The organism is Streptomyces sp. NPDC032745, from assembly GCF_055579465.1.
Genome location: NZ_JBVING010000011.1, coordinates 63,382 through 118,513, shown reverse-complemented (window position 1 = coordinate 118,513; position 55,132 = coordinate 63,382). Strand labels below are relative to the sequence as shown.

Here is a 55,132-nt window from a genome sequence, read left to right as displayed (position 1 = left end):
GCCTGCGTCGCCAGCGTGGCGATCACGTCGTCGGCCTCGAAGCCGTCGACCGCGAACCGCGGCACGTTCATCGCGTCCAGGAGCTCGCCGATCAGCTCGACCTGCCCCTTGAACTCGTCGGGGGTCTTGGAGCGGTTCGCCTTGTACTCGGGGAACTCCGTCGAGCGCCACGTCTTGCGCGAGACGTCGAACGCCACCGCGAAGTGCGTGGGCGCCTCGTCGCGCAGCGTGTTCGCCAGCATCGACGCGAAGCCGTAGATGGCGTTCGTCGGCTGGCCGGTCGCCGTCGTGAAGTTCTCCGCAGGCAGCGCGAAGAACGCCCGGTACGCCAGGGAGTGCCCGTCCATGAGCATCAGGCGGGGGCGGTCCGCTGCGGTCGTCTGGTCGGTCTTCTTCGATGCGTTCTCTGCCACGCCCCCGATCCTAGGCGCCCTCTCTGACAATTCCGGCGTCGGCGATGTCCGCAGGGCGTGACAGGATCGGACGTCTACGCGAATACCCGCAGCGGCCGACGCCGCGATGCTCGACTGCTCAAAGGGGAGCGACATGGCCGCCAAGCCGCCCGCAGGTGATCCCGCACAGCACGCGCCGCAGGTGGCGCCCCCCAAGCGTGCCGCGGCCGGACTGCCCGCGATCGGGCACACCCTGCGCATCGCCCAGCAGCAGATGGGCGTCGCCCGCACCGCGCGCACCCTGCTCAAGGTCAACCAGAAGAACGGCTTCGACTGCCCGGGCTGCGCCTGGCCCGAGGGAGACAAGCGGCACACCGCCGAGTTCTGCGAGAACGGCGCCAAGGCCGTCGCCGAGGAGGCCACGCTGCGCCGGGTCACCCCGGACTTCTTCGCCGAGCACTCCCTGGCCGACCTCGCCGGCCGCTCCGGGTACTGGCTGGGCCAGCAGGGCCGCATCACCGAGCCCATGTACCTGCCCGAAGGCGCCGACCGGTACGAGGCGGTCCCCTGGGAGCGGGCCTTCGAGATCATCGCCGAGGAGCTGACCGCCCTCGACTCCCCCGACGAGGCCCTCTTCTACACCTCGGGCCGCACCAGCAACGAGGCCGCGTTCCTCTTCCAGCTGTTCGCCCGCGAGTTCGGCACCAACAACCTGCCCGACTGCTCCAACATGTGCCACGAGTCCTCGGGCTCCGCACTGAACGAGACCATCGGCATCGGCAAGGGCAGCGTCTCCCTCGAGGACCTCCACCAGGCCGACCTGATCATCGTCGCCGGGCAGAACCCGGGCACCAACCACCCGCGCATGCTCTCCGCCCTGGAGAAGGCCAAGTCCGCCGGCGCGAAGATCATCTCGGTGAACCCGCTGCCCGAGGCCGGCCTGGAGCGGTTCAAGAACCCGCAGACCCCGGTCGGCATGCTCAAGGGCACCGCCCTCAACGACCTCTTCCTGCAGATCCGCATCGGCGGCGACCAGGCCCTCTTCCGCCTCCTCAACAAGCTCGTCATAGAGACGGAAGGCGCGACCGACGAGGCCTTCATCCGCGAGCACACCCACGGCTACGAGGAGCTCGCGGCCGCCGCCAGGCAAGCCGACTGGGCCGAGACCCTCACCGCCACCGGCCTGACCCGCCCCGAGATCGAGCAGGCGCTGGCCATGATCCTGGCCTCGAAGCGCACCATCGTCTGCTGGGCCATGGGCCTCACCCAGCACAAGCACGCCGTCGCCACCATCCGCGAGGTCGTCAACCTCCTCCTGCTGCGCGGCAACATCGGCCGCCCCGGCGCCGGCGTCTGCCCCGTCCGCGGCCACTCCAACGTCCAGGGCGACCGCACCATGGGCATCTTCGAGCGCCCCGCGCCCGCCTTCCTCGACGCACTCGACCGCGAATTCCAGATCACCTCGCCGCGCGGCCACGGCTACGACGTGGTCCGCTCCATCGAGGCCCTGCGCGACGGCAAGGCCAAGGTCCTCTTCGCGATGGGCGGCAACTTCGTCGGCGCCACCCCCGACACCGACGTCACCGAGGCCGCGATCCGCAAGGCCGCCCTGACCGTGCACGTCTCCACCAAGCTCAACCGCTCCCACGCGGTCACCGGCCGGCGGGCCCTGATCCTGCCCACCCTCGGCCGCACCGACAAGGACGTCCAGGCCTCCGGCAAGCAGTTCGTCACCGTCGAGGACTCCATGGGCATGGTCCACGCCTCCCGCGGCAACCTCCCCCCGGCCTCCTCGCACCTGCTCTCCGAGCCCGCGATCGTCGCCCGCATGGCCCGCGCCGTCCTCGGCGCCGCCTCCGCCACCCCGTGGGAGGAGTTCGAGCGCGACTACGCGGCCATCCGCGACCGGATCTCCCGCGTGATCCCCGGCTTCGAGGACTTCAACGCCCGCGCGGCCCGCCCCGAGGGCTTCCGGCTCCCGCACGCCCCGCGCGACGAGCGCCGCTTCCCCACCACGACCGGCAAGGCCAACTTCACCGCCGCGCCCGTCGAGTACCCGAAGGTCCCCGAGGGCCGGCTGCTCCTGCAGACCCTGCGCAGCCACGACCAGTACAACACCACCATCTACGGCCTCGACGACCGCTACCGCGGGATCACCGGCGGGCGCCGCGTCGTCCTGGTCAACCCCGAGGACGCGGCGGAGCTCGGGCTCGCGGACGGCACGTACACGGACCTGGTCAGCGAGTGGAGGGACGGCGTCGAGCGGCGCGCGCCCGGCTTCCGCGTCGTGCACTACCCGACCGCCCGGGGCTGCGCCGCCGCGTACTACCCCGAGACCAACGTGCTGGTCCCGCTCGACTCCACCGCCGACACCAGCAACACCCCCGCGAGCAAGTCCGTCGTCGTGCGCTTCGAACCGGCCTGATAGAACGACCTCAGGACAAGATGGTTAACGATCGTTGACGAACGGAGCCCGCCCATGGGTGAGCAGCACGCTGTGAAGTTCCCGCAGGAGGTCCTCGACGAGTACTCGGCCCTGGGCATCGACCTGCCCGCGCTGTTCTCGGCGGGCGACCTCGGCGAGCGGATGGACATCAAGGTCCTGGAGGCCTCGGCCGAGCGGGTCGTGGCCACCATGCCGGTCAAGGGCAACACCCAGCCGTACGGACTGCTGCACGGCGGCGCCTCGGCCGTGCTCGCCGAGACCCTCGGCTCGGTCGGCGCCATGATGCACGGCGGCATCACCAAGATCGCCGTCGGCGTCGACCTGAACTGCACCCACCACCGCGGCGTACGGTCGGGCCTGGTCACCGGCGTCGCCACCCCCGTGCACCGCGGCCGCTCCACCGCCACGTACGAGGTCGTGATCAGCGACGAGCAGGACCGGCGCGTGTGCACCGCCCGCCTGACCTGCCTGCTGCGCGACGCGGACCCCGCCGCCGGGGCCTGAGCCGTACGACACGAGCCCCGCAGGCCCGGATCCCGCCCCTCCCGGGGGCCGGATCCGGGCCTGCGGCGTATACGCCCGGCCCCGAAACTGCCCGGAATCCGCCAGTCCGCACCCGGCGCCGCGACGACTGTTGTGTCACCGAAGGTGACGTCCTACCTTCCCTTCATGGGGACCCAGCCACGCATCGCGGCCCGGTACGGCGTCACCGCACTGCTCACGGCGCTCACCATGTCCGGATGCTCCACTTCCGCACCAACCGCCCCGCAGACCCCGTCAACGCCCGTATCCAGCCCCTCCTCCCCTGCCCAGATCTGCACAAGTCTGGTGTCCTACTGGGTGAAGGAGGCCCTCAAGGGCAGCAAATGGTCCGGCCTGGACTGGGAACAGAAGGGCCTCTCCAACGACCAGTACAAGATCCACGAGGAAGCCGTCGCCGCAGGCCGCACCGAGGAGCGAACTGCCGGTCTGGACAAGGCACTTGAACTGGCCGACCGATTCGTGGCGCAGCGCTGCGCCGAGCAGAACGGGGCCACGTGGAGTTCTGAGAACTGGCGGCCCCCGAGCCCGGCCGGGTGACCGGAATCCCGCGCGCGCTGTCCGGCTTCCGGGCACCCGGCGGCGGAGGGCCGATCCGCAGGTCGGAAGCCCGCAGGACCCTGAACCAAGATCGATTCACCCGAAGTGGATCAAGAGGAAAAATTACCCTCAGTAATGCCGACGCCCTACAGAATCCCCTTTTTCCCCGGCGGAATGCCACCCACCGGATTCCTTCGGGCACAGTCAGCGACAATTGGCCGCTTTTGATCAATGACAGGAGCATGAACCCCCCAAGCCCCTTAGGGGAACGGCGAATTCTCACCATGCGGACATTCCCCGAAGTAACAATACGTCCGTTTTGTCCGCACTCCCGCCACACATTCTTGGCCTCGGCATAACAAGACAGTCACATCATCCTTTCCCCGCTCCCCGCACTCGCCACCTCGGCCTAGAGTCACGGCCAGTCACCGCGCCACAGAGCGCAACCCAGCACGGCCGTGGACCTCCCAGTGCGGCCCGGCGACCAAACGGCACCTCAAATGAGGGGGCCGCGCCAGGGAAAGGAAGAATCGTGCGACACCGTTCTTTGCTCGTCCTCACCACCGTGATCACCACGGGAGCACTGACCCTCACCGCCTGCGGATCGCGCGATGAGGCCAAGACCGGCGGGGACAAGTCCAACGGCGCCAAGACCGTCGTCGTCATCGGCGTGGACGCCCCCCTCACCGGCTCGCTCTCCGCCCTCGGCCAGGGCATCAAGAACTCCGTCGACCTCGCGGCCAAGACGGCCAACAAGAACAACGAGGTCCCGGGCATCGAGTTCAAGGTCGAGGCCCTCGACGACCAGGCCGTCCCGGCCTCCGGCCAGGCCAACGCCACCAAGCTCGTCGGCAACAAGGACGTCGTCGGCGTCGTCGGCCCGCTGAACTCCGGCGTCGCCCAGCAGATGCAGGGCGTCTTCGCCTCCGCCAACCTGGCGCAGGTCTCCCCCGCCAACACCAACCCCGCGCTCAGCCAGGGCGACAACTGGGGCAAGGGCGAGTTCAAGCGCCCCTTCAAGACCTACTTCCGCACCGCCGCCACCGACGTGGTCCAGGGCAAGTTCGCCGCCCAGTACCTCTTCAAGGACGCCGGCAAGAAGAAGGTCTTCGTCGTCGACGACAAGCAGACCTACGGCGCCGGCCTCGCCGCGATCTTCGCCGACGAGTTCAAGAAGCTCGGCGGCGAGGTCGTCGGCACCGACCACGTCACCGTGAAGGAGACCGACTTCTCCTCCACCGCCGACAAGGTCAAGTCCTCCGGCGCCGACTCCGTCTACTTCGGCGGCCAGTACCCCGAGGGCGGCCTCCTCGCCGACCAGATCAAGAAGGCCGGAGCCAACATCCCGCTCATGGGCGGCGACGGCATCCAGGACCCCGCCTTCATCACCGCCTCCGGCGAGGCCAACGAGGGCGACCTCTCCACCTCCATCGGCTACCCGGTCGAGAAGCTGCCCACCGCCAAGACCTTCATCGCCGACTACCAGGCCGGCGGCTACAAGGACCCCTACGCGGCCTACGGCGGCTACTCCTACGACGCCGGCTGGTCCGTCGTCCAGGCCGTCAAGGCCGTCGTCGCCGCCAACGGCGGCAAGCTCCCCACCGACGCCCGCGCCAAGGTCGTCGAGGCCCTCGGCAAGGTGTCCTTCGAAGGCGTGACCGGCAAGGTCGCCTTCGACGAGTACGGCGACACCACCAACAAGCAGCTCACGGTCTACAAGGTCGAGGGCGGCAAGTGGATCGACGTCAAGAGCGACACGTTCAACCAGTAATCCCGTAGCACCCCGCAACACCAGCTACACCTGAACCAAACCACCGCGCGAGGGCGCAACAGCGCCCTCGCGCGGAGTCTTATCCGACACGCTCATCGGAGGCCCTGCGGTGCACGAACTGCCGCAACAGCTGGCCAACGGCCTTGCCCTCGGTGCCCTTTATGGCCTCATCGCCATCGGGTACACCATGGTCTACGGCATCGTCCAGCTCATCAACTTCGCCCACGGCGAGATCTTCATGATCGGCGGCTTCGGCGCACTCACCGCCTACGCCATCCTCCCGACCGGCACCTCCCTGCTGATCGCGATACCCGTCATGATCATCGGAGGCTCCCTCGTCTCCGTCCTCGTCGCCATGGGAGCCGAACGCTTCGCGTACCGTCCCCTGCGCAGCGCTCCCCGGCTCGCACCCCTCATCACCGCAATCGGCCTCTCGATCGCGCTCCAGCAGCTCGTCTGGCAGTTCTACCCGGACGCCAAGAAGGCCGTCAGCTTCCCCGAGTTCAAGGGCGAAGCCTTCAAGATCACCGACAGCCTCGCCATCCAGCGCGCGGACGCCTTCGTCCTCATCCTCGCCCCGCTCTGCATGCTCGCCCTCGGCGTCTTCGTCCAGAAGAGCCGCAGCGGCCGCGCCATGCAGGCCACCGCGCAGGACCCCGACACCGCGAAGCTGATGGGCATCAACACCGACCGCATCATCGTCATGGCCTTCGCCATCGGTGCCGCGTTCGCCGCCGTCGCCGCCGTCGCCTACGGCCTCGACAAGGGCCAGATCAACTTCGAGATGGGCTTCATCCTCGGCCTCAAGGCCTTCACCGCAGCCGTCCTCGGCGGCATCGGCAACATCTACGGAGCCATGGTCGGCGGCGTCGTCCTCGGTCTCGCCGAGGCCCTGTCGATCGCCTACATCGAAGACATCCCCGGCATGTCGCAGCTCGGCGGTGGAGCCTGGTCCAACGTCTGGGCGTTCGTACTCCTCATCGTCGTCCTCCTCGTGCGGCCACAAGGCCTGCTCGGTGAGCGCGTCGCGGATCGGGCGTGAGAACCATGACCAACGAAGCCACCCTCCCGCTCGAAGCCGAGGCCGAAGCCACCGGCGCCGTCTCCCGCACCGCACTGCTCTACGCGGTCATCGGCGGAAGCCTGCTGACCATCATCAGCGCCTTCCTCGCCTGGACCTGGACCGCCGAGTTCCCCGGTGACCTCACCTACTACGGCAGCCCGGCCCCCATCCAGTTCCTGAGCCTCGTCGGCGCCCTCCTCACCGCCGCCCACGCGCTCTCCGCGCTCGGCGTCAAGGGCCTGCGCTGGCTCACCCCCACCGGCGCCCGCAAGCCCGTGTGGATCCTCTCGCTCGGCACCCTCGCCGGCACCTGGTTCACCGTCATCGCCATCGCATGGGTCCTCGGCGGATTCGTCCACCTGGAGCCCGGCGCCTACGTCGCCCTCATCGGCTCGCTCGTCCCGGCCCTCGCCGCGTACTACCTCCCCGACGACAGCCACAAGGCGGCCCCCGCCAAGAAGCTGCCCTCCTGGGGCGAGATCCTCGTCATCATCGCCGCCTTCGCCGTCGGCCTCTACGTGGTCACCTTCGGCATCGACACCGATGACAAGGAGCCGCAGCTCTTCGTCACGTACCTGATCATCGTCGGCTTCGCGGCCTTCGCCCTCCTCAAGTCCGGTCTCTTCGACCGACTCGGCCTCCTCACCGCGAAGAACCGCCAGGTCACCCTCATCGGTACCGCGGCCGCCGCGATCACCTTCCCCTTCATCCAGCAGAGCGGCGACACCTACACGCTCATCGCGGTCAACATCCTGATCTTCGCGACCGTCGCCCTCGGCCTCAACGTCGTCGTCGGCCTCGCAGGCCTCCTCGACCTCGGCTACGTCGCCTTCCTCGGCGTCGGCGCCTACGCCGCAGCCCTGGTCTCCGGAAGCACCGCCTCCGCCTTCGGCTTCCAGCTCCCCTTCTGGGCAGCGGTCATCGTGGGCGCCCTGGCCTCGCTGATCTTCGGCGTGGTCATCGGAGCCCCGACCCTGCGCCTGCGCGGCGACTACCTCGCCATCGTCACCCTCGGCTTCGGAGAAATCTTCCGCATCGCCATGGGCAACCTCGACGGCACCTCCGGCCCCGACATCACCAACGGCCCCAACGGCATCCCCAACATCCCCCACCTCGAACTCTTCGGGTGGAACTTCGGGGAATCGCACACCGTCGGCGGCATCGTCCTCGGCGCCTACGCCAACTACTACTTCCTGATGCTGCTCGTGATGGCACTCGTCATCCTGGTCTTCGCCCGAGCCGGCAACAGCCGCATCGGCCGCGCCTGGGTCGCCATCCGCGAAGACGAGACCGCCGCCGAAGCCATGGGCATCAACGGCTTCAAGGTCAAGCTCATCGCCTTCGCCCTCGGCGCCACCCTCGCCGGCCTCGCCGGCACCGTCCAGGCACACGTCAACAGCACGGTCGTCCCCGAGAACTACGTCTTCGCCGGGCCCGTCCCGCCGAACTCCGCGTTCCTCCTCGCCGCCGTCATCCTCGGCGGCATGGGCACCATCCGCGGCCCCATCCTCGGCGCCGCACTGCTCTTCCTGATCCCGGCGAAGCTGGCCTTCCTCCAGGACTACCAGCTCCTCGCCTTCGGCATCGCCCTCATCCTGCTCATGCGCTTCCGCCCCGAAGGCCTCATCGCCAACAAGCGCGCGCAGCTCGAGTTCCACGACGACACCGCTGACCAGGCCCCCACGGACCTGGCCACCGCCAAGGCGGGGGCGTGAACACCATGACCACCACAGACACCACCACGACCGTCCTCGATGCCAGCGGCGTCACCATGCGATTCGGCGGCCTCACCGCCGTCAAGGGCGTGGACCTCAAGGTCAACGCGGGCGAGATCGTCGGCCTCATCGGCCCCAACGGCGCCGGCAAGACCACCTTCTTCAACTGCCTCACCGGGCTGTACGTCCCCACCGAGGGAACCGTCAGCTACAAGGGCACGGTCCTGCCGCCCAAGCCCCACCTGGTCACCAGCGCCGGCATCGCCCGCACCTTCCAGAACATCCGGCTCTTCCACAACATGACGGTGCTGGAGAACGTCCTCGTCGGACGCCACACCCGCACCAAGGAAGGCCTCTGGTCCGCCCTCCTGCGCGGCCCCGGCTTCAAGAAGGCCGAAGCCGCCAGCGAAGCACGGGCCATGGAACTCCTGGAGTTCATCGGCCTGGAGAAGAAGGCACAGCACCTCGCCAAGAACCTCCCCTACGGCGAACAGCGCAAGCTCGAAATCGCCCGCGCCCTCGCCAGCGACCCCGGCCTCATCCTCCTCGACGAGCCGACCGCCGGCATGAACCCGCAGGAAACCCGCGCCGCCGAAGAACTCATCTTCGCGATCCGGGACATGGGCATCGCCGTACTCGTCATCGAGCACGACATGCGCTTCATCTTCAACCTCTGCGACCGCGTCGCCTGCCTCGTCCAGGGCGAGAAGCTCATCGAAGGCACCGCAGCCGAGGTCCAGGGCGACGAGCGCGTCATCGCCGCCTACCTCGGCGAGCCCTTCGAGGGCGACCCGGGCGCGGCGGAGGCCGTTGTGGCCGAAGCCGCCGAAGCGGATGCGGAAGCCGAGGCGGAGGCCCCGGCCGAGGCCGAGGCCGAAGCTCCGGCAGAAGCCGAGGCGGACGCCGACGCGGAGCCGGACGCCGACGCGGACGCCGACGCGGACAGCACCACCAGCACCACCAGCACGGACGGAGACGCCAAGTGACCGCACTGCTCGAGGTCAAAGACCTCAAGGTCGCCTACGGCAAGATCGAAGCCGTCAAGGGAATCTCCTTCGAGGTCAACGAAGGCGAAATCGTCTGCCTCGTCGGCACCAACGGCGCCGGCAAGACGACCACCCTCCGCACCCTCTCCGGACTCCTCAAGCCCGCCGGCGGCACCATCACCTTCGACGGCAAGCCGCTCGCACAGATCCCCGCCCACAAGATCGTCTCCCTGGGCCTCGCCCACTCCCCCGAGGGACGCCACATCTTCCCCCGGCTGACGATCGCCGAGAACCTCCAGCTCGGCGCCTTCCTGCGCACCGACAAGGAAGGCATCGAGAAGGACATCCAGCGCGCCTACGAGATGTTCCCCATCCTGGGCGAACGCCGCAAGCAGGCCGCCGGCACCCTCTCGGGCGGCGAACAGCAGATGCTCGCCATGGGCCGGGCCCTCATGTCCCAGCCCAAGCTCCTCATGCTGGACGAGCCCTCCATGGGCCTCTCCCCGCTGATGATGCAGAAGATCATGGCGACCATCGCCGAACTCAAGGCCACGGGCACCACCATCCTGCTCGTCGAGCAGAACGCCCAGGCCGCCCTCTCACTGGCCGACCAGGCCCACGTGATGGAGATCGGCAAGATCGTGCTCTCCGGCTCCGGCCAGGAGCTCCTCCACAACGAGGACGTCCGCAAGGCGTACCTCGGCGAGGACTAAAGATCCGCTCGAACGTGAGGCCCGCCACCGTCCCCGGTGGCGGGCCTCACGCGTGCCTGCGTACCGCTACTTCGCGGCGTTCTTCTTCTCCTCGGCGTCCTCGATGACCGCCTCGGCAACCTGCTGCATGGACATCCGGCGATCCATGGACGTCTTCTGGATCCACCGGAACGCGGCAGGCTCGGAAAGCCCGTACTGCGTCTGCAGAATGCTCTTCGCACGGTCCACCAGCTTGCGGGTCTCCAACCGGAGCGAGAGGTCCGCGACCTCCTTCTCCAGCGCCTTCAGCTCCGCGAACCGCGACACGGCCATCTCGATGGCCGGCACCACGTCGCTCTTACTGAACGGCTTCACCAGGTACGCCATGGCCCCGGCGTCCCGCGCCCGCTCGACCAGGTCACGCTGCGAGAACGCGGTCAGCATGAGGACCGGCGCGATGGACTCCTCCGCGATCTTCTCGGCCGCGGAGATCCCGTCCAGGACCGGCATCTTCACGTCGAGGATCACCAGGTCGGGACGGTGCTCCCGGGCCAGCTCGACGGCGGTCTGCCCGTCCCCGGCCTCGCCGACCACGGCGTAGCCCTCCTCCTCGAGCATCTCCTTGAGGTCGAGACGGATGAGCGCCTCGTCCTCGGCGATGACGACGCGGGTCGTCAGCGGCGGAACGTGCGACTGGTCGGCGTCGGGCGTGGGCGTCGACTCGTGCTCGGCGGTCACTGGAGGCTCCTCTTTGCGGGGCATAACAAACTGCCATGAGCCTACCTAGCTACGGTAAGGTGGTCTCGCGCAGGGCTTCCCCGAGCCTTCGTTTCTTAGGCCCCAGTACTCCAACTGGTCAGAGAGGCCGCTCTCAAACAGCGGACAGTGTGGGTTCGAATCCCACCTGGGGCACTTTGCTTAGATTCCATGGTCACGCGACTCTCGCGTGACCATCACTCGTTTTAGCGAAGCCTGCCGAAATGCACCACGTGAACGAATTGCGCCCGGCAGCGTCGACCGCATGTACGACATCGCCACCCGCACGCACGCGCTGGACCTGCTCGCCGACGGGCGCAGCATGAACTCCGTCAGCAAGGAAACCGGCATATCCCGGTCCGCCATCCGTGCGTGGCAGGTACGCATCGAACCGCTACCCCGCATCAACGCGGCATCTTGCTCCGGCCCAGCCCACGCGGCGTCCTACGCCTATCTTCTCGGCCTCTATCTCGGCGACGGCTGCATCAGCCCGCACCCCCGCGGCGGGCACCACCTCCGAATCGCCTGTGCCGACGCGTGGCCAGGGCTCATCGAGCTGTGCCGCGCAGCGATCACAGCCGTGCGACCCGACCACAAGGTCTACGTGCTGCAACGCCAGGGCTGCGTCGCCGTCACCAGTTACGGACGGCACTGGACCTGCCTGTTTCCGCAGCACGGGCCGGGCAAGAAACACGAGCGTCGGATCGCCCTCGAAAGGTGGCAGCAGGAGATCGTCGATGCCCACCCCTGGGAGTTCCTGCGGGGGCTGATCCACTCCGACGGGTGTCGGATCACCAACTGGACGGTCCGGAACGGCAAGCGCTACGAGTACCCGCGGTACTTCTTCACCAACAAGTCCGACGACATCCGGAAGCTCTGTACGGACACGCTCACCAAGGTCGGCGTCCAGTGGACGGTCCTGGCCCGCGGCAGCGACCCCTTCAACGTGTCCATCGCCCGCAAGGCCTCCGTGGCCCTCATGGACGCCCACATCGGGCCGAAGTACTAGCTAGGACGGCAGGTCACCGTCGCCGCCCAGGTTGGCGACCATGCGGCGCAGGGTGTCGATGGTGGCCGCGTACGTGGCGTCGTCTATGCCCTGGCGATAGCGGGTGTGGACCTCGGCGTTGCGGGCGTGGGCGCGGAGGCGGGCTTCTTCGCCTGCCGGGGTCAGGGTGAGGGTGAGGGTGCCGTCCTCTGGTTCCTTCAGCCAGCCGCGTGCGGTGAGGTCGTCGTAGACGGCCGGGAAGTCGGTGTTCTGGTCGTCGTAGGGGGTCAGTTTCTCGGTGAGGGCCGTCCGGGTCCAGGTTCCGGGGGCTCCGGCGACGTGGTTCAGGGTCCACCAGTGGGGCTGGGTGAGGTGTTCCTGGGCGAGGGCGGCGCGGAGGGCGCCGATGACCAGGGTGGCGGCTTCGCGGCTCCAGTAGCCGATGGGCTGGGCGGCGAGGCGGTCCTGGGGGTAGGTCTTGGTCGTCGTCATGCGCGTCACCGTAGGACCTCGAGTTTGGTTGAGGTCAAGGTGTCGTGGAGGGGTCGGCCGTCGATTTCGCCTGGGCCTTCGGCGAGTTGGGGTGCGGCGAGGCCGACGGGGCGGCGGGGCCGCGTGGCCGCGTGGCCGCGTCGGGCAGATGAGGCGCCCGACGCGGGGGTGGTGCGGTGCGGGTCAGCGTACGGGGTCGCCGATGTGGTGGACGCGGACCAGGTTGGTGGATCCGGTGACTCCGGGGGGCGAGCCGGCGGTGATGACGACGATGTCGCCGGGTACGCAGCGGCCGATGCGCAGGAGTTCTTCTTCGACTTGGGCGACCATGGCGTCGGTGGAGTCGACGTGGGGGCCGAGGAAGGTTTCGACGCCCCAGGTGAGGTTGAGCTGGGAGCGGGTGGCGGGGTCGGGGGTGAAGGCGAGGAGGGGGATGGGTGAGCGGTAGCGGGAGAGGCGGCGGACGGTGTCTCCGCTCTGGGTGAAGGCGACGAGGAATTTGGCGCCGAGGAAGTCGCCCATTTCGGCGGCTGCGCGGGCGACGGCTCCGCCTTGGGTGCGGGGCTTGCTGCGTTCGGTGAGCGGGGGGAGGCCCTTGGCGAGGATGTCCTCTTCGGCGGCTTCGACGATGCGGGACATCGTCTTGACGGTTTCGACGGGGTATTTGCCGACGCTGGTTTCGCCGCTGAGCATGACGGCGTCTGTGCCGTCGATGACGGCGTTGGCGACGTCGGAGGCTTCGGCGCGGGTGGGCCGGGAGTTGTCGATCATCGAGTCGAGCATCTGGGTGGCGACGATGACCGGCTTGGCGTTGCGCTTGGCCAGCTTGACGGCGCGCTTTTGGACGATGGGGACTTGTTCGAGGGGCATTTCGACGCCGAGGTCGCCGCGGGCGACCATGATGCCGTCGAATGCGGCGACGATGTCGTCGATGTTTTCTACGGCTTGGGGCTTTTCGATTTTGGCGATGACGGGGAGGCGGCGGCCTTCTTCGTCCATGATGCGGTGGACGTCGTGGATGTCGGTGCCGCTGCGGACGAAGGAGAGGGCGATGACGTCGGCGCCGGTGCGCAGGGCCCAGCGGAGGTCGTCGATGTCCTTGTGGGAGAGGGCGGGGACGGAGACGGCGACTCCGGGGAGGTTGAGTCCTTTGTGGTCGGAGACCATGCCGCCTTCGATGACGAGGGTGTGGACGCGGGGGCCGTCGATGCCGGTGACTTCGAGGGTGACGCGGCCGTCGTCGACGAGGATGCGTTCGCCGGTGGTGACGTCGGTGGCGAGGCCTTTGTAGGTGGTGCCGCAGGTGTGGCGGTCGCCTTCGAGGTCTTCGACGGTGATGGTGAATTCGTCGCCGCGTTCAAGGAGTACGGGGCCTTCGGCGAATCGGCCGAGGCGGATCTTCGGGCCTTGAAGGTCTGCGAGGATGCCGACGCTGCGGCCGGTTTCGTCGGAGGCTTTGCGTACGCGCTGGTAGCGCTCCTCGTGTTCGGCGTAGGTGCCGTGGCTGAGGTTGAGGCGGGCGATGTCCATTCCGGCTTCGACCAGGGCTTTGATCTGGTCGTATGAGTCGGTGGCGGGGCCCAGGGTACATACGATTTTTGCTCGGCGCATGGGGCGAGCGTATGCCCCTACCAGGCGGTAGGAAATTGGTTCCGGGTGTCCACTCAACAACCGTTGGGCAAAAGCTTGTTGACAATTGTTGAATGTGCGTGGGGGTGCTCTGATGAGCACCCCCGGGGGTGTCGTCGCTTCGCTTTTTGATCAGTTCTGGGGGGCGAGCGGTCGTTCGTGGCGGATGCCGGGGCGGCCGTCGACGGTGGTGGTCTCGACCTGGGTGAATCCGTTGCGCCGCAGGACGGTCAGGGACGCCGGGTTGTCGAGGGTGGTGGCGGCGGTGAGGCGGGTGAGCCCGTAGGTGTTCCCCGCGAGGCGGCAGATTTCGGCGACGGCGGCGGTGGCGTTGCCGCGGCCGGCGGCGTGTTCGCCGATGCGGTAGCCGAGTTCGGCGCTGCCGTCCTCGATGTCGACGAGGTTGACGCGGCCGGTCAGGGTGCCGTGGCGGGTGATGAGGACGTGGAAGTGGGACAGGCCGGTGTCCTGTTCGGTGAGCAGGGCGCGGTGGCGGGTGGCGAACTCGGTGAAGTAGGCGTCGCCGCGGTCGGGGATGGTCCGTGCGAAGTACGCGCGGTTCTCGCGTTCGAAGGCGAGGAGGGCGGGGGCGTGGTCGGCGCGGAGTCGCTCGAGGGTCCATGCGCCGGCCGGGGCTGCGGCGTTCACAGCTGGGGAGGGGTCATGGTGAAGCGGGCGTTGACCTGGGCGTAGACGGTTTGGCGCTGGGGTTCGAGGTCGAGGGGCGGGGCGGTTTCTTCGGTGGTGCTGAAGGCCATGGTGCGCATGCCGGTGCCGGAGGCGGCTGCTTGGAAGGGGAGGGCGTTTTCGGCTCCGAGGTCGGCGAGTTCGACGAGGGCGGAGAGGTCGGCGCCGAGGGCGGAGGCGTATTCGCGGGCGCGTTGGACGGCTTCGAGTACGGCTTGGCGGCGGGCTTCGCCGTGGGCGGGTGAGGTGGGGCGCAGGGCCCACCAGGGGCCGTCGACGCTGGTGAGTTCGAGGTCGGCGAGGCGGGTGGTGAGTTCGCCGAGGGCGGTGAAGTCGGCAAGTTCGGCGGTGATGTGGACGCGGCCGTGGTAGGCGCGGATGCGTTCGGCGCGGCCGTGGCGGGTGAGTTCGGGGTTGATGGAGAAGGCGCCGGTTTCGAGTTTTTCGACGGCGTCGCCGTAGCTTTTGACGAGGTCGAGGACGGTGTTGTTGCGGCGGGTGAGGTCTTGGAGGGCGGTGCGTCGGTCGGTGCCGCGGGCGCTGACGGTGATGCCGATGCGGGCGATTTCGGGGTCGACTTCGAGGCGGGCTTCGCCGCGGACGGCGACGCGGGGGGTTTCGGGGGTTCCGTAGGGCTGGTGCGGTGCGTCCTGGGTCATGGTTTCACTGTCGCACTGTCGGCTGGGGGGCTCGGTGGTCATCGGATCGAAACCTGGTGGGGGTGTTGCAGGTTGTTACCGATCGGTCAGAATCTACGCGCGTTGTTCACGCTTCGAGATCTGTTCGCCTCACAAGGGGAGATGGCATGGCGTTCGACCGTAGGACGTTTTTGGGTACTTCGGCTGCGACGGGTGCGGCTGTTGCGCTGGCGGGGGCCGCGGGCACGCCGGCCGCGGCGGCCGAGGGGGCGCCCGGGGTCGCCGGCGCCGGCGCGGCCGGGAAGCCGCGTACGTACTCGTTCACGGTGATGGGGACGACGGACCTGCACGGGAACGTCTTCAACTGGGACTATTTCACGGACAAGGAGTTCGACGACAAGGCGCACAACGATGTCGGCCTGGCGAAGATCTCGACGCTCGTGGAGCAGGTGCGGGCGGAGAAGGGTCGCCGCAATACGCTGCTGATCGATGCGGGTGACACGATCCAGGGCACGCAGTTGTCGTACTACTACGCGAAGGTGGATCCGATCACCGCGCGGCGTGGTCCGGTGCACCCGATGGCGCAGGCGATGAATGCGATCGGGTACGACGCGGCGGCGCTGGGGAACCACGAGTTCAACTACGGCATACCGGTGCTGCGCAAGTTCGAGGAGCAGTGCGATTTCCCGTTGCTGGGGGCGAACGCGCTGGATGCGAAGACGCTGCGGCCGGCGTTCGCGCCGTACAGCATGCACTGTCTGCGGACTCCGCACGGGCGGGATGTGAAGGTGGCGGTGCTGGGGCTGACGAACCCGGGGATCGCGATCTGGGACAAGGCGAACGTGCAGGGGAAGATGACGTTCCCGGGTCTGGAGGAGCAGGCGGCGAAGTACGTGCCGAAGCTCCGCTCGATGGGCGCGGACGTGGTGATCGTGTCCGCGCACTCGGGTTCGAGCGGTACGTCCTCTTACGGTGACCAGTTGCCGTACATCGAGAACGCGGCTGGTCTGGTGGCGGAGCAGGTGCCGGGGATCGACGCGATCCTGGTGGGGCACGCGCACACGGAGATCCCGGAGTACCGGGTGAAGAACAAGGCGACCGGCAAGGACGTGGTGCTGTCGGAGCCGCTGAAGTGGGGGCAGCGTCTGACGCTGTTCGACTTCGAGCTGACGTGGTCGAAGGGCTGCTGGTCGGTGGCGAAGGTGTCGGCGAAGGTGCTGAACTCGAACACGGCGGTCGAGGACCCGAAGATCGTGGGGCTGCTGTCGGACGAGCACCGCAAGGTCGTGGCGTACGTGAACCAGGTGATCGGTACGTCCACGCAGGCGATGTCTTCGGCGGAGGGGCCCGTCAAGGACGTCGCGATCATCGACCTGATCAACCATGTGCAGGCGGACACGGTGAAGGGGGCGCTGGCGGGTACGCAGTGGGCGGCGCTGCCGGTGCTGTCGCAGGCGTCGTGTTTCTCGCGTACGGCGTCGATTCCGGCCGGGCAGGTGACGATCAGGGATGCGGCGGGTCTGTACCCGTTCGAGAACACGATGGAGGCGCGGCTGCTGACGGGCGCGCAGCTGAAGGACTATCTGGAGTACTCGGCGCGGTACTACGTGCAGACGGCGCCGGGTGCTGCGGTGGACCCGGCGAAGCTGACGAATTCCGAGAGCGTCCCGGACTACAACTACGACGCGGTGTACGGGCTGTCGTACGACATCGATATCGCGCAGCCGGTTGGTTCGCGGATCGTGGGGTTGTCCTTCCAGGGGAAGGCGGTGGATCCGGCGGCGCAGTTCGTGCTTGCGGTGAACAATTACCGGGCGTCGGGTGGCGGGAACTTCCCGCACGTGCCGCAGGCGAAGCAGCTGTGGGCGAACTCGGAGGAGATCCGTAACACGATCATCCAGTGGGTGAAGGCGAAGGGGACGATCGATCCGGCGCAGTTCGCGTCGGTGGACTGGCGGCTGACCCGGGCCGGGGTTGCGGTGTTCTAGCCGGGTCTCCGTACGCCTGCGCCTGCACCTGCGCCTACGCCCGTGCTTAGGGGTGTTCGGCCAGCGGGAGCAGCTCGACCGTGGGGGCGGGTCGGGTGTGCTCCCGCTGTTCGAGGCCGAAGGTGGTGAAGGCGGTGCGGGTGGGCTGGGGGTAGGGCTCCTTGCCGGTGAGGGTGTTCAGGATGGCGGCGCTGCGCCAGGCGGCGAGGCCGAGGTCGGGGGCTCCGACGCCGTGGCTGTGGCGTTCGCCGTTCTGGACGAAGATGCTGCCGGTGACGGAGGGGTCGAGGATCATGCGGTGCTGTTCGTCGATGCGGGGGCGGCCGGAGGCGTCCTTGCGCAGGTAGGGGTCGAGGCCTGCGAGGAGGTTGGTGAGGGGTCGCTCCTTGTAGCCGGTGGCGAGGACGACGGCGTCGGTGGTGAGGCGGGAGCGGGTGCCTTGCTGGGTGTGTTCGAGGTGGAGTTCGACCTTGGTGGTGGCGACGCGGCCGGCGGTGCGGACGCTGACTCCGGGGGTGAGGACGGTGTCGGGCCAGCCGCCGTGGAGGGTGCGTCGGTAGAGCTCTTCGTGGATGGCGGTGATGGTGGCGGCGTCGATGCCTTTGTGGAGTTGCCATTGGGCGGGGACGAGCTGGTCGCGTACGGGTTCGGGCAGGGCGTGGAAGTAGCGGGTGTAGTCGGGGGTGAAGTGTTCGAGGCCGAGCTTGGAGTACTCCATGGGGGCGAAGGAGGGGGTGCGGGCGAGCCAGGTGAGGCGTTCGCGGCCGGCGGGGCGGGAGCGGAGCAGGTCGAGGAAGACCTCGGCTCCGGACTGGCCTGATCCGATGACGGTGACGTGGTCGGCGCCGAGGATGCGCAGGCGGTTGTCGAGGTAGTCGGCGGAGTGGATGACGGGGACGGTGGGGGCTTCGGCGAGGGGGCGCAGGGGTTCGGGGATGTAGGGGGCGGTGCCGATGCCGAGGGCGAGGTTGCGGGTGTGGGTGCGGCCGAGGGCTTCGGCTTCGCCGTCGGTGTCGAGTTGGGTGTAGTCGACTTCGAAGAGGTCGCGTTCGGGGTTCCAGCGGACGGCGTCGACCTGGTGGCCGAAGTGGAGTCCGGGGAGGCGGCCGGCGACCCAGCGGCAGTAGGCGTCGTATTCGGCGCGCTGGATGTGGAACTGCTCGGCGAAGTAGAACGGGAAGAGCCGTTCCTTGTGCTTGAGGTAGTTGAGGAAGGTCCAGGGGCTGGTGGGGTCGGCGAAGGTGACGAGGTCGGCGAGGAAGGGGACTTGGAGGGTGGTGCCGTCGATGAGGAGTCCGGGGTGCCAGCGGAAGTCGTGGCATTGGTCGTAGAAGGCGGTGGCGAGTTCGGCTGCGCCTTGGTGGGGGAGGCCGTGGGCGAGGGCGGCGAGGGACAGGTTGAAGGGGCCGATGCCGATTCCGACGAGGTCGTGGGGTGCATCGAGCTGGGCGGTCATCGGTGGGTGCTGCCTTCCAGGAGGGTGACGAGGGTGTCCAGGTCCCGCGCGGTGGTGTGGGGGTTGAGCAGGGTGGCTTTGAGCCAGAGGCGGTTGTCGGCGGTGGCGCGGCCGAGTACGGCGTGACCGCCGAGGAGGAGGGTGCGGCGCAGGGCGGCGAGGTGGGTGTCGTCGGTGTGGGTGGGGCGGAAGAGGACGGTGCTGATGGTGGGGGGTGCGTGGAGTTCGAAGTGGGGGTGTGCGTCGAGGAGGCGGGCGAGGTGGTGGGCGAGTTCGCAGGTGCGGTCGATGAGGTGGGCGAGGCCGTCGCGGCCGAGTGAGCGCAGGGTGGCGGCGATTTTGATGGCGTCGGGGCGGCGGGTGGTGCGCAGGGAGCGGCCGAGGAGGTCGGGGAGGCCGGCTTCGGTGTCGTCGGTGGCGTTGAGGTAGTCGGCCTGGTGTGCGAGGGGGGCCAGCAGGGCGGTGTCGGGGACGGCGAGGAGGCCTGCTGCGACGGGTTGCCAGCCGAGTTTGTGCAGGTCGATGGTGAGGGAGTGGGCGCGGGCGAGGCCTGCGACGCGGGTGCGGTGGCGGGGGCTGAGGGCGAGGAGGCCCCCGTACGCGGCGTCGATGTGGAGGTCGGCGCCGTACTGCTCGCACAGGTCGGCGATGGCTTCGAGGGGGTCGATGAGGCCGGCGTCGGTGGTGCCGGCGGTGGCGGTGACGAGGACGGGCCCGCGGGCGGCGGCAAGGGCTTCGGCGAGGCGGTCGGGGTCGAGGGTGCCGGTGGGGGTGGGCAGGGAGGTGGCGGGGGGCAGGCCGAGGAGCCAGGCGGCCCGGGGGATCGAGTGGTGGGCGCTGGCTCCGTGGAGGACGGTCAGGCCGGGTCCGTGGCGTTCGCGGGCGAGGAGCAGGGCGAGTTGGTTGGCTTCGGTGCCGCCGGTGGTGACGAGGGCGTCGGGGTGGGGGGTGTCGTAGAACTCGGCGGCGAGGGTGTGGGTGAGGAGGGCTTCGATGGCGGAGGCGGCGGGGGCCTGGTCCCAGGAGTCGAGGGAGGGGTTGAGGGCGGAGGCGGCGAGGTCTGCGGCGGCTGCGACGGCGAGGGGCGGGCCGTGGAGGTGGGCCGCGCACAGGGGGTCGGCGGGGTCGGCGGCGCCGGCGGCGAGGGTGTGGACGAGGGTCCGGAGCGCCTCGTGGTCGCCGTGGCCCTTTTCGGGGAGTACGTCGCCCAGCGCGGCTTGGACGCGGGCTGCGAGGGCGTCGGGGCCGCCTGCCGGAATCGGCCCGCCGCGCTCCTGGGCTCCGGTGTGCAGGGCTTCGAGGACGGTGTCGAGGAGGGGCCGCAGGGCTTCGGCGCCGGGGCGGCCGCCGGCGAGTGGGTGCGATGGGGTCGGCGGGGTGCCGGGCGGCGCGGTCATGGGGTGTCCTCACGGGAACGGGTCTGCGGCGGGGGGCCGGCCCTGTCGTGGGGTGCCGAGGCCGCTTGGCGGCGGGCGCTGCTGCGGTGACAGCCTGGGGGCCCGACGTGTACAACGATCAGACCCGAATGGGGTAACCGCCGGGATTTGTCCGGATGTTGTTTTCGGCTCGGTGGTGGAGGTCCGGGCCGGGAACGGGACCGGCCGCCGCCCCGGCCGGTTTCGGCGGGGGCGGCGGCCGGGGTGGCGGCTCGGGCGTGGTGTCAGGAGGCGCGGACGCGGAGGGCTCGGGCCAGGTCGTCGAGTTGGTCGACGAGCTTGCGGCGCAGGGCGGGGACGATGGACGGGTCGGTGAGGGCGGTGTGGCCGGCCTCGAGGTTGTCCTCGTCCACGGCGTGGCCGGGGAAGGCGTGGCGGCCCGCGGCTTCGGCGATGGCGGGGCCGCGGCGGGCGCCGAGGGAGATGGCGTCGGCGTAGAAGCGCGGGACGTAGTCCCGTACGAGGTCGGCCTGTTCGGGCTGCCAGAAGCCTTGGGCGGTGGCGCTGAAGAGGTAGTTGGAGAGGGAGTCGTCGTGGAAGAGGCGCTCCCAGGCGGCGGCCTTGGCCTCGGCGGTCGGGAGTGCGGCGCGGCAGCGGGCGGCGCCTTCCTCGCCGGTGGCGCTGGGGTCGGCGGTGAGGGCGGCGTCGATCTCGCGTTCCCCCACGGCGCCGAGGACGGACAGCCGGGCGAGGATGCGCCAGCGCAGTTCGGGGTCGAGTTCGGGGCCGCCGGGCACGGTGTCGTCCTCGAGCCAGGCGGCGAGGGTGTCGGGCTGGGTGGCGGCGTCGATGAGGGCGCGTACGGCGGCGAGCCGCAGCCCGGGGTCGGAGCCGTCTTCGGTGCGCCGCAGCAGGCCGCGGGCGATGAGGGTGAGGGTGGCGAGGGCCTCGGTGCGGTCTTCGGGGGTGAGGTAGCGGTCGGCGATGTGGTGGCGGGCGAAGGCGAGGACGCCCTGGACGATGGCGAGGTCGCCTTCCTCGGGCAGGTGTGCGCCGGCGGTGGCCAGGTAGGCGGTGGGTTCGAGTTCGCCGTCGCGGACCATGTCGCGCAGGGAGTTCCAGACGACGGCCCGGGTGAGGGGGCCGGGGATGGCGGACAGCTTGCGCAGGGCGGTCTCGAGGGAGGAGTCGTCGAGGCGGATCTTGGCGTAGCTGAGGTCTCCGTCGTTGAGGACGAGGAGGGCCGGGCGGGGGCCGCTGACGGAGAGGATCTCGTCGGAGGGGACGTCGACGGTGAGGAGTTCGCGCGGCTCGAGGGTGTTGTCGGGGTCGCGGTCGTAGAGGCCGACGGCGATGTGGTGGGGGCGGGTGCCGCGGTGGTCGACGGTGAGGGTCCAGCCGCCGTGGCTCTCCTCGATGCGGGGGGTGAGGGTGTCGATGCCGGTGGTGCGCAGCCAGATGTCGGCCCAGGCGTGGACGTCGCGGTCGGTGTGGGCGGCGAGGGAGTCGACGAAGTCTGCGAGTGAGGCGTTGGCGAACTTGTGGCGGGTGAAGTGGGTGTTGATGCCGGCGAGGAAGTCCTTCTCGCCGAGCCAGGCGACGAGTTGGCGCAGGGCGGAGGCGCCCTTGGCGTAGGAGATGCCGTCGAAGTTGAGGAGGGCGCTGGCGGTGTCGGGTACGGCGTCGGGGTCGGGGGCGACGGGGTGGGTGGTGGGCCGCTGGTCGGCGTCGTAGCCCCAGGACTTGCGGTTGACGCCGAATTCGGTCCAGGTGCCGGTGAAGCGGGTGGCTTCGGTGAGGGTCTGGTAGCCCATGTACTCGGCGAAGGACTCGTTCAGCCAGATGTCGTCCCACCAGCGCAGGGTGACGAGGTCGCCGAACCACATGTGGGCCATTTCGTGGGCGATGACCATGGCGCGGGTCTGGCGTTCGGTGTCGGTGACGGCGGAGCGGAAGACGAATTCGTCGCGGAAGGTGACGAGGCCCGGGTTCTCCATGGCGCCGGCGTTGAACTCGGGGACGAAGGCCTGGTCGTAGGAGTCGAAGGGGTAGGGCTCGGAGAACTTCTCGTGGTAGCGGTCGTAGCAGTCGGTGGTGACGGAGAGGATTTCCTCGGCGTCTGCGTCGAGGTGGGGGGCGAGGGACTGGCGGCAGTGGATGCCGAAGGGGAGGCCGGCGTGTTCGGTGCGGATGCTGTGCCAGGGGCCGGCGGCGACGGCGGCGAGGTAGGTGGAGATGACGGGGGTGGGGGCGGACTTCCAGATGCCGGCGCCGTCGGTGTCCCGGTTGCCGACGCGCTCGGTGATGCCGTTGGCGAGGACGGTCCAGTGGGCGGGGGCGGTGACGGTGAACTCGAAGACGGCCTTGAGGTCGGGCTGGTCGAAGGCCGGGAAGACGCGCTGGATGTCGTCCATGAACATCTGGGTGTAGACGTACGCCTCGCCGTCCGCGGGGTCGGTGAAGCGGTGGAGGCCTTCGCCGGTGCGGGAGTAGCGCATGCGGGTGGCGATGCGCAGCTCGTGGGGGCCTTCGCCGAGGCCGGTGAGGGGGAGGCGGTTGTCGGCGAGGGCGTCCCGGTCGAGGGGGCTGCCGTCGAGTTCGGCGGAGTGCAGTTCGTCCGGTTTCAGCTCCACGAAGGTGTCCGCGGCGGTACGGGCGGTGAACCGGATGGCGGTCGTGGATTCGAAGGTGTCGTCGCCGCCGGTGAGGTCGAGGGTGACGGCGTAGTGGTGGACGTCGAGGAGCTGTGCTCGGAGCTGCGCTTCGTTGCGCGTCAGTGCGGACATGGGGCCCATGCTGCCCGAAGGGTGGGCCCCGGTCGTCTGCCCTCGCCTACTCTTCGCCCGCAGCGATCGTCTCGTGGTGGCGGATGACCTCGGCGATGATGAAGTTGAGGAGCTTCTCGGCGAATGCCGGGTCGAGTTTGGCGTTCTCGGCGAGCTCTCGGAGCCGGGCGATCTGGCTGGCCTCGCGGGTCGGGTCGGCCGGGGGCAGCTGGTGCTTGGCCTTGAGGTGGCCGACCTGCTGGGTGCACTTGAAACGCTCGGCGAGCATGTGGACGACGGCTGCGTCGATGTTGTCGATGCTGTCGCGCAGGCGGGCCAGCTCGGCGGTGACGTTCTCGTCGATGGCGCCGGTCGCGGCGGCTTCGTCGGGGGCGCTGTTGTTCATGGTTCCCGAGAATACGTGGCGTTCGCGTGTGGTTCCCGGGCGAGCCGGTCCGTGAGACGGACGGGTGTCCGGAAGCCGGTCAGAGCGGCAGGACGGCTGTGACCAGCCAGCCTCCTTCGGGGGCGGGTCCGGCGGTGAGGGAGCCGCCCAGGGCTTCGGCGCGTTCGGCCATGCCGGCGAGTCCGTAGCCGCCGCCGCGGGCGTTGTCGGAGAGGCGGGCGGGGCGGCCTCCGTCGTCGGCGATGCGGATCTCCAGTCCTGCGGGGACGGTGCGCAGGCCGATGCGTACGGCGGTGGCGGTGGCGGCGTGCTTGCCGATGTTGGTGAGGGCTTCGAGGACGATGCGGTGGGCGGTGGCGGCGACGTCGCCGGGGAGCCGGGCGGGGCTCATGCCTGCCCCCGGGGGCTTCCGGGGGCGCTGCCCGTCGGGGCCCGGTGTGGCCGGAAGCCGTTCACGCCGGGGTGGTGGCCAGGCCGGATTTCCAGGCCCAGGCTGCGATTTCCACGCGGTTGCGGGCGTCGAGTTTGGTCTGGACGTTGGCCAGGTGGGTTTTGACCGTGGACAGGGAGACGAACAGTTCGCCCGCGATCTCCGCGTTGGTGCGGCCTCGGGCGACGCACCGTACGACGTCCTGTTCGCGTTCGGTGAGGGGTTCGGCGGGCCGGCGGGCCGCCTGGGCGGTGGTGGCCCGGGGGGTCAGTTCGCGCAGTAGTCGTACGGTGATGGCGGGTGAGACGAGGGAGTCTCCGACGGCCGCCGCGCGGACCGCCTCAACCAGCATCGCCGGGCTGGCGTCTTTCAGGAGGAAGCCGGATGCTCCTCCGTGGAGCGCGGCGTGGACGTACTCGTCGAGGTCGAAGGTGGTGACGATCACGATGCGTGGGCCGTCCCGGCCGGCGAGTCTCCGGGTGACCTCGAGGCCGTCGAGCTTCGGCATGCGGATGTCGAGGAGGAGGACGTCCGGCCGGTGTGCGGCGACGGCCGCGAGCGCGGCTTCGCCGTCGACGACGTCGGCGACGACCTCGATGTCCGGCTGGCTTTCGAGGATCATCCGGAATCCGGTCCTGACCATTTCCTGGTCGTCGGCGATGACCACCCTGATCGCCATGCGCTGCCTGCCCCGCTGTCGCCCGCTGCCTGTGTTTTCCCATGGGACGGGCGGGTGCGCGGGCCCGCAACCGGGCGGGGCCGGGGCGGCGGTGTTCCGGCCGTGTGCCGTTGCGGCCGGCCTTACGTGCGTACGGTGCACCGCGCCTCGTCCTTCCGGCCCGGGTGTACTCGGCCGGAAGGGCGAGGCTGGGGGCTCAGAGGGTCGCGGCCGCGTTCTTGATGGCGGTGGCGAAGGTGGAGACCTCGGTGTAGACGCCGGGGAAGTCGGGCCGGGCGCAGCCCTCGCCCCAGCTGACTATGCCGACCTGGATCCAGGCGTTGTTGTTGTCGCGGCGGAACATCGGGCCGCCGGAGTCGCCCTGACAGGTGTCGACGCCGCCCTGGGGCAGTCCGGCGCAGATCTCCTCGCCGGGGACGAGGTCGCTGCCGTAGGAGCTCTGGCAGCTGGCGTCGGAGACGAAGGGCACGGTGGCCTTCATCAGGTACCGCTGCTGGCCGCCGCCCTCGCGGGTGGCGCCCCAGCCGGCGACGGTGAAGGTGCCGTTGTCGAAGGCCTTGGTGTCGGCGATTTTGAGGGTGGGCAGGTTGATGGGTTTGGCGAGTTTGATGAGGGCCCAGTCCTTGCCCTTGCCGTTGTAGCCGGGGGCCTGGAGGACCTTGGTGGATTTGACCTTGATGGCGCTGGAGCTGTTGAGGTCGACGACTCCGGCGGTGGCGGTGATGGAGGTGTTGTTGCCGGAGCCGCTGACGCAGTGGGCTGCGGTGAGGACGATCTGCTGGGTGTAGAGGGCGCCGCCGCAGCCCATGGAGAGGCGGACCATGAAGGGGAACTCGCCTTGGGCGGCGCGGGTGCCGCCGACCACGGGGGCCTGGGAGGCGTTGGCGGCGCCGGGCTGGAGGCTGACGGCGGCGAGGGCCACTGCGCCGACGGCGAGGGTGCGCTTGATGAGTGCGGCAAGGGTGGACAAGGTCAACACACTGCCTTTCGTGGGGGGTTGGGCCGTGCGCGTCATCGGGTGAATGACACGTACATGTCACACCCATCTCTCATCGGACATCAAGAACGCGTTTTCGGACAATGTGCGGCGCGGGGGGCGGCATGACGAAGAACGGCAGGCACAGCAGCCCGGTCGAGCACGGATTTCCCCATCTCGACACCGTCCGGGCCTCGATCACCGCACTGCTGCGGCGGCTCTCGTACGAGGGGATCCGGGCGTACGACACGAGCTTCGCGCCCGCCGACGCCGCCTTCACCGCCGCCGACGACCTCCACCTCGGCGCGCACCGCGTGGCCTCCGCGATCGTGCGCGCGCTGCGGCTGCCGGATGCCCGGATGGTGGTCTGCTTCCGGGCGATGGAGCAGGCCGCGACCGTGGAACTGACTGCGGGGCCCGAGTACTTCATCGAGGTCAACGACCGCTTCCGCACCCACCGCCGCGATCTGGCCGCCGCCCTGGCCCACGAGGTCACGCACGTCCTGCTGCACCGGCTGGACCTGCGCTTCCCCGCCACCGCCGACAACGAGATCCTCACCGACACCACCGCCGCCTACCTCGGGGCCGGCTGGCTGCTCCTCGACGCCTACCGCGAGGACGAGCTCACCCACCAGAAGCTCGGCTACCTCACCCCCGAGGAGTTCGGGTACGTCCTCGCACGGCGCGCCCTCCTGCCCGGCGGGGGCGAGGACCTCTCCACCTGGTTCACCAGCCCCCAGGCGTACGAGGCGTACGTGCGCGGCCGCGCGCTCGCCGGGCGGGAGCTGCGCCGGGCTCCCCTGGCCGCGGCGGACCGGGCGCAGCGGCGCCGCTACGCCCGGGACCGGCGGGCGGGCGCCGCCGCGCCGGGGGCCTCGTACGGCTTCGAGGAGCACCCGGCGGGGACTCGGGTGAGCTTCCCGTGCCCGGTGTGCGGGCAGCGGCTGCGGCTGCCGGTCCGCGGGCCGGTGCGCGCCCGCTGCGGGCTGTGCCGCACGGTGCTGGACTGCGACACCTGACCGGAGCCGGGGCCCGGCGAACGCGGCGCGGAGGAGGGACAAGATGTCGGCTGAGAGCGGTTCAAGGCGTGACCGGCGTGGGTAGTGATATCCCATCGCACGAGTGAAGGATCCGGCCCCGACCCCCCCGCCAGGGGGCCGGGGCCGTTTCCTGTGCCGGGCCCGTCCGGGGGCTCGGCCCGCCGCTCCCCCGGCGGCGGCTACGCCGGCAGCGGCTCGGCGTGCGAGGACGCCGGTTCGGGGGACACCGCCGTACGCGGCAGGGCCAGGCAGAGCAGTGCGCTGAGCAGGAACCCGGCGGTCACCCAGGGCATGGCGGTGGTCAGTGCGTGCGTGGGGCCGCCGTCGGCGAGGGCGCCGAAGAAGACGCTGCCGATGACGGCCGCGCCCAGGGCGCCGCCGAACTGCTGGGCGGTGGAGAAGATTCCGGAGGCCCCGCCCGCGATGTCGGCGGGGACGGCGGACAGGACGACGTTCACCAGCGGCACGACCAGGAAGCCGAGCCCGGCGCCCGCGACGAGCAGCCCCGGGACGAGCGGCCAGGCCCCGGTGTGCGCGGCGGTGGAGGCGGAGACGGCGTACCAGACCCCCGCGAACCCGCCCGCCATCAGCAGCGCGCCACCGGCGAGGACGAGGCGGCCGAAGCGGACGGCGAGGGCGTCGGCGGCGGGGGCGGTCAGGAAGCTGCCGACGGAGAAGGCGACGGTGACCACGCCGGCCTGCATGGGGGTGTAGCCCTCGCCGCTCTGGAGCCAGATCGCGAAGACCAGGAAGAAGCCCTGCATGCCGACGGCGAAGAGCAGTTGGACGGCGAGGCCGACGGAGAAGGCGGGGAGCCGGAAGGCTCGGGCGGGCAGCAGCGGCACGGTCGCCGTCCCGCGGCGGCGGGCTTCGAGGACACCGAGGCCGATGACGGCGAGGACCCCGGCGGTCAGGCACAGCCAGCCCCACAGCGGCCAGCCGCCCGCCTCGCCCTGGACGAGCGGCAGCACGATGGCGATCAGGGCGGCGGCGAGGACGAGGCTGCCGGCCAGGTCGGGGCGGCCGGCGCCGCGCTCGCGGGTGGCGGGGACCAGGACGGCTCCGGCCAGGCAGGCGGCCGCGGCGACGGGCACGTTGACGAGGAAGATGGACCGCCAGCCCCAGCCGAACAGGTCGGCGTCGGTGAGCAGGCCGCCGAGCAGCAGTCCGACGGCGGCGGCGAAGCCGCCGACGGCCCCGTACATCCCGAAGACGGCGCCGCGCTCCTTGCCCTGGAACAGGGTGCGGAACGAGCCGAGCACCTGGGGCATCAGCAGGGCGGCCATGACGCCCTGCACGGCGCGGGCGGCGATCAGCTGGCCGGGGCTCTGGGCGATTCCGCAGCCGAGGCTGGCGAGGCCGAAGCCGGCGGTTCCGGCGAGGAAGAGGGCCTTGCGCCCGTACCGGTCGCCGAGGTGCCCGGAGACGATCAGGGTGGCGGCGAAGCCGAGCAGGTAGGCGGAGACGAGCCACTGCAGGGCGCTCTGCGAGGCGTGCAGGTCGCGGCCGATGGAGGGGATGGCGACGTTGACGACGGTCACGTCGAGCAGGTCCATGAGCGCGGCGACCATCATGACGACGGCGGCGGCCCAGCGGCGTGGGTAGGGAGTCGGGGACAGGGGCGCGGGGATGGGCACAGGCGTGGGCGTGGGCATGGCAGGCTCCAAAGTCTTTCGTTCGGACGAACGAAAGACTGACATGGAGGCGCGCGTGATCACAACTCTTTCGTTCACCCGAACTAAATACTTGGTACGGTGGATGCCATGAGCGACGAGACGGACCCCCGCCGTGAAGCGGTACTGGCCGAGCTGAACCGCACGGGCCGCGAGACGAGCGCGGCGACCGTGGTGTTCCACGAGGCGGCCGCCGCCAAGCAGGGGCTCAGCGCCACCGAGACGAAGACCCTGGACCTGCTCATGCGGCGCGGCCCGCTCACGGCGAAGGAGCTGTCCCAGCGCTCGGGACTGGCCCCGGCCTCGGTGACGGGCCTGGTCGACCGGCTCGAGCGCAAGGGCTACGTCCGCCGGGCCAAGCACCCGACGGACAAGCGGCGGGTCCTGGTGGAGGCGCTGCCGGAGCGGCTGTCGGAGATCCGGCCGGTGTTCGACGACTGGGCCCGTGAGGTCGCGGAGCTGTGCGACGAGTTCACGACGGCGGAGCTGGAAACCGTGATCCGCTTCCTCCAGGGCTCCAACGCCCGCCAACTGCGCGCGGCGGCCCGCCTGTCGGAGTCCTGAGCCTGCACCCGGACCACTGTGCCCGGACTGCTGCGCCCGGGACTACTCGGCTCCGTAGACCGGGTGCGGGGGTTCGGATTCCGCGAGGAGTTTCGTCGCCGTCTCGCCCGCCTCGGCCGGGGTCCAGCGGGCTCCGCGGTCCGCCGTGGGACCGGGGCGCCAGCCCTCCATCACCGTGATCCGGCCGCCTTCCGCCTCGAAGACCCGGCCCGTGACCCCCGCCGAGGCGTCCGAGCCCAGCCACACCACCAGCGGCGACACGTTCTCCGGGGCCATCGCGTCGAAGGCCCCCTCCCCCGGCTCCGCCATCGTCTCGGCGAACGTCTGCTCCGTCATCCGCGTCCGCGCCGCCGGGGCGATCGCGTTGACCTGGACCCCGTACCGGCCCATCTCCGCCGCCGCGACCAGCGTCATGCCGAGGATGCCGGCCTTGGCCGCGCTGTAGTTGCCCTGCCCGACCGAGCCCAGCAGGCCCGCCCCCGAGGAGGTGTTGACCACCCGCGCCGCCACCGCCCGGCCCGCCTTCGCCTCGGCCCGCCAGTGCGCCGCCGCGTACTTCAGCGGCAGGAAGTGCCCCTTCAGGTGCACCCGCATCACCGCGTCCCAGTCCGCCTCCTCCAGGTTGACCAGCATCCGGTCCCGCAGGAACCCGGCGTTGTTGACCAGCGTGTCCAGCCGGCCGAACGCCGACAGGGCCGCCCCGACCAGCGAGGACGCGCCCTCCGGTGACGCGATGTCCTTGCCGTGCGCCACCGCCTCGCCGCCCAGCGCCCGGATCTCCGCGACCACCTGCCCGGCCGGACTGTCCTCCCCCGGCTGCCCGTCCAGGCCCACGCCCAGGTCGTTGACCACGACCTTGGCCCCCTCCGCCGCGAAGGCCAGTGCGTGGGCCCGGCCCAGTCCCCGCCCCGCGCCCGTCACGATGACCACACGACCCTCGGCAAGTCCCATCTCAGTTCTCCTTGTTGACCGTTGCCGCATCCAGAAACGCCGGGCGCTCCCCGCCCCCGTGCACGAGCAGGCTCGCCCCGCTGACATACCCCGCCCGGCCGGAGGCCAGAAACACCGCCGCCGCCCCGACGTCCTCGGGCTCCGCAAGCCTCCCCAGCGGGACCGTGGCGCCCACGGCCGCGATCCCCGCCTCGTCCCCGTAGTGCAGGTGCGCGAGCTCGGTCCGCACCATGCCCAGCACGAGCGAGTTCACCCGTACCTCGGGCGCCCATTCCACGGCCATGGACCGGGCAAGGTTCTCCAGCCCCGCCTTCGCCGCCCCGTACGCGGCCGTCCCGGGCGAGGGCCGGGTCCCGCTGACGCTGCCGATCATCACCACCGAGCCGTGCGCCTCGCGCAGCAGCGGGTACGCCGCCAGCGAGGCCGTCATCGGTGCCACCAGGTTCAGCTCGACGACGCGCGCGTGCCGCTGCGCCTCCTCCTCCCCCAGCAGCCGGTACGGGGTTCCGCCCGCGTTGTTCACCAGGCAGTCGAGCCGCCCGTACCGGCGCCCGACCGCCTCCAGGAACTCCTGCACGGCGGCCGGATCGCGCAGGTCCAGCGCGGTGAACGCGGCCGCCCGCCCGTCCGCGCACACCGGTTCGCGCGGCGGGCGGCGGGCGCAGACGACGACTTCCGCGCCCGCCCCGAGGAACGACCGGGCGATGCCGGCACCGACGCCGCGGGTTCCGCCGGTGACGACGACAACCCTCCCGTCGAGCTCCATAGGCTGCTACCTTCCTCACCTAACAAATGTTTGGTGGAAAGGTAGCTGATCCTCTCATGGGTGTCTCCACCTCAAGCCCCGGCAAGGGCATCGCACTCGTCACCGTCGACTTCCCGCCCGTCAACGCGCTTCCCGTGCAGGGCTGGTACGACCTCGCCGACGCCCTGCGCGCGGTCGGCCGCGACCCGGAGACCCGGTGTGCCGTCCTGGCCGCCGAGGGCCGCGGCTTCAACGCCGGCGTCGACATCAAGGAGATGCAGCGCGACACCGGCCACGCCGCCCTGATCGGCGCGAACCGCGGCTGCTACGAGGCCTTCGCCGCCGTGTACGAATGCGAGGTACCGGTCGTCGCGGCCGTGCACGGGTTCTGCCTGGGCGGCGGCATCGGCCTCGTCGGCAACGCCGACGCGATCGTGGCGAGCGAGGAGGCGACCTTCGGACTGCCGGAGCTCGACCGGGGCGCGCTCGGCGCCGCCACCCACCTGGCCCGCCTGGTCCCGCAGCACCTGATGCGCGCCCTGTACTACACCTCGCGCACCGCCACCGCCGCCGAACTGCACGCGCACGGCTCGGTGTGGCGGGTGGTCCCGCGTACGGAGCTGCGGGCGGCGGCCCTCGAACTGGCCGCCGAGATCGCGCAGAAGGACGGCTACCTGATCCGGCTGGCCAAGGCGGCCATCAACGGCATCGACCCCGTCGACGTGCGGCGCAGCTACCGCTTCGAGCAGGGGTTCACGTTCGAGGCCAACCTCAGCGGGGTGGCCGACCGGGTCCGCGACACCTTCGGAGAGCCCGCAGAGGGAGAGCCCGCAGGGAAGGAGCGCTCATGACCGACAAGACGATGACCCCCGAAGAGGTGGTCGGGCAGCTGCGCAGCGGGATGACCCTGGGCATCGGCGGCTGGGGGTCGCGGCGCAAGCCCATGGCCCTGGTGCGGGCACTGCTCCGTTCCGAGATCACCGATCTCACCGTGATCTCGTACGGCGGCCCCGACGTCGGCCTGCTCGCGGCCGCCGGCCGGATCCGGGGGCTCGTCGCACCCTTCGCCACGCTCGACTCCATCCCGCTGGAGCCGCATTTCCGGGCGGCCCGCGAGAGCGGCGCCTTCACCCTCACCGAGCTCGACGAGGCCATGTTCATGTGGGGCCTGCACGCCGCCGCGAACCGGCTCCCCTTCCTCCCCGTCCGCGCCGGCCTCGGCTCCGACGTCATGCGGGTCAACCCGGAGCTGCGGACCGTCACCTCCCCCTACGCCGACGGCGAGGAGCTCGTCGCGGTGCCCGCCCTGCGCATGGACGCCGCGCTGGTCCACCTCAACCGTGCCGACCGCCTCGGCAACGGCCAGTACCTGGGCCCGGACCCGTATTTCGACGACCTGTTCTGCGAGGCCGCCGACGCCGCGTACCTCTCCTGCGAGCAGCTCGTGGAGACCGCCGAGCTCTCCAAGGCCGGGCCCCCGCAGTCCCTGCTGGTCAGCCGGCACTCCGTGACCGGTGTCGTCGAGACCCCGAACGGGGCGCACTTCACCTCCTGCGTCCCCGACCACGGGCGCGACGAGGCCTTCCAGAAGCTGTACGCGACCACCCCCTGGCCGGAGTTCTGCGCGCGCTTCCTCTCCGGCGGCAGCGAGCACGCCTACCAGTCCGCCGTCCAGGCCTGGCACGAGGAGCAGAAGTGAGCACAGCGACGGCCGCCTCCCGTGCGGAGTACTGCGTGATCGCCTGCGCCGAGGCCTGGCGCGGCAACGGCGAGGTGCTCGCCAGCCCGATGGGCCTGATCCCGTCGTTCGGGGCCCGGCTGGCGAAGCGGACCTTCTCCCCCGACCTCCTCCTGACCGACGGCGAGGCCCTGCTCGTCGGCCTCGGCGGCGAGGCCGAGGGCTGGCTCCCGTACCGGCGCCACCTCACGATGGTCACCGGCGGGCGGCGGCACGTGATGATGGGCGCCAGCCAGATCGACCGGTTCGGCAACCAGAACATCTCCTGCATCGGCGACTGGGCCCGGCCGGCCCGGCAGCTCCTCGGCGTGCGCGGTGCACCCGTCAACACCCTGAACAACCCGGTGAGTTACTGGGTGCCGAAGCATTCCCCGCGGGTGTTCGTCGAGCGCGTCGACATGGTGAGCGGGGTGGGCTACGACCGCGCCGAGGCGGCCGGGGTGACCCGCTTCCACCGGCTCCCGCGGGTGGTCAGCGATCTCGGCGTCCTCGATTTCACCGGCCCGGACCACTCGATGCGCCTGGCCTCCCGCCACCCGGGCGTCACCGTCGAACAGGTCCTGGCGGCCACCGGGTTCGACCTGGCGGTCACGGGCGAGGTCCCGTACACGCGGGAGCCGACCGCCGAGGAGCTGCGGCTGATCCGCGAGGTGATCGACCCGGAGGCGCTGCGCGACCGGGAAGTGCGGGTCTGAGGCGATGGCGACGTCGAAGTCGATGGAGACGGCCTTCACCAGGCTGGTCGGTGTGGAGCACCCGATCGTGCAGACGGGCATGGGCTGGGTGGCGGGCCCCCGGCTGGTCTCGGGCGCCGCCAACGCGGGCGCCCTGGGCATCCTGGCCTCGGCGACGATGACCGTGGACGAGCTGCGTGCGGCGGTCCGCGAGGTCAGGTCCCGTACGGACGCCCCGTTCGGGGTCAATCTCCGCGCGGACGCGGGGGACGCCGCGGAACGCGTCCGGCTGATCATCGACGAGGGCGTACGGGTCGCCTCGTTCGCGCTCGCCCCGTCGAAGGAGCTGATCGGCCGGCTCAAGGACGCGGGTGTGGTGGTGATCCCGTCGATCGGGGCCCGGCGGCACGCCGAGAAGGTCGCGGCGTGGGGGGCGGACGCGGTGATCGTGCAGGGCGGCGAGGGCGGCGGGCACACCGGGGACGTGGCCACGACGGTGCTGCTGCCCCAGGTGGTCGACGCGGTGGACATCCCGGTGGTCGCGGCGGGCGGCTTCCACGACGGCCGCGGGCTGGTCGCCGCGCTGTCGTACGGGGCCGCGGGCATCGCCATGGGCACCCGCTTCCTGCTGACCTCGGACTCCACCGTCCCGGACGCGGTCAAGGCCCGGTACCTGGCGGCAGGCGTCAGGGACGTCACCGTGACGACGGCCGTGGACGGTCTGCCGCACCGCATGCTGCGTACCGAGCTGGTCGCGTCCCTCGAGCGTGCGGGCCGTACCCGCGCCCTGGCCCGGGCGGTCCGGCACGCCGCCGCCTTCCGCAGGCTCTCCGGGCTGTCCTGGCCGCAGATGGTGCGCGACGGCCTCGCGATGAAACACGGCAAGGACCTGTCCTGGAGCCAGGTCCTGCTCGCCGCCAACACCCCCATGCTCCTCAAGGCGTCCATGGTCGAGGGCCGTACGGACCTCGGCGTCATGGCATCGGGCCAGGTCGCGGGGGTGATCGAGGATCTGCCGTCCTGCGCGGAGCTCGTCGCCCGCGTCATGGCCGAGGCACACACCGTGCTGGCGCGGCTGGAACGCCTGCACGAGGAACATCCGCACCCGCACCACCCGAACCCGAACCCGCACCCGCACCCGCACCCGCTCGACGCCCTGCCACCACCAGGGTGATCCCCCTTCTCCTCCTCAGGAGTCGCCACCGATGAGCCGTGCCCGAATCCGCCTGGTGACCGCGGTGCTCGCTTCCGCTCTCGCCGTCGCCGCCCTGCCCGCCGCCTCCGCCGCGTACGCCGCGCCGGCGGCGGGCGACACCACCGCAGGCCGGTACCACCAGCAGGCGGAAACGATTCGCCAGATCCCCCTCCAGGGCGCGGTCAACGTCCGCGACCTGGGCGGCTACCGCACCTGGACCGGCGGCCAGGTCCGCCAGGGCCTGGTCTACCGCTCCGACGCCCTCAGCAAGCTGACGCAAGGAGACGTCACCACCGTCTCCGGTCTCGGCCTGGGGAAGGTCGTGGATTTCCGCATCCCCATGGAGCTCCAGTACGACGGCGCCGACCGGCTGCCCGCCGGGCTCACCGCCACCTCCCGCCCCGTCAGCGACCTCGGCCTGTACGGGACGCTCGTCGGCGCGATCTCCAGCGGCGATCCCGCCACGCAGGAGCAGATGCTCGGAGGCGGCCGCGCCGAGGCCTACATGCGCGACATCTACCGCACCTTCGTGACCAGCCCCGAGAACCGGGCGCAGTTCGCGGCGACGCTGCGCGAGATCGCGGACGGCGGCCAGGGCCCCCTCCTGTACCACTGCACCTCGGGCAAGGACCGGACGGGCTGGATGAGTTACGTCCTGCTGCGCGCCCTGGCCGTCCCCGAGGAGACGGCCGAGCGCGACTACCTCGCGTCGAACACGTTCCGCGCCGCGTACGACGCTCAGGTGCGGGCGGGCCTGAAGCAGTCCGGGCGGATGCAGAACCCGGACCTGCTGATCCCGCTCCAGGAGGTCCGCCAGGACTACCTGGACGCGGCGACCGCGCAACTGGCCGCGGACTACGGCGGCTTCTACGGCTACCTCACGGACGGCCTCGGCCTGGACCTGCGCACGCTCGCGAAGCTCCAGACCAGGCTGGTGCGGTAGTACGGCAGCCCGGACGGCAGAACGCCGGGCAGCGCACCTCGCGCTGCCCGGCGTACCGGAATGCCTGTCAGAACCTCAGGGCGTCGGGACCCCGGGGCGTCAGCTCGCACGCCCCGCCGCGGGACGCCCGCCGCCCGAGCGGCGACGCGCACCGGCCGGAGCACCGCCGGAGCGGGCGCCGCCCTGGCCGCCGCCACCCTGACCGCGGGCGCCGCCCTGGCCGCCGCCCTGGCCGCGGGCGCCGGTCTGGCCGCCGCCCTGGCCTGCGCCGGAGCGGGCCCGACGCGGACGGCCCTCGCCGCCGCCGGCCGGCGTGGCGCCGCCCTGCGCGGCGGAGGAACCGCCGGAGCGACGGCGCGGGCTGGCGGAACGGCCGCTGCCGCCGCCCTGGCCGCCGGAGCGTCGGCCCGCCGGGGCCGGCTGCTGCGGCACCTCGAGCACCACGGGGATGCCCGAGGGCTCCTTGGCGCCGGTGAGCCGGGAGAGCTCCTCGTCGGAGGACTTGATCTGCGCGGTGCGCGGGGAGATCCCGGCGTCCGACATCAGACGGGACATGTCCCGCTTCTGGTCGGGCAGCACCAGGGTGACCACGCTGCCGGACTCGCCGGCGCGGGCGGTACGGCCGCCGCGGTGCAGGTAGTCCTTGTGGTCGGTCGGCGGGTCGATGTTGACGACCAGGTCGAGGTCGTCGATGTGGATGCCGCGGGCGGCCACGTTGGTGGCGATCAGCGCGGTGACCTCGCCCGTCTTGAACCAGTCCAGGGTCCGGTTGCGCTGCGGCTGGGAGCGGCCGCCGTGCAGGCCGGAGGCGCGGACGCCGTCCGCCAGGAGCTTCTTGACCATGCGGTCGACACCGCGCTTGGTGTCCACGAACATGATCACCCGGCCGTCGCGAGCGGCTATGCGCGTCGCCACGGCCTTCTTGTCGGTCTCGTCCATGACGTACAGGACGTGGTGCTCCATCGTGCTGACCGCACCGGCGGACGGGTCGACGGAGAAGGCGACCGGGTCGTGCAGGAACATCTTGACGAGCTTGTCGATGTTCTTGTCGAGGGTCGCCGAGAACAGCATGGTCTGGCCCTCGGGCTGGACCTGCTTGAGCAGCGCGGTGACCTGCGGCATGAAGCCCATGTCGGTCATCTGGTCGGCCTCGTCGAGGACGGTGATCGCGACCTGGGAGAGGTCGGCGTCACCGCGGTCGATGAGGTCCTTCAGGCGGCCGGGGGTGGCGACGAGCACCTCGGCGCCGCGGCGGAGGGCCCCGGACTGCCGGTTGATCGACATGCCGCCGACGACGGTCGTGATCCGCAGGTTGACGGCCGTGGCGTACGGGGCCATCGCGTCGGTCACCTGCTGCGCGAGCTCACGGGTCGGTACGAGGACCAGCGCGAGCGGCTGCTTCGGCTGGGCGCGGCGGCCGGCGGTACGGGCCAGCAGCGCCAGGCCGAAGGCCAGCGTCTTGCCGGAGCCGGTACGGCCGCGGCCGAGCAGGTCACGGCCGGCGAGCGAGTTCGGCAGCGTCGCGGCCTGGATCGGGAACGGCTCGGTGACGCCCTGGGCGGCGAGGGTCTTCAGCAGCGCCTCGGGCATGCCCATGTCCTCGAACGCGGCGACCGGCTCCAGGGCCGGGGTCAGCGGTTCGGGCATGGTGAATTCCTGGGGCCGGGCGACGGGGGCGGACTTCTGCCGTCCCGCGCCAGCCTTCGGACGTCCCTGTGCCGCACCTCGACCCCGGGTGGGGCGGCGGCTGGGTCGTGCGGAGCTGGAGCTGGTCATGCGAGAAAGCCCTCCTGAAACCGGCAGGTAAAACAAAGGTCGAGACAGCAGACAAGCCGGGGCCCGCACCTCGCGGTGCGGACCCCGGCATGCTGAAGTACTTAGTTGGCGGGGAGGATGTTCTCCGCCTGGGGGCCCTTCTGGCCCTGGGTGACGTCGAAGGACACGCGCTGGCCCTCCTGGAGCTCACGGAAGCCCTGGGTGGCGATGTTCGAGTAGTGGGCGAACACGTCCGGACCGCCACCGTCCTGCTCGATGAAGCCGAAGCCCTTTTCCGAGTTGAACCACTTCACGGTGCCAAGTGCCATTTTAAATCTCCTGAATAGGCGGCAAAGGGCCCCATCCGGAGAGTCCGGCAAAACAATAAAAGCGCCTGAGGAACATTCCCGTCAGGCGCACATAAAGTTCATGGGTACCACAACTGCAACGCTGCTAAAGCTAGCACACCTCGGCGCGGGCGTCCCAGCCCCTTCCACGTGCGACCTGCGCGGGGACCGGGGCGGAGCCCCCGGTCACGGCGCCGGGGCCGGGCGGCTACAGCCTCTCGATGATGGTGACGTTGGCCTGGCCGCCGCCCTCGCACATGGTCTGCAGCCCGTAGCGGCCCCCCGTCCGCTCCAGCTCGTGGAGCAGCGTGGTCATCAGTTTCACTCCCGTGGCACCCAACGGATGGCCCAGTGCGATGGCCCCGCCGTTGACGTTCACCCGTTCGGGGTCGGCGCCGGTCTCCTTCAGCCAGGCCAGGACGACCGGGGCGAACGCCTCGTTGATCTCCACCAGGTCGATGTCGTCCAGCGACATTCCGGTCTTCTTCAGTGCGTACGCCGTCGCCGGGATCGGCGCCGACAGCATGCGGATCGGGTCCTCGCCGCGTACGGACAGGTGGTGGATGCGGGCCCGCGGCCGCAGGCCGTGTTCGGCGACGGCCCGCTCGGAGGCGATCAGCATCGCCGCCGCGCCGTCCGAGACCTGCGAGGAGACCGCCGCCGTGATCGTGCCGCCCTCGGCCACCGGACGCAGGCCCGCCATCTTCTCCAGGGTGGTGTCCCGGCGGGGGCCCTCGTCGGCCCGGACGTCCCCGTACGCGACGGTCTCGCGCTCGAAACGGCCCTCGTCGATCGCGCGCAGGGCCCGCCGGTGGGACCGCAGCGCGAACTCCTCCATGTCGCGGCGCGTGATGCCCCACTTCTGCGCGATCAGCTCCGCGCCGTGGAACTGGTTCACCGGGGCGTCCCCGTACCGGGCCCGCCAGCCCTCGCTGCCCGCGTACGGGCCCTCCGTGAGGCCGAGCGGTTCCGCCGCCTGCCGGGACGCGAAGGCGATCGGGATCATCGACATGTTCTGGGTCCCGCCGGCGACGACCAGGTCCTGGGTCCCGGAGAGCACGCCCTGCGCCGCGAAGTGGACGGCCTGCTGCGAGGAGCCGCACTGGCGGTCCACCGTGACGCCCGGCACCTCCTGCGGCAGCCCCGCCGCCAGCCATGCCGTGCGCGCGATGTCCCCGGCCTGCGGGCCCACCGTGTCCAGGCAGCCGAAGACCACGTCCTCGACGGCGCCCGGGTCCACCCCCGACCGCTCGACCAGCGCCTTCAGGACGTGCGCGCCGAGGTCGGCCGGGTGGACCGCGGACAGGCCGCCTCCCCGCCGCCCCACGGGGGTGCGTACGGCTTCGACTATGTAGGCCTCGGGCATCGGGACTCCTCGGATCGGGTTACGTGCGCACGGCGATCCCGTCCAGCACCATCGAGAGGTACTGGCGGGCGATCTCCTCGGGGCTGTGCTGTCCTCCCGGCCGGTACCAGGACGCCGCCACCCACACCGTGTCGCGGACGAAGCGGTAGGTGAGGCGGATGTCGAGGTCGGCCCGGAAGACCTTGGCGGCGACCCCGCGCTCCAGCGTCCCCAGCCAGGCCTTCTCGAACTTCTGCTGCGAGTCGGAGAGGTAGTGGAAGCGGGGCTGCGCGGACAGGGCGCGGGACTCCTTCTGGTAGATCGCGACGGCGGCGCGGTGCCGGTCGATCTCCCGGAAGGACTCGGTGACGAGGGCCTCGATGGTCTCCCGGGGGCCGAGGCCGGCGGCGAGGACGGTGTCGTAGCCCTGCCACAGCTCGTTCAGGAAGGCCGAGAGGATCTCGTCGAGCATCGATTCCTTGGAATCGAAGTGGTAGTAGAGGCTGCCGGCGAGCATGCCGGCGGCGTCGGCGATCTTGCGGACGGTGGTGGCGTTGTAGCCCTGCGCGGCGAACACCTCGGCGGCGGTGTCGAGGAGCTCGCGACGGCGCTCGGGCGTGGCTGTCACCTGTGGCTTCTTCTTGGGTGTCGGCCGGGTCGGCTGGTTCGTCGAATGGTTCGTCGGCTGGTTCGTTGGCACGCGCCCATTCTCGGCCTACGCGTGCTGGCTGCTGACCGAGACGGTCTCGCCGGTCATGTACGACGAGTAGCCGCTGGCCAGGAACACGATGACGTTGGCGACCTCCCACGGCTCGGCGTAGCGGCCGAAGGCCTCGCGGGCCGTCAGCTCGCGCAGCAGTTCCTCGCTGGTGACCTTCGCCAGGTGCGGGTGCATGGCCAGGCTCGGGGCGACCGCGTTGATCCGTACGCCGAACTCGGCCGCCTCCAGTGCCGCGCAGCGGGTCAGCGCCATGACGCCGGCCTTGGCGGCGGCGTAGTGGGCCTGGCCGGTCTGGGCGCGCCAGCCGACGACGGAGGCGTTGTTGACGATGACCCCTCCCCGCCTGGAGGCCTTCAGCGAGCGCAGGGCGGCGCGGGTGCAGCGGAAGGTGCCGTTCAGGGTGACGTCGAGGACCTTGCCCCACTGTTCGTCCGTCATGTCGACGAGGGCGGCGGTGCCGCCGAGGCCGGCGTTGTTGACGACGACGTCCAGGCGGCCGTGGGTCTGCTCGGCGAGCGTGAACAGGGCCCGGACCTGGTCCTCGTCGGTGACGTCGCACGGGAGGGAGGTGACGCGGCCGGCGCCGAACTCGGTCGCGAGGGCGTCCTCGGTCTCCTTCAGGCGGCGGGCGTGCGCGTCGCCGATGACGATGCGCGCGCCCTCCTCCAGGAAGCGGCGGGCGGTGGCCCCGCCGATCCCGGCCCCGGCGGCGGCGGTGATGACGGCGGTGCGGCCCTGGAGCAGCCCGTGACCCGGCACGTAGTCGGGGGTGTTGGGGGTGTTCAGGCTCATGGCCGTACGTTAACCTACCAAACACTTGTTAGGGAACACTGTTGGGGGAACAGCCGATGGACCTGACCCATGCACCGGAGGTGGCGGCCTTCCGGGCCGAGGCGCGCGCCTGGCTCGCCGGCCACGTCCCGGACTCCCCCCTCCCCTCCCTGGAGACGGCGGAGGGCTTCGCCGCGCACCGGGAGTGGGAGGCGCAGCTGCACGCGGACCGCTGGTCGGCGGTGTCCTGGCCCGAGGAGTACGGCGGCCGGGGCGTGGACATCGAGCGGTGGCTGGTCTTCGAGGAGGAGTACTGGGCGGCGGGCGCGCCCGGCCGGGTCTCCCAGAACGGCATCAGCCTCCTCGCGCCGACCCTCTTCGACCACGGGAGCGCCGAGCAGCGGGCGCGGGTGCTGCCGCCGATGGCGAGCGGCGAGGTGATCTGGGCACAGGCCTGGTCGGAGCCGGAGTCGGGCTCCGACCTGGCCTCGCTGACGTCGCGGGCCGTGCGCACCGGGGGCGGCTGGCTGCTGTCCGGGCAGAAGACCTGGTCCTCGCGGGCGGCGTTCGCGGACCGGGCTTTCGGCATCTTCCGTACGGACCCGGAGGCTTTGAAACCGCACCAGGGGCTGACGTACCTGATGTTCGACCTGCGGGCGCCGGGGGTGACGGTGCGGCCCATCGGCCGGCTGGACGGCAAGCCGGCCTTCGCGGAGCTCTTCCTCGACGAGGTCTTCGTACCGGACGCGGACGTGATCGGGGAGCCGGGGCAGGGCTGGCGGATCGCGATGTCGACGACGGGCAACGAGCGCGGGCTGACGCTGCGTTCACCGGGGCGCTTCCTCGCGGCGGCGGACCGGCTGGCCGGGCTGTGGCGGGCGGCCGGGGATCCGGCGGACACCGCGCTGCGGGACCGGGTGGCGGACGCGGTGGTGGGGGCGAGGGCGTACGAGCTGTTCACGTGGGCCGCGGCGTCGCGGTTCGCGGCGGGCGAGCGCATCGGCGCCGAGTCCAGCCTGAACAAGGTGTTCTGGTCGGAGTACGACATCGCGCTGCACGAGACGGCGCTGGACCTGCTGGGTGCGGACGCGGAGCTGGCGGAGGGCGCGTGGGCGGAGCCCTGGATCTTCTCGCTGGCCGGGCCGATCTACGCGGGGACGAACGAGATCCAGCGCGACATCATCGCCGAGCGCCTGCTCGGCCTCCCGAAGGGCCGCCGCTGATGCGCTTCCTGCCGACCACGCAGCAGTCGGACTTCGCCCGTACGCTGCACGGCCTGCTCGGCGCCTCGGACGTGCCGGCGGCCGTACGGGCCTGGGGCGCCGGGGACCACGGGCCGGGGCGGGCACTGTGGTCCCGGCTCGCGGGGACGGGCCTGTTCGCGCTGGCGGCGGACGAGGCGTATGAGGGAGTGGGGCTGCTGCCGGTGGAGCTGGCCCTCGGCTTCGTGGAGCTGGGCCGGGCCGGGATGCCGGGCCCGGTGGTGGAGACGGCTGCGGCGGCCGTGCTCCTGTCGGCGCTCGGGGAAGCCGGGGAGGAGGGGCCGGCGAAACGCTTCCTGCCGGGGCTGGTGGCGGGCGGGGCCCTGGCCACGCTGACTCTGCCGGGCGGGGGGCCGTACGTACTGGACGCGGACGCGGCGACGTACTGCTTCACGGTGTCGGCGGCGGGCGAGCTCCGGATGGCGGGTGGCGGCGAGGCCGGGGTCGGCGGACTGCTGAGGTCCACGGACCCGGCGCGCCGGCTGTCCCGGCCGGCGGCGGAGGGCGAGCTGCTGGCCGCCGGCCCCCGGGTGCTGGCGGCGGCGGGGACGGCCCTCGGCTGGGCTCGGCTGCTCACGGCGGCGCAGTGCCTGGGGGTGGGCGAGGCCCTGCTGGCCCGCACGGTGCAGTACGCGAAGCAGCGCACGCAGTTCGCCGCGCCGATCGGCGGCTTCCAGGCGGTGAAGCACCGGCTGGCGGACACGCTGCTGGCCCTCGAGTTCGCGCGGCCGCTGGTGTGGGCGGCGGCGCTGAGCGGTCTCGGGGAAGTGGGGCACGCCCCCGCGCCGCCCGGGACGGCACCTCGCCGCGTTGTCGCGGCACCCGAGTACGCCCAGTACGGGGGCGCCGCTCCGCCTTGCGATCCACCGCACCGCACGACGCGGAAACGCACCCCACTTCCCCGAGACCGCTTCGGCCTGGCGCCCTGGGAGGTCGCGGCGGCGAAGCTGGCCGCGGGCGAGGCGGCGTACGCGGCGGCCATGACGGCGCTGCAGCTCCACGGGGCCGTCGGCTATACGGAGGAGCTCGACCTCTCCCTGTGGCTGCGCAAGGCGCGGCCGCTGCGCGATGCATGGGGCTCACCGTCGGTGTGCCGGGCGGCGGTGCTTCGGGAACGAGAACGGCAGCGAGAGCGGTAGTACGTCGCGAGAGCGGTGCTCACACGGGCGACCGCGTCTCACACGCGGGCCACGCTGAGGGTGACGACGTAGCGCTCCTCGACCGTCCCGTCGGGGAACAGCGGGGTCAGCCGGGCCCGCTCCGCGTCGAGGAACTCCCGGGTGCCGTCGGGGCCGAGCATCAGGAACGCGGAGTGGCTGGCGTGGTTGGCGAGGTGGACGTCGAGCGGGATCCGGCGCGACCAGCGCACTTCGCGGGTGGTGAACGCCGGCTCGGCCGGCAGCCCGCGGAAGGTGACCCCGTCGGCGTCGAACAGGGCCCGGATCCGCTCGTCCTGCTCGGCGATCCAGGGGACGGCGGTGTCCATGTCGTTCCACCAGAGCGCGAGCGCGCCGCCGGGGCGCAGCACGCGGCGGGCCTCGGGGACGGAGCGGGCGGGGTCGGTCCAGTGCCAGGCCTGGGCGTACGTGAGGAGGTCGAACCCGGCGGTGACGAGCGGCAGCCGGTCGCCGTCGCCGCGCACGAGCGGGATCCGGGGGTTCGCGCGCCGGAACTCGGCGGCCATGCCGTCACCCGGCTCGACGGCGACGACGTCCGCCCCGCGGGCGTGCAGCAGCCTGGTGGCGATCCCGGTCCCGGCCCCCACGTCGGCCACCCTGGCCCCCCGCAGCCCGCGCCCGGCCAGCGCCTCGATGGCGTCGAACAGCTCCCCGGGATACCCGGGCCGGTTCGCCGAGTACAGCGGGGCGGCGGTATCGAAGGACCGGGCACGGGTGCGGGGCGGCATGGACGTCATACCGCCATTGTTTTCGATCTCCGACCGCCGGGCCAGGCCTTCCCCGGACCGGCAGCCGAGGGTGATCGTCTCCACGCCCGGTTCCGGTTCAGGCGCGACGGCGGCGGAGGGAGTACCGGATCAGGATCAGCGTCTGGACGGCCAGGAGGATCGCGGCCCCGGTTCCGGCCGTGGGGAGGGCGTCCGGCGAGGCCCAGGCCCGGCTGCCCAGCTCGGCGATGCCGACCGCGGCCAGCGCGACCAGGAAGCGGGGCACGAACTCGGCCTCGGTGCCGTGCAGTACGCCCGAGCCGACGACGAACACGGCCAGCAGCACCGGGATCCAGGGTGCGTCCGGCTCGCGCAGCAGCAGCGCGGCGCCGAACTCCACGGCCAGGACGAGCACGTTGCGGAGCAACATCGACATGAGCACATCATGCCGTGGGATATCCCCGTGCACGCCCGCCGGGTTCTGGTCTAAGATCCACCGCAAGGGCGGGGTCGTAGCACAGAGGTAGTGCGCCTACACAACATGGAGGAGGACGCCGGTTCGAATCCGGCCGCCCCGCCCCCCTGTCCCGTGGCCCCCAGCCAGGCCGCGGCGGACGCCAGTGCCGCGCCTGCGGCCGGCAGCGGCAGGCCCAGGAATCCGTGGAAGACCCCCGGATACAGGTGGACCGCACAGTCCACCCCCGCCGCGCCCAGCCTGCGCGCGTACGCCAGCCCCTCGTCCCGCAGCAGGTCGCAGTCGGCCAGCACCAGCAGCGTGCGCGGGAGTCCCGACAGGTCACCGGCCCGCAGCGGCGAGACGTGCGGATGCGCGGGGTCGCCGCCGTACTGCTCCCAGTACCAGGCCATGTGGGCCGCGGTGTGGAAGTGCCCTTCCCCGTACGGCGACACCGACGCCGATGCCATCTCCGCGTCCAGCGGCGGATAGACCAGCAGCTGGCCCGCCACCAGCCCGGGCGCCCGCAGCGCGGTCACCGCCGCCAGGTTGCCCCCGCTGGAGTCCCCCGCCACCACCACCCGGCCCGGATCGCAGCCCAGCGCGACCGCCTGCGCCCTCGCCCACAGCAGTACCGTCAGCGCGTCGTCCGGCGCCGCCGGCCAGGGGTGTTCCGGGGCGAGGCGGTAGTCGGCCGAGACCACCACCGCGCCCGAGCCCGCGGCCAGCGACCGGCACACCGCGTCGTGGCTGTCGAGCCCGCACATCACCCAGCCGCCGCCGTGGAACCAGACCACCAGAGGGCGGCCCGCCGAGCCCGGCGCGGGGTCGTAGATGCGGACCGGGACGCCCGAGGCGTCGCCGTCCCGGACCGAGGCCACCTCCGGGCCCGTCGACCGGCCGCCCGCGGCCGCCGACCGCAGGGCCGTCACGTCCCCCGGCCCCGGGAACGCCGCCGCCATCGCCCCGCACAGCGCGCGGGCCGCGGGGGAAAGGGAGTCGCCCGTCGCACCGCCGCCCGTCGCACCGCTACCCGTCGGACCACCGCCCGTCGCACCGCCGCCCACAAGGCCACCGCTCATCGCGCCGTCATCCCCCCGTCCACCGCGAACTCCGTGCCCGTGACGTACGAGGACGCGTCCGAGCAGAGGAACAGCACCAGCTCCGCCACCTCCTCCGGCCGCCCCATCCGCCCCAGCGGCACGTGCGACCAGTCCTGCCCGGAGACCGCGGAGATCATCGGCGTGTCGATCGCCCCCGGATGCACCGAGTTGACCCGGATCCGGTCCCCCGCCAGGTCCAGCGCCGCCGACCGGGTCAGCCCGCGCAGCCCGAACTTGCTCGCCCCGTACGCCGCGTGGCCCGGGATCCCGACCAGCCCGGCCGTCGAGGAGATGTTCACGATCGAGCCGCCCCCGGCCGCCCGCAGCACCGGCGCCACCGCCCGGATCCCCAGGAACGGCCCCAGCAGGTTCACCCGCAGCAGCGCCTCGAACTCCTCGGGCCGCTGCCGCTCCACGTGGGCGGTGCGCCACACCGCCGCGTTGTTGACCAGCGCCGAGACCGTGCCGAAGGCGCCCACGGCCTCCCGTACGACCTCCGCCCAGCTGTCCGCCTCGGCCACGTCGTGCCGTACGAACAGCCCCCGGTCCCCCAGCGAGGACGCGACCGCCCGGCCCTCCTCCTCCCGTACGTCCGTGACGACCACCCGCGCGCCGGCCTCCGCGCACAGCCGGGCCTCCGCCGCGCCCTGCCCGCGTCCGGCGCCCGTGACGACGACGACCTTCCCGTCCAGCGAGATCACCCGTCAGCCCTCCCATGTCACTAATAGGAATACTTCTAGCAGGCATATCCGAAGGGAGGAAGGGGTGCCGCGGAGACCGGTCGTAGACTGCGGTGCGTGGCAGACGAGACGAACAGGCAGCCGCTCCCGGCGACCAGTTGGGCGGTGCTCGGGCTGCTCTCCTTCGGAGAGGAGCTCTCCGGCTACGACCTGAAGAAGTGGTCGGACCGGTCGCTGCGCTTCTTCTACTGGAGCCCCTCCTTCAGCCAGATCTACAGCGAGCTCAAGCGCCTGGAGAAGGCCGGGTACGCATCCTCCCGGCTGGTCGCCCAGGAGACCGGCACCCGCGACAAGCGCGTGTACCGGATCACCGCCGAGGGCATGGCGGCCGTACGGGCATGGGCCCGCGAGGCCCCGGTCGACCCGCCCGTCCTCAAGCACGGGCCGATGCTGCGGCTGTGGCTGGGCCACCTGCTGGAGCCCGGACAGATGCGCGAGGTCCTGCTGCATCACCAGGAGTTCACGGAGCAGATGCGGCTGCGGGCGGTCGCCGACGGGGAAAGCGCGAAGGACGAGCCCGCCTGGGCCTACCCGGCGCTCACCCTCAAGTGGGCCGAGCGCTACCACGCCTCCGAGCGGGACCTCGCGGCCGCCGTGCTCGAGGACATCGCGGCGCTGGAGCCCGGCGACATGGCGGCGGAGCCCGGCGAGGTCGCGGAGCCCGGAGACATCGCGGCGCCGGGCGACATCGCGGCGCCGGCGGACGAGCGCGCGTAGCCGCGGGTGCGCCGGGGCCCGCTGCCGCACGCCGGGGCTGCGCCGCCGCGGGCTGACGTACCCTCGGGCGCATGACGGGCAGCGCGATCGACCTCCGCAAGATGGAAGCGACCGCTCCGGCGCTCGTGAGCCTCTACAAGAGCGCGGGGGTCTCGCTGCGCAAGCACGGCCTGGAGGGCGGGCGCGCCTCGGTGTACCTGGTCCTGGACTACTCGGGGTCGATGCGCCCGTACTACCGGGACGGCACCGTGCAGGCGCTCGCCGACCGGGTGCTGGGCCTTTCCGCGCACCTCGACGACGACGGCCGCGTGCCGGTGGTGTTCTTCTCCACCGAGGTCGACGCGGTGGAGGAGATCCCGCTCGCCGGGCACCAGGGGCGGATCGCGGAGATCGCCTCCCGCCTGGGCCACATGGGCAAGACGGCGTACCACGCGGCGATGGACGCGGTGATCGACCACTATCTGGATTCGGGGTCGGTGAAACCCGCTCTGGTCGTCTTCCAGACGGACGGCGGACCGGTCAACAGGTCGGCGGCGGAGAAGTACCTGTGCAAGGCGGCCCGGCTGCCGCTGTTCTGGCAGTTCGTCGGCTTCGGCCAGACGCGCAGCACGCAGTTCGACTTCCTGCGCCGGCTGGACGAACTGCCCGTGCCGGCCCGGCGGGTGGTGGACAACGCGGGCTATTTCCACGCGGGGCCGGACCCGCGCGAGGTGCCGGACCCGGTGCTGTTCGACCGGCTGGTCATGGAGTTCCCGTCCTGGCTGGCGTCGGCCCGCGCGGCCGGCATCGTACGCAGCTGACCGGCGCACCGCGTGCTCGTGCGCGCCTGAGCGGCGACTGTCACTGCCAGGCGCTTTGATGGACGCATGACGACGAACAACTGGGCAGCGTTCGAGAAACAGGAACCGGAATTCGCGGCGGCCGTCCAGGCACGCTTCGCGCAGTACCCGCACCACGTCCTCGGCACGCTCCGCAAGGACGGCTCCCCGCGGCTGGCCGGGCTGAACGTCGACATCCGCGGCGGCGAGCTGTGGCTCGGCATGATGCCGGGCTCGATGAAGGCCAAGGACCTGCAGCGCGACCCGCGCTTCGCGCTGCACACCAATCCCGGCGAGGGCGAGACGATGCCGGACGGGGACGTACGGGTCTCCGGGCGCGCGATCGAGCTCGTGGACCCGCCCGAGCTGCACCGGTACGCGGAGGAGACGGACACCCCGCACCCGTTCCACCTCTTCCACGCGGACCTGACGGAGGTGGTGCACATCGGCGTCGAGGGCGACGACCTGGTGGTGCGCTCGTGGACCCCGGGGCACGGTCTGCGCACCATCCGCCGGGGCAACGACGACGAGCCGCCGCGCGAGGATCCGGCTAGCTGAGGAGCAGCGGCTCGGCCTGTGCAGGACCGGCGAGAACGCCGGGGTCGATGTCGATCCAGCTGCGGTCGATGTTGATCGTCACCCCGTCGTACGTGTCCTCGTGGTCGCCGCGGTACTGGTGGGCGCGGCGCCGGCCGGCCCACTGGTGCGTACCGGCGGGCAGGCCCACGTCGGCGTCGGAGACCGAGGCCTTGGCGTTCCAGGAGGCGATCCACAGCACGTCGGGCATGGCCCACGGGGCCTGGTCGTGGTGGGCGCTGAGCGCCTTGGCCCCGGAGCTCGCCGCGACGTAGGCGGCCGCGCGGTAGCCGAGCTCGTGCAGCCGGACCGTCCAGGCGGTGAGGTAGGCGACGACCGGGGGGTCCCAGGTGGTGCGGTCCGTGTAGTTCTCGAGGTCGTTGTAGAGCACCGTGCCGTCGGCCAGACCCAGCGCCCGGGCCGCCTGGGCGGCGCCGTCGGCGGCTTCCCGGCCCTGCTCGTCGGCCTCGGAGGGGTCGGTGGACAGGCCGGTGCTGGAGCTGTGCCAGGGCTGCGGGCCGACCCAGAGCGGCATCAGGTGCCAGCCCGCCTCGGCCTGCTTGCGGACCCAGTCGGCGGTGAGCTGCGGCTGGGCGCAGGCCCGGGCCGGGCCGCCGATGTAGATGCCGACGGCCCCGAAGGGGGATGCGGACCGCCAGCCGTCCATGGCGCGCTGGGTCGGTGCGGTGCAGGCGTCGAAGCCGGCTCCGGTGAAGGGCGCCTGGGCGGTGACGGCCTTGGGGCCGGTGACGGCCGATGCCGGTTCGGCCGGGGTGCCGTGGGCCCCCGGGGCGGCGCCGTCTTCGGTAGGGGCCCGCGCGAGCAGCTCTCGTACGGCGTCGGGCGCTTCCCCGTACGAGAGGGTGGCCATCACCCCGGACCTGCGCAGGGCGTAGCGCACCTCGTGGCTGTCCCCCTCCGCCTCGGGGATCCCGCCGGACCCCTCGACCCGCAGGGTCGGGATGTCGGCCCGCGCCGGGGCCCCGTCGAGCGGCTCCAGATGCAGGGTGTCGGCCCGGCTCCGAACGGCCCGCCCGCTGCATTCGGCCTGGGTGCCGGCGTGCCCGAGGTACAGGGTCGGCAGATCCAGCCGCAGACAGGCGCCGGGATTCCGCTCGAGGTCGACGACCCGCCAGTCGGCCGGGAGGGTGACGCGCAGACCGTGGTAGTCGACGGTCCGGCCGTCGGCGCCGGTGGCGGAGGGCTGGACGGAGACCAGCAGGGCGGCGCCGAGCAGGCCGCTCAGCAGGGTTCGGATGGGGGCCATGACCCAGATGGGTACCAGACGGCGGGGCCCCTCAACTTTCCGGAGAGGCCCCGCAGATGCTCCGTCCGGCCCAGGACCCGGCCGGTCCTCACGGCCCGGCCGGGTCGGTCGCGAGGACCCGTCCCTTCCCTCCGTGCGCCCGGCGCCCGGCGGGAGCGTTCCCCGCCCTCACGCATCGGGTCACCCGCACGAGCGAATCGGGTTCGGCCCCGTCGATCGGTACGCCGCCGGCCCGGGAAGCCGCGCCCGCCGGTCTCACCACCCCGTCTGCGCCGACCGCCCGGTGGAAATCGACTCCTTCAGCACGTGGTCCAGTTCGGTGGCCCGTACGCCGAGCAGGCGCTCGGTGCCGGAGGGCGCGTCGAGGCCGACGACCCGCCCGGACGGCACGCTCACGATGCAGTCGCTCAGCGCCTCTTTGCGGCTGTACCGCTTGCCCAGCCCGCGGGCTTCCAATATGGGGCGGACATGTCTCGTCTTCGATGTGCGGGTCCGTGCCGGTCCGGGCGCGGAAAGTGCTCAGGAACAGGGAGGAAGCACGCCTCAACCTGGGCGCGAGCAGAGCGGATTGGATGCTCTGGGCCATAACCCTGCGCGATGCCCTCGGGGTGCCCCAGGATGTGCGTGTCGGGTGCGAGGGGGGACCGCGGGCGGTCCCGGAGCCATGGGGGGCGTGGCGGACATGGCAGTACAACTCATCTCCATGACGCTGGAGGACGGCGGCGACGAGACCGCCGTCGTGTTCGAGGTCGACGGGGCATTGGCGGGATCCGACCTGGATCTCGCGGCAGGCGACGGACTGGTGGGGCGGGCCCGCATCTCGGTGCAGGACGCCCTGGACCAGGTGAAGCCCACGCTGGCGAGGGTCGCCCGGACGGTACGCGAACTGGGCCCGGACGAGGCCGAGATCGAGTTCGGGCTGAAGATGGGCGGCGAGACCGGCGTCATCGTCGCGAAGGGCACGGCAGAGGTGAACTTCGCCGTCCGACTCGTCTGGCACCGCGCCTGAACCGGATGGGCGCGCGGCGCGAGGGGTTCGTCGTCAAGCTGCGCCAGGGCACGTCCGACGTACCCGTCGGGGTCGGCTTCGTCGTGGGCGACAAGCACATCGTGACCTGCGCACACGTCGTCAACGTGGCCCTGGGCAGGCCGAAGGGCTCCACCGAGCGGCCGGGTGAGGAGGCCCGCGTCCAGGTCGAGTTCGTCCTGCTCGGCGACGCCGAGGGAGCTCCCCTGCGCAACTGCCGGATCGTGGCCTGGGACCCCCCTCCGGGGGACGGGCGGCCCGGGCGCGACGTCGCGGGGCTCGTACTGGTGGGGGGCGACACCCTGCCGGTGGGAGCCGGGCCGGCCCGGCTCGTCGACCCCAGGAACGGCCTGGCGCAGACCACCGAGGTGTCCGTCTTCGGCTACCCGGGGAATCCGCCGCGGAAGGCCAACGGCGCCTGGAGCAGCTGCGTCCTGCGGGGCGCCGTCGGCGGCGGCCTGGTCCAGCTCGACACGTCCGGCGAGTCCGCGCTGCGCACCCAGCCGGGGTACAGCGGCACCGCCGCCATCGCCTCCGACCGCTGGGGGGACGCGGTGATCGGCATGCTGGCCGTCGCGAGCCGGGGCGGCGAGCACGAAGACGCGTACGCCGTACCCATGTCGGAAATGGCATCGGCCTGGCCCGAGGTCCTGGAACGCAGCGTGCTGGCCCCGTGCCCCTACCGGGGGTTGCAGGCCTTCACCGCGGCCGATGCCCGGGCCGGCGTGTTCGTGGGCCGCGAAAGGGAGATCGAACGCCTCCGGGCGATGCTCCAGAACCAGCCCTGCGTCGTGGTGGCCGGCCCCTCGGGAGTCGGCAAGTCCTCCCTGGTGGGGGCCGGCCTTCAGCCGGCGCTGACCGCCGACGGCTGGACCGTGGCGAGCTTCCGGCCCGGATACACCCCGTACGACTCGGTGGCCCGTGCACTGCTGGACCTGGAGAACCCGGACGCCGACCACACCCTGGAACGGCTGGAGCGCAGGGCGCGCAGCCTCAGGGAGGAGGGGTTCTGGCCGGTCGCCACCCGGATCGCGCTGCTCACCGGCCGCCGGCTCACCCTCATCGGCGACCAGTTCGAAGAGGTGCTCAGCAACGGCGGCCCCGCCCTGCGGCAGGAGTTCCTGGAGCGGATGCTTCCCGAACCGGACACCATGGGCGACTCCCCGGTACGGCTCGTCTGCACCTTGCGGTCCGACTTCCTGCCGGACCTGCTGGATCTGCCCGCCATCGGCCCGCGCATCCAGGACCGCCAGCTCAACGTCTCCCCGCTGGACGAGGCCGCGCTGACCCGGGTGATCGTCGAACCGGCCGCCGCGGCCGGGGTCGTCTACAGCCAGGGCGTCGCCGAGGCCATCGCCGCCGAGGCGGCCAAGGCCCCGGGCAGCCTCCCGCTGCTCGAGTTCGCCCTGACCGAGCTCTGGCCCATGCAGCAGGAGCGGAAGATCACCTTCGACGGGTACCACGCCCTCGGCGGGGTCGCGGGCGCGCTCAACCGGCACGCCGAGAACGCCTTCCGGTTCCTGGCCCGGCGACTGGACGAGGCCCGGATCCGGCGGGTGCTGCTGTCGATGGTGCGGGCCCGCGGCGGGGCGAGCAGCGCGGTCCGGGTGACCGCCCTGCGGGCCCATCTGGGCCGGGACTGGCAGGTCGCCCGGCTCCTGGCGCAGCCCGACCAGCGACTGGTCGTACTCGGGACGACCGGACCGGGAACGGCGGAGATCGCCCACGAGGCGCTGATCAGGGAATGGACCAGGCTCGCCGACTGGGTCGACGCCGATGCCGACTTCCAGCAGTGGCTCGCTGTCATGGAGGAGCGGGCCGCGGACGGAGACCTGCTCTCCGCCGCCCGGGTGTCGGAGGCGGAACACTGGCGGAGCGAGCGCAGCACCGACGTCCCCGCGGTGGTGTCCGAGTTCGTCGAGCGCAGCGCGGCGGCCATCCTCGTCCAGCAGCGCAACGAGGTCCTGCTGACCAAGTCGCAGGCCCTGACCGAGCAGTTGCGCGAACGCTCCACGATGCTGGAGAACCGCCAAGCCGCGCTCCAGGCCGCCAACCGGCAGTTGGAGGAGCAGGCGGCGCAGCTGGCCCACGAGAACGACGCGATGGAGGTCCAGTACGCCCGGACCGAAGAGGCACGGCAGACCCTGCAGGAGCACAACGAGGTGCTGGCCCTGTCGATCAGGCAGAAGAGCGAGTTCCTGGCGAACATGTCCCACGAGCTGCGCACTCCGCTGAGTTCCCTGCAGCTCCTGGCTCAAGAGCTCGCCGACAACGCCGACCGGACGCTCACCCCGAAGCAGGTCGAGTACGCCCGGGCCATCCACGGGGCGGGCCGCGACCTCCTCTCCCTGCTGGACGACATCCTCGACCTCTCCGACGCGGAGACGGGCCGCATGGAGATCGTCCCCGTCCCGGTTCCGCTGCTCCAGGTCGCCGACCATCTCGATGCCGCGTTCTCACCCCTGGCGGAGGGCAAGGGACTGGACCTGTCCGTCCGGGTGGCGCCGGAGCTGCCGGCGACCCTGCACGCGGACGAGCAGCGTCTGCTCCAGATCCTGCGGAGCCTGCTCGCCAACGCCGTGAAGTTCACCGAGCACGGCGAGATACGGCTCGACATCCGGCCCGCCGGCCGGGACGTGCCGCCGTCGGTCCACGGACGGCTCGCCGACATGAAGGCGGCGGAGTTGATCGCCTTCTCGGTCAGCGACACGGGGATCGGGATCTCCGACGGAAGGCTGAAGGTCATCTTCGAGGCGTTCGAGCATGCCGGCGACCTGACCGGGAAGCGGTACGTCGGAGCCGGACTCGGGCTGTCCATCAGCCGGGAGATCGCCCGGCTGATGGAGGGCGAGATCCATGTGGCCAGTGAACGCGGACTCGGGTCCGTGTTCACCCTCTACCTACCGCTCGTTCCCGGCGGGCCGGTGCCCCAGCCGGAGCCGTGGGAGCTGTCCGGGCCTCAGGAACACTCACATGGCGCCGCGTCCGCCACGGCCTACGGCTTCTCCGGGCAGAAGGTGCTGATCGTGGACGACGACGTCCGGGTGGCCTTCGCCCTCACCACCGACTTCGAGCGCCACGGCCTGGAAGTCCTGTGGGCGGAACGCGTACCGCAGGCGATCACCGCGATCACCGCCGACCCGGACGTCGCGCTGGTGCTGCTGCGCCTGCCCAGTCAGGGAATGAGCGGCGGCTCCCCGGCGGCCTCGGTCATCGCCCAGCTGGCCGGCCCGTCCCAGCGCCCCGTCATCACCCTCGCCCGCAAGGCGACCGTCCTGGGCCGTGAGAAGGCCCTGGCCGCGGGCGCCTCCGACTACGCCGCCCAGTCCCTCGACGGCGAACACCTCCTCCCGCTCATCCACCACTGGCTCCGCCCGGACCGGGACGGGCCGTGATGCGTCCGGCCCGGCGGTTCGACCGGCGCCGCCGCATAGCGTGGGGAGGAGGGGCGGACGTGATGGTCATGCCGACCGGATGCCAACAGACTTCACGGCCTGGATGAACGGAGCCCACGCGGCGGCCGGGAACAGCAGCACCGGGCCTATGCCGGGGAGGTCGTCGGACATCTCTACGCAGCCGGCGCTCTCAAAGTTGCCGTACGAGGACGTCTGCCAGGACAGACCGTTCACGTCTGTGCACATTTCGCGTACTCCTCCGCCGCCGACTCGATACGGGCCAGAGACACCTCCGGCGACAGCGCTGCCGCCCTGGTGAGGTCGAATCGCTTCCAGTGACGGCGGACCAGATCCGCATCGTCGTACAGCTGCCCCACACAAGGCCCCTCCGCGTAGGCCACGTCGGGCGAGTCGGCGAACTGCATGATGCTCACCAGCGAGCCCAGAACTCCTTGAGCCCCGGCCGAGAACGGCACTACCTGCACGGTGATGCGGTGGCCGCGGACGTGCGAGGCGATGTGCCGCAGCTGGTCAGCCATCACAGCAGGACCTCCGATCACCGTCCGCAGCACCGTCTCGTGCAGGATCACCCACAGCTGAGGACTCACCGGATCTTCGAGCAGCCGAGCACGCTCCAGGCGGAACGCGCACAGGCCGTCGATGTATTCGGCGAGTGCGGTGGGATTGCCGCCCCGCATGACAGCCCGGGCATACCCCTCCGTCTGAAGCAGCCCGGGAACCAGCGTGGCAGCGTAGTCGTAGATGGCCGTCGCAACGCGCTCCAGCTGGACGACGACGGCAAAGTCCTCCATCTGCTTGGACCTGAACGCCCTCGACAGGCGGACGAAGTAGTCCCCGGTGTCGAACTCCTTGTCGATCAGCTCCGCAATCTCCGGTCGCAGCCGCCGTGTGCCGCACTCCATCTGACCGACGTACGCGCCGCTCGTGAAGATCCGCTCGCCAAGGCCGTCCTGGGTCAGCCCGGCCGCTTCCCGGTGGCGCCGCAGCTCCTCGCGGGCGAACTCCTCCGGTGTCTGCGCCCCGCTCAGATCCTTCTGCTTGGCCACGAGCCAACTCCCCGCTTCCGCAGTGCCCTTGCTCCGCGAAAAGCGTAGTCCCCACCAGGTCGGCGAAGCACCGGAACGGATTGATGCGGCTACACAACGCCACTGCGGCGGCGGCCGGGAAGAGGAAGGCCGCTGTCAGTGCCGCTGGTTAACGTGACCGGTGTCAGTCGGAACCGAAGACACCACGGGGGACCACATGAAGCAGGCACACGGGCGCGGCAAGGCCGCCGCGATCGGCACGCTGACCGCAGCACTCACGCTGACGCTCGCGGTCGGCACGGCCCAGGCCTCGGCGGGGGACGAGATCGTCGGCTACCCCGGGCCTGACGGGCTGATCTGGATCCCCGAGCAGGCCGGCTCCAGCGGCTTCGTCTCGGGCGGCCTCTCGCCCCGGCTGGACACGTTCATCACCTTCGGCTGCGCGGGCGGCGGCACCATAGAGGTCGCCTTCCACCTCGACAACCACCCGGACCGCGACCCGGCCCCCTTCACGGTCGACTGCCCCGAGAGCGACCCGGCGCGTGTCACCGTCCCCCCCGGCACCGGCCTCCAGGGCGGCTTCGGGGCCTGGGTGACGGCCTCGGCCCCGTCCACCCGCTGGGGCGCCACGGTCGTCCAGCCCGAGTAGCCCCGAACACGCCACCGCGCCCGCCATCCCTGGTCGGGGACATGGCGGGCGCGGTGTCAGAGTTCCGCACGCCGTTGTACGGACCGTATGAGGGGTCCTCCCCGCAGGGAGGGGACTTGCTGGGGCGCCGGCCGCGCACCGACGGCCGGAGGCCGGCGCAGCCGGGCGAAGCCCGGGAGGCCGCCTGCGGCCGAGCGGTGCGAGCACGGCGTCGAGGAACGGCTCCGCACGCCGTTGTACGGACCGTATGAGGGGTCCTCCCCGCAGGGAGGGGACTTGCTGGGGCGCCGGCCGCGCACCGACGGCCGGAGGCCGGCGCA

At 71.3% G+C, this 55,132-nt stretch carries 53 protein-coding genes, 2 tRNA genes and 1 pseudogene (1 of these 56 cut by a window edge); 27 read left to right on the top strand and 29 right to left on the bottom strand.

Translation table 11 applies throughout. The annotated features are described in order from the left end of the window. Positions 1-413, bottom strand: partial view of a DNA polymerase I gene (gene polA / locus ACZ5WG_RS26925; protein WP_468726475.1) — the 5' end (the start) only. Its footprint begins 2,308 nt before the window's first position; 413 of the gene's 2,721 nt are visible here — the first part of the coding sequence; the start codon lies at positions 411-413; its stop codon lies off the left edge, out of view. 133 nt (positions 414-546) lie between these two features. On the opposite strand from polA, the gene ACZ5WG_RS26920 reads away from it, so the two are divergent. From ACZ5WG_RS26920 to ACZ5WG_RS26885, 8 genes are all read left to right on the top strand, one after another. Beyond that, positions 547-2,817, top strand: coding sequence for an FdhF/YdeP family oxidoreductase (locus ACZ5WG_RS26920; protein ID WP_468726474.1), 2,271 nt, complete (start codon positions 547-549; stop codon positions 2,815-2,817). A 54-nt stretch (positions 2,818-2,871) separates the two neighbouring features. Then, complete coding sequence (locus ACZ5WG_RS26915; protein ID WP_468726473.1) at positions 2,872-3,342, top strand: PaaI family thioesterase; 471 nt, start codon at positions 2,872-2,874, stop codon at positions 3,340-3,342. Positions 3,343-3,507: 165 nt separating this feature from the next. After that, positions 3,508-3,918 (top strand): hypothetical protein, encoded by a 411-nt coding sequence (locus ACZ5WG_RS26910; RefSeq protein ID WP_468726471.1) that lies wholly within the window; start codon positions 3,508-3,510, stop codon positions 3,916-3,918. 532 nt (positions 3,919-4,450) lie between these two features. Next, positions 4,451-5,689, top strand: coding sequence for a branched-chain amino acid ABC transporter substrate-binding protein (locus ACZ5WG_RS26905; protein ID WP_468726470.1), 1,239 nt, complete (start codon positions 4,451-4,453; stop codon positions 5,687-5,689). Positions 5,690-5,798: 109 nt separating this feature from the next. After that, positions 5,799-6,731: a branched-chain amino acid ABC transporter permease gene (locus ACZ5WG_RS26900; protein ID WP_030292127.1), complete on the top strand. Its 933-nt coding sequence runs from the start codon at positions 5,799-5,801 to the stop codon at positions 6,729-6,731. Between the two features lie 5 nt (positions 6,732-6,736). Then, complete coding sequence (locus tag ACZ5WG_RS26895; RefSeq protein WP_468726469.1) at positions 6,737-8,467, top strand: branched-chain amino acid ABC transporter permease; 1,731 nt, start codon at positions 6,737-6,739, stop codon at positions 8,465-8,467. Then, positions 8,464-9,453 carry an ABC transporter ATP-binding protein gene (locus ACZ5WG_RS26890; RefSeq protein WP_468726468.1) on the top strand — a complete coding sequence of 330 codons (990 nt, stop codon included), beginning with the start codon at positions 8,464-8,466 and terminating at the stop codon, positions 9,451-9,453. Before ACZ5WG_RS26895 ends, ACZ5WG_RS26890 begins: the two co-directional genes overlap by 4 nt. Beyond that, entirely contained in the window at positions 9,450-10,166 is a 717-nt protein-coding gene (locus tag ACZ5WG_RS26885) for an ABC transporter ATP-binding protein (protein WP_468726466.1), read from the top strand. The genes ACZ5WG_RS26890 and ACZ5WG_RS26885 overlap by 4 nt, the downstream gene beginning before the upstream one ends. A 66-nt stretch (positions 10,167-10,232) precedes the next feature. On the opposite strand, the gene ACZ5WG_RS26880 is transcribed toward ACZ5WG_RS26885, so the two are convergent. Then, positions 10,233-10,907 carry an ANTAR domain-containing response regulator gene (locus ACZ5WG_RS26880; RefSeq protein WP_468726465.1) on the bottom strand — a complete coding sequence of 225 codons (675 nt, stop codon included), beginning with the start codon at positions 10,905-10,907 and terminating at the stop codon, positions 10,233-10,235. A 75-nt stretch (positions 10,908-10,982) separates the two neighbouring features. On the opposite strand from ACZ5WG_RS26880, the gene ACZ5WG_RS26875 reads away from it, so the two are divergent. Both ACZ5WG_RS26875 and ACZ5WG_RS26870 read left to right on the top strand, forming a co-directional pair. Then, a tRNA-Leu gene (locus ACZ5WG_RS26875) sits at positions 10,983-11,057 on the top strand. Positions 11,058-11,166: 109 nt separating this feature from the next. Further along, positions 11,167-11,910, top strand: a complete 744-nt coding sequence (locus ACZ5WG_RS26870) for a transcriptional regulator (RefSeq protein WP_468726463.1) — start codon at positions 11,167-11,169, stop codon at positions 11,908-11,910. On the opposite strand, the gene ACZ5WG_RS26865 is transcribed toward ACZ5WG_RS26870, so the two are convergent. The 4 genes from ACZ5WG_RS26865 to ACZ5WG_RS26850 form a co-directional block, all read right to left on the bottom strand. Further along, a complete protein-coding gene (locus ACZ5WG_RS26865) occupies positions 11,911-12,381 on the bottom strand; it encodes a MarR family winged helix-turn-helix transcriptional regulator (RefSeq protein ID WP_468726462.1) in 471 nt (156 codons plus the stop codon). A gap of 183 nt (positions 12,382-12,564) precedes the next feature. Next, a complete protein-coding gene (pyk, locus tag ACZ5WG_RS26860) occupies positions 12,565-13,992 on the bottom strand; it encodes a pyruvate kinase (RefSeq protein ID WP_468726461.1) in 1,428 nt (475 codons plus the stop codon). A gap of 150 nt (positions 13,993-14,142) precedes the next feature. Beyond that, positions 14,143-14,658: a GNAT family N-acetyltransferase gene (locus tag ACZ5WG_RS26855; RefSeq protein WP_468726460.1), complete on the bottom strand. Its 516-nt coding sequence runs from the start codon at positions 14,656-14,658 to the stop codon at positions 14,143-14,145. Beyond that, positions 14,655-15,356: an SIMPL domain-containing protein gene (locus tag ACZ5WG_RS26850; protein ID WP_468726459.1), complete on the bottom strand. Its 702-nt coding sequence runs from the start codon at positions 15,354-15,356 to the stop codon at positions 14,655-14,657. The genes ACZ5WG_RS26855 and ACZ5WG_RS26850 overlap by 4 nt, the downstream gene beginning before the upstream one ends. A gap of 146 nt (positions 15,357-15,502) precedes the next feature. Here ACZ5WG_RS26850 and ACZ5WG_RS26845 point away from each other — a divergent pair, with 146 nt between their 5' ends. Beyond that, a complete protein-coding gene (locus tag ACZ5WG_RS26845; RefSeq protein ID WP_468726667.1) occupies positions 15,503-17,323 on the top strand; it encodes a bifunctional metallophosphatase/5'-nucleotidase in 1,821 nt (606 codons plus the stop codon). Positions 17,324-17,369: 46 nt separating this feature from the next. On the opposite strand, the gene ACZ5WG_RS26840 is transcribed toward ACZ5WG_RS26845, so the two are convergent. The 7 genes from ACZ5WG_RS26840 to ACZ5WG_RS26810 form a co-directional block, all read right to left on the bottom strand. After that, complete coding sequence (locus ACZ5WG_RS26840; RefSeq protein WP_468726458.1) at positions 17,370-18,779, bottom strand: lysine N(6)-hydroxylase/L-ornithine N(5)-oxygenase family protein; 1,410 nt, start codon at positions 18,777-18,779, stop codon at positions 17,370-17,372. Next, positions 18,776-20,176, bottom strand: coding sequence for a pyridoxal phosphate-dependent decarboxylase family protein (locus ACZ5WG_RS26835; protein WP_468726457.1), 1,401 nt, complete (start codon positions 20,174-20,176; stop codon positions 18,776-18,778). The genes ACZ5WG_RS26840 and ACZ5WG_RS26835 overlap by 4 nt, the downstream gene beginning before the upstream one ends. Positions 20,177-20,439: 263 nt before the next feature. Beyond that, positions 20,440-22,941, bottom strand: coding sequence for an aminopeptidase N (gene pepN, locus ACZ5WG_RS26830; RefSeq protein WP_468726456.1), 2,502 nt, complete (start codon positions 22,939-22,941; stop codon positions 20,440-20,442). A gap of 46 nt (positions 22,942-22,987) precedes the next feature. After that, a complete protein-coding gene (locus ACZ5WG_RS26825; protein ID WP_030292092.1) occupies positions 22,988-23,326 on the bottom strand; it encodes a chorismate mutase in 339 nt (112 codons plus the stop codon). Positions 23,327-23,405: 79 nt separating this feature from the next. Beyond that, a complete protein-coding gene (locus ACZ5WG_RS26820; protein ID WP_468726454.1) occupies positions 23,406-23,717 on the bottom strand; it encodes a sensor histidine kinase in 312 nt (103 codons plus the stop codon). A 61-nt stretch (positions 23,718-23,778) separates the two neighbouring features. Next, positions 23,779-24,435, bottom strand: a complete 657-nt coding sequence (locus ACZ5WG_RS26815; RefSeq protein WP_468726453.1) for a response regulator — start codon at positions 24,433-24,435, stop codon at positions 23,779-23,781. 196 nt (positions 24,436-24,631) lie between these two features. Continuing rightward, positions 24,632-25,414, bottom strand: a complete 783-nt coding sequence (locus ACZ5WG_RS26810; protein WP_468726452.1) for a S1 family peptidase — start codon at positions 25,412-25,414, stop codon at positions 24,632-24,634. A gap of 122 nt (positions 25,415-25,536) precedes the next feature. On the opposite strand from ACZ5WG_RS26810, the gene ACZ5WG_RS26805 reads away from it, so the two are divergent. Beyond that, complete coding sequence (locus ACZ5WG_RS26805; RefSeq protein WP_468726451.1) at positions 25,537-26,430, top strand: hypothetical protein; 894 nt, start codon at positions 25,537-25,539, stop codon at positions 26,428-26,430. 200 nt (positions 26,431-26,630) lie between these two features. Here ACZ5WG_RS26805 and ACZ5WG_RS26800 read toward each other — a convergent pair whose 3' ends face one another. Then, positions 26,631-28,106 (bottom strand): MFS transporter, encoded by a 1,476-nt coding sequence (locus ACZ5WG_RS26800; RefSeq protein ID WP_468726450.1) that lies wholly within the window; start codon positions 28,104-28,106, stop codon positions 26,631-26,633. Positions 28,107-28,214: 108 nt separating this feature from the next. On the opposite strand from ACZ5WG_RS26800, the gene ACZ5WG_RS26795 reads away from it, so the two are divergent. Beyond that, complete coding sequence (locus ACZ5WG_RS26795; protein WP_468726449.1) at positions 28,215-28,688, top strand: MarR family winged helix-turn-helix transcriptional regulator; 474 nt, start codon at positions 28,215-28,217, stop codon at positions 28,686-28,688. Positions 28,689-28,730: 42 nt separating this feature from the next. Here ACZ5WG_RS26795 and ACZ5WG_RS26790 read toward each other — a convergent pair whose 3' ends face one another. Beyond that, the gene (locus tag ACZ5WG_RS26790) at positions 28,731-29,639 is read right to left on the bottom strand and encodes an SDR family oxidoreductase (RefSeq protein WP_468726447.1); all 909 of its coding nucleotides are present in this window, start codon (positions 29,637-29,639) and stop codon (positions 28,731-28,733) included. A gap of 1 nt (position 29,640) precedes the next feature. Beyond that, positions 29,641-30,405, bottom strand: a complete 765-nt coding sequence (locus ACZ5WG_RS26785; RefSeq protein WP_468726446.1) for an SDR family oxidoreductase — start codon at positions 30,403-30,405, stop codon at positions 29,641-29,643. A 56-nt stretch (positions 30,406-30,461) separates the two neighbouring features. Here ACZ5WG_RS26785 and ACZ5WG_RS26780 point away from each other — a divergent pair, with 56 nt between their 5' ends. Genes ACZ5WG_RS26780 through ACZ5WG_RS26760 form a run of 5 tightly spaced genes read left to right on the top strand, consistent with a single transcriptional unit; the run spans position 30,462 to position 34,934 of the window. Then, entirely contained in the window at positions 30,462-31,235 is a 774-nt protein-coding gene (locus tag ACZ5WG_RS26780) for an enoyl-CoA hydratase family protein (protein WP_468726445.1), read from the top strand. Beyond that, entirely contained in the window at positions 31,232-32,083 is an 852-nt protein-coding gene (locus ACZ5WG_RS26775; RefSeq protein ID WP_468726443.1) for a CoA transferase subunit A, read from the top strand. Before ACZ5WG_RS26780 ends, ACZ5WG_RS26775 begins: the two co-directional genes overlap by 4 nt. Continuing rightward, positions 32,080-32,817, top strand: a complete 738-nt coding sequence (locus ACZ5WG_RS26770) for a CoA-transferase subunit beta (RefSeq protein WP_468726442.1) — start codon at positions 32,080-32,082, stop codon at positions 32,815-32,817. Before ACZ5WG_RS26775 ends, ACZ5WG_RS26770 begins: the two co-directional genes overlap by 4 nt. Before the next feature lie 22 nt (positions 32,818-32,839). Further along, entirely contained in the window at positions 32,840-33,970 is a 1,131-nt protein-coding gene (locus ACZ5WG_RS26765) for an NAD(P)H-dependent flavin oxidoreductase (RefSeq protein ID WP_468726666.1), read from the top strand. A gap of 31 nt (positions 33,971-34,001) precedes the next feature. Then, positions 34,002-34,934: a tyrosine-protein phosphatase gene (locus ACZ5WG_RS26760; RefSeq protein WP_468726441.1), complete on the top strand. Its 933-nt coding sequence runs from the start codon at positions 34,002-34,004 to the stop codon at positions 34,932-34,934. A gap of 99 nt (positions 34,935-35,033) precedes the next feature. On the opposite strand, the gene ACZ5WG_RS26755 is transcribed toward ACZ5WG_RS26760, so the two are convergent. From ACZ5WG_RS26755 to ACZ5WG_RS26735, 5 genes are all read right to left on the bottom strand, one after another. Continuing rightward, positions 35,034-36,710 carry a DEAD/DEAH box helicase gene (locus ACZ5WG_RS26755; protein ID WP_468726440.1) on the bottom strand — a complete coding sequence of 559 codons (1,677 nt, stop codon included), beginning with the start codon at positions 36,708-36,710 and terminating at the stop codon, positions 35,034-35,036. A gap of 101 nt (positions 36,711-36,811) precedes the next feature. Continuing rightward, on the bottom strand, positions 36,812-37,018 hold the full coding sequence (locus ACZ5WG_RS26750; protein WP_030707191.1) for a cold-shock protein: 207 nt from the start codon (positions 37,016-37,018) through the stop codon (positions 36,812-36,814). A 226-nt stretch (positions 37,019-37,244) separates the two neighbouring features. After that, the gene (locus ACZ5WG_RS26745; RefSeq protein ID WP_468726438.1) at positions 37,245-38,402 is read right to left on the bottom strand and encodes an acetyl-CoA C-acetyltransferase; all 1,158 of its coding nucleotides are present in this window, start codon (positions 38,400-38,402) and stop codon (positions 37,245-37,247) included. Positions 38,403-38,421: 19 nt separating this feature from the next. Then, complete coding sequence (locus ACZ5WG_RS26740) at positions 38,422-39,009, bottom strand: TetR/AcrR family transcriptional regulator (RefSeq protein ID WP_468726437.1); 588 nt, start codon at positions 39,007-39,009, stop codon at positions 38,422-38,424. A gap of 87 nt (positions 39,010-39,096) precedes the next feature. Then, on the bottom strand, positions 39,097-39,894 hold the full coding sequence (locus ACZ5WG_RS26735; protein ID WP_468726435.1) for an SDR family oxidoreductase: 798 nt from the start codon (positions 39,892-39,894) through the stop codon (positions 39,097-39,099). A 56-nt stretch (positions 39,895-39,950) separates the two neighbouring features. On the opposite strand from ACZ5WG_RS26735, the gene ACZ5WG_RS26730 reads away from it, so the two are divergent. Together ACZ5WG_RS26730 and ACZ5WG_RS26725 are read left to right on the top strand one after the other, a co-directional pair. After that, the gene (locus ACZ5WG_RS26730; protein WP_468726434.1) at positions 39,951-41,096 is read left to right on the top strand and encodes an acyl-CoA dehydrogenase family protein; all 1,146 of its coding nucleotides are present in this window, start codon (positions 39,951-39,953) and stop codon (positions 41,094-41,096) included. Continuing rightward, positions 41,096-42,274 carry an acyl-CoA dehydrogenase family protein gene (locus ACZ5WG_RS26725; protein ID WP_468726433.1) on the top strand — a complete coding sequence of 393 codons (1,179 nt, stop codon included), beginning with the start codon at positions 41,096-41,098 and terminating at the stop codon, positions 42,272-42,274. Before ACZ5WG_RS26730 ends, ACZ5WG_RS26725 begins: the two co-directional genes overlap by 1 nt. 38 nt (positions 42,275-42,312) lie before the next feature. Here the strand turns inward: ACZ5WG_RS26725 and ACZ5WG_RS26720 are convergent, their stop codons facing one another. Together ACZ5WG_RS26720 and ACZ5WG_RS26715 are read right to left on the bottom strand one after the other, a co-directional pair. After that, complete coding sequence (locus tag ACZ5WG_RS26720; RefSeq protein ID WP_468726432.1) at positions 42,313-43,050, bottom strand: class I SAM-dependent methyltransferase; 738 nt, start codon at positions 43,048-43,050, stop codon at positions 42,313-42,315. Between the two features lie 88 nt (positions 43,051-43,138). Then, a complete protein-coding gene (locus tag ACZ5WG_RS26715) occupies positions 43,139-43,456 on the bottom strand; it encodes a hypothetical protein (RefSeq protein ID WP_266993938.1) in 318 nt (105 codons plus the stop codon). Positions 43,457-43,524: 68 nt separating this feature from the next. Here ACZ5WG_RS26715 and ACZ5WG_RS26710 point away from each other — a divergent pair. Further along, positions 43,525-43,599: transfer RNA gene (locus ACZ5WG_RS26710), tRNA-OTHER, on the top strand. 84 nt (positions 43,600-43,683) lie between these two features. Here ACZ5WG_RS26710 and ACZ5WG_RS26705 read toward each other — a convergent pair. Beyond that, positions 43,684-44,436, bottom strand: a pseudogene (locus ACZ5WG_RS26705) (alpha/beta hydrolase); the annotation flags it as partial. 116 nt (positions 44,437-44,552) lie between these two features. Next, positions 44,553-45,278, bottom strand: a complete 726-nt coding sequence (locus tag ACZ5WG_RS26700) for an SDR family NAD(P)-dependent oxidoreductase (protein WP_468726430.1) — start codon at positions 45,276-45,278, stop codon at positions 44,553-44,555. A gap of 96 nt (positions 45,279-45,374) precedes the next feature. Between ACZ5WG_RS26700 and ACZ5WG_RS26695 the strand changes: the two genes are divergently transcribed. The 3 genes from ACZ5WG_RS26695 to ACZ5WG_RS26685 all read left to right on the top strand — a co-directional run bounded on the left by ACZ5WG_RS26695 (position 45,375) and on the right by ACZ5WG_RS26685 (position 47,410). Continuing rightward, on the top strand, positions 45,375-46,034 hold the full coding sequence (locus tag ACZ5WG_RS26695; RefSeq protein ID WP_468726429.1) for a PadR family transcriptional regulator: 660 nt from the start codon (positions 45,375-45,377) through the stop codon (positions 46,032-46,034). A gap of 71 nt (positions 46,035-46,105) precedes the next feature. After that, positions 46,106-46,834, top strand: coding sequence for a VWA domain-containing protein (locus tag ACZ5WG_RS26690; protein ID WP_468726428.1), 729 nt, complete (start codon positions 46,106-46,108; stop codon positions 46,832-46,834). A gap of 66 nt (positions 46,835-46,900) precedes the next feature. After that, on the top strand, positions 46,901-47,410 hold the full coding sequence (locus ACZ5WG_RS26685) for a pyridoxamine 5'-phosphate oxidase family protein (protein ID WP_468726427.1): 510 nt from the start codon (positions 46,901-46,903) through the stop codon (positions 47,408-47,410). On the opposite strand, the gene ACZ5WG_RS26680 is transcribed toward ACZ5WG_RS26685, so the two are convergent. After that, complete coding sequence (locus ACZ5WG_RS26680) at positions 47,403-48,695, bottom strand: glycoside hydrolase domain-containing protein (RefSeq protein ID WP_468726425.1); 1,293 nt, start codon at positions 48,693-48,695, stop codon at positions 47,403-47,405. The two genes, ACZ5WG_RS26685 and ACZ5WG_RS26680, sit on opposite strands and share 8 nt — an antisense overlap. A gap of 255 nt (positions 48,696-48,950) precedes the next feature. Next, positions 48,951-49,091: a hypothetical protein gene (locus ACZ5WG_RS26675; protein ID WP_468726424.1), complete on the bottom strand. Its 141-nt coding sequence runs from the start codon at positions 49,089-49,091 to the stop codon at positions 48,951-48,953. Between the two features lie 286 nt (positions 49,092-49,377). Between ACZ5WG_RS26675 and ACZ5WG_RS26670 the strand changes: the two genes are divergently transcribed. Further along, a complete protein-coding gene (locus tag ACZ5WG_RS26670) occupies positions 49,378-49,704 on the top strand; it encodes a CU044_2847 family protein (protein WP_468726423.1) in 327 nt (108 codons plus the stop codon). 5 nt (positions 49,705-49,709) lie between these two features. Beyond that, positions 49,710-53,117, top strand: coding sequence for an nSTAND1 domain-containing NTPase (locus ACZ5WG_RS26665; protein WP_468726422.1), 3,408 nt, complete (start codon positions 49,710-49,712; stop codon positions 53,115-53,117). Positions 53,118-53,183: 66 nt separating this feature from the next. On the opposite strand, the gene ACZ5WG_RS26660 is transcribed toward ACZ5WG_RS26665, so the two are convergent. Both ACZ5WG_RS26660 and ACZ5WG_RS26655 read right to left on the bottom strand, forming a co-directional pair. After that, on the bottom strand, positions 53,184-53,363 hold the full coding sequence (locus tag ACZ5WG_RS26660) for a DUF397 domain-containing protein (RefSeq protein ID WP_468726421.1): 180 nt from the start codon (positions 53,361-53,363) through the stop codon (positions 53,184-53,186). Further along, positions 53,348-54,184, bottom strand: coding sequence for a helix-turn-helix domain-containing protein (locus ACZ5WG_RS26655; RefSeq protein WP_468726419.1), 837 nt, complete (start codon positions 54,182-54,184; stop codon positions 53,348-53,350). Before ACZ5WG_RS26655 ends, ACZ5WG_RS26660 begins: the two co-directional genes overlap by 16 nt. 196 nt (positions 54,185-54,380) lie before the next feature. Between ACZ5WG_RS26655 and ACZ5WG_RS26650 the strand changes: the two genes are divergently transcribed. Beyond that, on the top strand, positions 54,381-54,812 hold the full coding sequence (locus ACZ5WG_RS26650) for a hypothetical protein (RefSeq protein ID WP_468726418.1): 432 nt from the start codon (positions 54,381-54,383) through the stop codon (positions 54,810-54,812). Positions 54,813-55,132 lie beyond the last annotated feature (320 nt).

Coding starts and splice junctions, on each gene's coding strand:
- ACZ5WG_RS26920 (WP_468726474.1), top strand. CDS start 547: ATGGCCGCCAAGCCGCCCGCAGGTGATCCCGCACAGCACGCGCCGCAG.
- ACZ5WG_RS26915 (WP_468726473.1), top strand. CDS start 2,872: ATGGGTGAGCAGCACGCTGTGAAGTTCCCGCAGGAGGTCCTCGACGAG.
- ACZ5WG_RS26910 (WP_468726471.1), top strand. CDS start 3,508: ATGGGGACCCAGCCACGCATCGCGGCCCGGTACGGCGTCACCGCACTG.
- ACZ5WG_RS26895 (WP_468726469.1), top strand. CDS start 6,737: ATGACCAACGAAGCCACCCTCCCGCTCGAAGCCGAGGCCGAAGCCACC.
- ACZ5WG_RS26880 (WP_468726465.1), bottom strand. CDS start 10,907: ATGCCCCGCAAAGAGGAGCCTCCAGTGACCGCCGAGCACGAGTCGACG.
- ACZ5WG_RS26870 (WP_468726463.1), top strand. CDS start 11,167: ATGTACGACATCGCCACCCGCACGCACGCGCTGGACCTGCTCGCCGAC.
- ACZ5WG_RS26865 (WP_468726462.1), bottom strand. CDS start 12,381: ATGACGACGACCAAGACCTACCCCCAGGACCGCCTCGCCGCCCAGCCC.
- pyk (WP_468726461.1), bottom strand. CDS start 13,992: ATGCGCCGAGCAAAAATCGTATGTACCCTGGGCCCCGCCACCGACTCA.
- ACZ5WG_RS26850 (WP_468726459.1), bottom strand. CDS start 15,356: ATGACCCAGGACGCACCGCACCAGCCCTACGGAACCCCCGAAACCCCC.
- ACZ5WG_RS26845 (WP_468726667.1), top strand. CDS start 15,503: ATGGCGTTCGACCGTAGGACGTTTTTGGGTACTTCGGCTGCGACGGGT.
- ACZ5WG_RS26840 (WP_468726458.1), bottom strand. CDS start 18,779: ATGACCGCCCAGCTCGATGCACCCCACGACCTCGTCGGAATCGGCATC.
- ACZ5WG_RS26835 (WP_468726457.1), bottom strand. CDS start 20,176: ATGACCGCGCCGCCCGGCACCCCGCCGACCCCATCGCACCCACTCGCC.
- pepN (WP_468726456.1), bottom strand. CDS start 22,941: ATGTCCGCACTGACGCGCAACGAAGCGCAGCTCCGAGCACAGCTCCTC.
- ACZ5WG_RS26825 (WP_030292092.1), bottom strand. CDS start 23,326: ATGAACAACAGCGCCCCCGACGAAGCCGCCGCGACCGGCGCCATCGAC.
- ACZ5WG_RS26820 (WP_468726454.1), bottom strand. CDS start 23,717: ATGAGCCCCGCCCGGCTCCCCGGCGACGTCGCCGCCACCGCCCACCGC.
- ACZ5WG_RS26815 (WP_468726453.1), bottom strand. CDS start 24,435: ATGGCGATCAGGGTGGTCATCGCCGACGACCAGGAAATGGTCAGGACC.
- ACZ5WG_RS26805 (WP_468726451.1), top strand. CDS start 25,537: ATGACGAAGAACGGCAGGCACAGCAGCCCGGTCGAGCACGGATTTCCC.
- ACZ5WG_RS26800 (WP_468726450.1), bottom strand. CDS start 28,106: ATGCCCACGCCCACGCCTGTGCCCATCCCCGCGCCCCTGTCCCCGACT.
- ACZ5WG_RS26795 (WP_468726449.1), top strand. CDS start 28,215: ATGAGCGACGAGACGGACCCCCGCCGTGAAGCGGTACTGGCCGAGCTG.
- ACZ5WG_RS26790 (WP_468726447.1), bottom strand. CDS start 29,639: ATGGGACTTGCCGAGGGTCGTGTGGTCATCGTGACGGGCGCGGGGCGG.
- ACZ5WG_RS26785 (WP_468726446.1), bottom strand. CDS start 30,405: ATGGAGCTCGACGGGAGGGTTGTCGTCGTCACCGGCGGAACCCGCGGC.
- ACZ5WG_RS26780 (WP_468726445.1), top strand. CDS start 30,462: ATGGGTGTCTCCACCTCAAGCCCCGGCAAGGGCATCGCACTCGTCACC.
- ACZ5WG_RS26775 (WP_468726443.1), top strand. CDS start 31,232: ATGACCGACAAGACGATGACCCCCGAAGAGGTGGTCGGGCAGCTGCGC.
- ACZ5WG_RS26765 (WP_468726666.1), top strand. CDS start 32,840: ATGGAGACGGCCTTCACCAGGCTGGTCGGTGTGGAGCACCCGATCGTG.
- ACZ5WG_RS26760 (WP_468726441.1), top strand. CDS start 34,002: ATGAGCCGTGCCCGAATCCGCCTGGTGACCGCGGTGCTCGCTTCCGCT.
- ACZ5WG_RS26755 (WP_468726440.1), bottom strand. CDS start 36,710: ATGACCAGCTCCAGCTCCGCACGACCCAGCCGCCGCCCCACCCGGGGT.
- ACZ5WG_RS26750 (WP_030707191.1), bottom strand. CDS start 37,018: ATGGCACTTGGCACCGTGAAGTGGTTCAACTCGGAAAAGGGCTTCGGC.
- ACZ5WG_RS26745 (WP_468726438.1), bottom strand. CDS start 38,402: ATGCCCGAGGCCTACATAGTCGAAGCCGTACGCACCCCCGTGGGGCGG.
- ACZ5WG_RS26735 (WP_468726435.1), bottom strand. CDS start 39,894: ATGAGCCTGAACACCCCCAACACCCCCGACTACGTGCCGGGTCACGGG.
- ACZ5WG_RS26730 (WP_468726434.1), top strand. CDS start 39,951: ATGGACCTGACCCATGCACCGGAGGTGGCGGCCTTCCGGGCCGAGGCG.
- ACZ5WG_RS26725 (WP_468726433.1), top strand. CDS start 41,096: ATGCGCTTCCTGCCGACCACGCAGCAGTCGGACTTCGCCCGTACGCTG.
- ACZ5WG_RS26720 (WP_468726432.1), bottom strand. CDS start 43,050: ATGACGTCCATGCCGCCCCGCACCCGTGCCCGGTCCTTCGATACCGCC.
- ACZ5WG_RS26715 (WP_266993938.1), bottom strand. CDS start 43,456: ATGTCGATGTTGCTCCGCAACGTGCTCGTCCTGGCCGTGGAGTTCGGC.
- ACZ5WG_RS26690 (WP_468726428.1), top strand. CDS start 46,106: ATGACGGGCAGCGCGATCGACCTCCGCAAGATGGAAGCGACCGCTCCG.
- ACZ5WG_RS26685 (WP_468726427.1), top strand. CDS start 46,901: ATGACGACGAACAACTGGGCAGCGTTCGAGAAACAGGAACCGGAATTC.
- ACZ5WG_RS26680 (WP_468726425.1), bottom strand. CDS start 48,695: ATGGCCCCCATCCGAACCCTGCTGAGCGGCCTGCTCGGCGCCGCCCTG.
- ACZ5WG_RS26670 (WP_468726423.1), top strand. CDS start 49,378: ATGGCAGTACAACTCATCTCCATGACGCTGGAGGACGGCGGCGACGAG.
- ACZ5WG_RS26665 (WP_468726422.1), top strand. CDS start 49,710: ATGGGCGCGCGGCGCGAGGGGTTCGTCGTCAAGCTGCGCCAGGGCACG.
- ACZ5WG_RS26660 (WP_468726421.1), bottom strand. CDS start 53,363: ATGTGCACAGACGTGAACGGTCTGTCCTGGCAGACGTCCTCGTACGGC.
- ACZ5WG_RS26650 (WP_468726418.1), top strand. CDS start 54,381: ATGAAGCAGGCACACGGGCGCGGCAAGGCCGCCGCGATCGGCACGCTG.